Consider the following 56,737-nt stretch of genomic DNA (forward strand, 5'->3'; position numbering starts at 1 on the left):
TTTGACAAATTGGCCAGGAACTTCTTGAGTTTTCTCTATCTCGTCAGTGCTCTCTTTTGGCTCAAATGAAAGATCAACACAACCTAGTTTGAATCGAAATGACTACAACACCTACTAACAAGTAGACCTGAACAGAAATCCGGCACGGTTAGGAGCCAAACTGCAAACGGTAAACCTCCTCCTCTTGATCAGTTTCCACCTCCAAATCAGAGGTAGCATAGGCTACACACAGCAGCACAAAGCCCTGAGCCTGCAGTTCTGGGCCAATCCCCATTGCCTCTGTCTGAGTCACGGATCCCGACCTCAGCCGCCCCGCACAGGTAGTGCAAACCCCCGCCTGACAAGAGGAAGGTAGCTCTATCCCGTGTTCAAGAGCAGCTTGTAAAACCGTCTGATCCGCAGAGGCAGGGAAGCGGTAGGTTTGGCCGCGGTGATGAAGGGTTACTTGATAAGCCGTAGCAGACATCAGGAACGGGCTCCCGACGGAGTACGGGTCACCGTCAGAGACTGTGGCTGGCGCATTTTCTTCACCAGAGCCTGGATCTTTTTGGCTCCTTCCTTTTGCAGGTCGGCGATGTAGTGGCCTTTGAGCCGCTCCGCCTCAGCTTCATCGGAGAAGGGGCCGTAGTAGTAGGTACAGTCCTCGGTGGTGATCTCGATCCAGACCGATAGGCCGCGCAGCTTATCCAACAGATTGGCCAAAAGGTTGCTCACGGGATCCATCCCCCATTATCAAGTCTAGCAATCATTGGATGTCCTTTTGCAATCCCCTAGATTCTACTACTTTTATTGACGATTTGTTGAGGAATGTATCAACCTCAGGGCGTTTGAGGTGGTGGGGAGAGCGCTGCCGGTGGATTTCGTAGAGGGCAATGCCGGCGGCCACAGAAGCATTCAAGCTTTCAGTGCGGCCTGCCAAGGGAATGGACAGCAGTTGGTCACAATGGCGTTGTGTGAGCAGGCTAATCCCTTCCCCCTCGGATCCTACTACCAAAGCAATGGGCCGCTGAAAATCGGCGCTATAGATGGGGTCAGCCCCTCGGCTGGTGGTGCCATAGACCCAAAACCCCTGCTCTTTGAGGTATTCCAAAGCCCGATTCAAATTCACCACCCGCGCCACCGGCAAGGTGGAGAGGGCTCCCGCCGCTACCTTCATCACCGTCGAGGTTACCCCTGCTGCCCGCCGCTGGGGGATCACCATCCCCTGCATGCCAAAAGCTTCTACACTACGGGCAATAGCTCCCAAGTTATGGGGATCCTGGATCCCGTCTAGAACCACCAGCACCGGATTGGGGCCGGCCTGCCGGCTTCTTTCCACCAAATCCTCCAGGGCCACGTACTGATAAGGCGTGGCTTGGGCAGCGATACCCTGGTGGTTGGCGCCAGCCGTGAGGGCGTTCAGCCGCTTTGGAGACACTTCGTCGATAACGGTGCCCCGCGCTTTGGCTTCTTCCAACAGAGATAAAAATTGGGGGCTGTAGCGCAACTTCGGCAAGATCCAAACCCGATTGAGGGTGGCTTGACTTTTCAAAGCAGCCAGTACTGTCTGGCGACCGTAGATAATCTCTTGCTCCAGCTCGGTCTCCGGATTCCCGTCGGCCTGAGGCTGAACTTCCCCTGGCAAGATCCCTGTCTCGCCAGTGGAGAGGCCGGGATCCAGCTCGCCTACTGGTTGAGGAGCCATCTTGCCTTGGGGCCACTGCCGTTGCGCGTCGCGACGGATGGGCTTCACTGGAGCCTCTCGGAGGGCAAGCTTGGGATCCCCGTCTCGGCGTTTGGGCCGCTGTACCCGCTTGCTAACGGATTGCCCTGCCCTTCGCGGCTGCAGTTTGCCCGAGCGAGACAGCCGTGAAGCAGGTTTGCGCTGAGAAGTCTTGGGCATGGGCGTGGAAGATGGAAAGACGGAAAGACTATCCTAACCTTCCCACTCGCCTAGGGTCTCAGCCAAAACATCAGTGAGGGCGAGGATATGGCGCAGCCGTTCGGGATTGGCCAGGTAGAGATAGCCCAGAACTGTTTCCAGGCCGCTGGCGTTTTGGTAATCGGCCAGAGGCAGATGCCGGGGTGGGCGACCGCAGCCATTGCGACCCCAGCGGACAATTTCCTGCTCTTCGGGGTTGAGATGGGGCAACAGGGCCAACAGCAACTTGGCCTGAGCCGAGCCGCGCACCCGCCTCACCACCTGCTGATGATAGCGCTCCAGTCGATCCGGAGGAAATAGCCGTTGCCGCCGCACGTGCAGTTCGTAAATGGCGTCTCCCAGGTAGGCCAAGGCTGCGGGCGATAGGCGGCGAATCTCGGCCAAGGAGGGCCTTTCGGAAGTGGGTTCGGACAGCAGATCGTTCACAGCAGCTCACGAAAGATAGGCAGAAAAATCTCTAGAACCGCTGTCATCGGCTCATTGCAGGATTCAGTCCATGCTAAGACAAGCTTCCTCTGGTCTGCTAGCCTGACTCGCGCTCTTTCCCCCCTTGCAGGTGATTTGGATCACGAGGCCCAGAGAGAAAAGGTGCTATCGAGTAGACAGGGCAAAGCCGGTTAAGGGGCTGATGTTATGAGCCTTGAAAAGCCAGTTGGAGTTACTGCCAAGAATCTGGAGAGCAAAATCCAAGAAATTGTGGGTGAGCTGGCCAGCGATCAGCGTGAAAGGCTGGAAGGTAAGGCCGAGCAAACAAAGGCGGCCACCCACCCTGGAGTCGAGGATGCTCGAGAAGCGATTAAAGACGTTGTGGATGATCCAACGGATGGCCAATAGCTCCAGTTAAGATGCGGGGACAAGGAGATCTGCATTCAGCAAAAGCAGGTAGGCGACGACCGCCCCCCCCATACCCCCTACCAAAAAGCCAGCGGCCAATTCGCTCCAAGATTGGGATCCCCCTACCGGCCCTATGTTGCGCTGCGAGGTGACAGAGCCGTAGAGAGAAAGGGCCGCCGTCAGGATCAGGATCAGGCCACAGGCTCCCAAAAAGCCGCTCAGCAGACCGATGGGCTCGTTGCGCAGCGGCCCCAGCTTGGCAAAGGGGCCTACCAGCCAATAGCCGTGGGCCATACCGATTTCCAAGCCCCGCCAAATGGAACTCAATCCCGGTCGGTTGATGGGCAGCCAGTCGATCAACAGCCGGACAACAGGCGCGTGGTTGATCGGTGTCCAGAGATCCCCAATTTGCGGATCTCCCTCAGGGACGGTGACGTATCCCTTATTCATGTTCAACCTATTCAACGGAGCAGGATCGGCATTGGGTTCGACCATTTCAGCAACTCTGTGTCCAGTTCAAAGGAGGATGGAAAAAAGCCTAAAAAAGCAGGGATCCCACCGGGCGTAGGTTGCGCTGGGGATCCCTGGCCTACACTCAGAACGTCAAAATGTCGGGGAAGAAGCGATTGATCTCGATGAACAGGGCAAAAACAAAGCTGGAAAACAGGATAAATGCCACCGGAGCAGTGGTGAGAAACTTGGTGAAATCAGCCATAGATGCCTCTCAAAAGTTGAACAGATCGAGTTGGAAAGCCAGGCTCAGCGGGGCGAGATGGGCACAGCCGCTTCCGGCTCTTGAATTTCGCCGCTGGCAATCTCCTTGAAAGCAGCAGCAGGCCAAGCCAAAGCCGTGAGGAAACAGCGCAGCGCCAAGGGAACGTCGATGATGCTTTCTTTCATCTCCGGTTCGTCGCTATTCCGCACGGCAATCAGATAAGAGCGCCCTGCCCAGCCCAGCCAACCGGCGATGTAGAGAAAAAGCAAGCCGGGGATGAGAAACTCGCCCGCATGGTTCAACCGACCATCTGTAACCAGGTGGGGCAGGCCCTCTTCGCCGCAGAGCAGCTTGCTGTAGCGCTCAAAGCGCTTGCTGGTTTGGGCCAGCTTTTGCTGGTAGACGGGAGCCATAGCAGGGCTGGCGTTGAGGATCTTCTCCTCTAGGCTGCTCAGGCGTTCGTTCATCAGAGCCTGAAAGGCGGGAACTTCGCTGCAAGGTTTCAGACCAATCAAGGGCTCTGCCTGCACAGATTGGGCGAGGCCAAGCGCGATGCAAAGGGCCAAAAGAAGGCTTAAAAAGGTTCGCATAGCAGGATGTGTCCTTGAGGTAGGGGTCTAAGATCTGTCCAAATGCTAAGGGATGCTAAGTGCAGAAACAGGCACTAAACGGTTAGTATCATACTCCTGAGCGCCTCGCCCCGACGGATCCCGGGTTTTAGCTCACACAATTCTTAATTCAAGTATCTCAAGTATCCCAAAGCTCTCCTATCCCTTTTGCCCAGCTTGCTCTCCCATGCCCCGCGTCCTTGCCATCGAAACCAGTTGTGACGAAACGGCTGTGGCTGTGGTGGCGGCGGATGTGGCCTGGCCGGGATTTGCCCCACGGCAGCTCAGCTCCGTGGTGGCCAGCCAAATCGACCTTCATGCTGCTTACGGGGGGGTGGTGCCGGAGGTGGCCTCACGGCAGCATGTGGAAACTCTGCCCTTTGTGCTAGAGGCTGCTCTGCAGCAGGCCGGATTGGAGGTGGCCGAGGTAGATGCCATTGCCGTAACCTGTGCGCCGGGCCTGGTGGGATCCCTGCTGGTGGGGCTGATGGGGGCCAAGACCCTGGCTTTGCTTTACGACAAGCCCCTGATCGGGGTGCATCATCTGGAGGGCCATCTCTTCAGCGGCTTCTTGGCAGAGCCCGATTTGCGCCCCCCCTGCCTATGCCTTTTGGTATCGGGAGGCCATACCAGCCTGATTTGGATGAAGGACTACGGGGACTACCAGACGGTGGGCCGCACCCGCGACGATGCTGCCGGCGAGGCATTTGATAAGGTGGCGCGGCTGTTGGGGCTGGGCTACCCGGGGGGGCCGCAGATCGACCGTTGGGCCCAGCAGGGGGATCCAGAGCGGTTCCCGCTGCCAGAGGGCAAAGTGGATCATCCCTACGACAGCAGCTTCAGTGGCCTAAAAACGGCGGTGTTGCGCCTAGTACAGCAGTTGCGGCAAGAGGGCCAGGAGTTGCCCATTGCCGATATTGCCGCCAGCTTCCAGGCCTGTCTGACCCATGTGCTCACCGAAAAGGCAGTGGCCTGCGCCGAGGCGCTGGGCCTCTCGACGCTGCTGCTGACGGGAGGGGTAGCTGCCAATCGGGAGCTGAGGGCCCGCCTCACAGAAGCAGCCCGGCAAAAGGGGTTGCGGGTGGTGATCCCGCCTCTAGCCCTCTGCACCGACAATGCCGCCATGATTGGGGCAGCTGGGCTCTGCCACTGGCTGCGGGGGGAGGTCTCGCCGCTGGAGCTGGGGGTAGCCTCGCGCATGCCCCTAGAAGGGATCCCTTCCCTCTACCTGGGTGGGGGCGGAGCTCACAGAGAAGAACAGACGGGATCCGCCGCCCTCTGACGTTGCCTCACCTCAAGGTAGATGAGCAGCGCGTTGATGTCGGCGGGGTTGACACCGCCGATGCGGGCCGCCTGGCCCACGGTTAGCGGGCGCACCGCCGAGAGCTTATCCCGCGACTCTTTGGAGAGGGTGGGGATGGAGTGGTAGTCCAGATCGGGGGGCAGAGGGCGGTGGTACTGCTTGCTCACCTGCTCAATTTGGCTCTGCTGCCGCTGGATGTAGCCGCTGTATTTGACGGCAATCTCTGCCGCCTCCTGCTCAAAGGGATCCAGCTCCGCATCCCCCAGCCCCAGTTCCAGGAGATCGGAGTAGTGAATCTGGTTGCGGCGCAAGATCTCGGCCAGGGTGGCGGATCCCTTGATCCCCTGCCCCGTCAGTTGGCTTAGTTGGATGCCGGCCAGGTCGTGGGCCTTCACCCGCTGCGTTTCCAGGCGCTCGATTTCTGCGGCAATGCGCGCTTGCTTGGCTTGGAACAGGGCCCAGCGCCGGTCATCGATCAAGCCCCATTCTCGCCCCAGGGGGGTGAGCCGTTGGTCGGCATTGTCGGAGCGCAGGATGAGGCGGTATTCGGAGCGGCTGGTGAGCATGCGGTAGGGCTCCCGCAGTTCTTTGGTGCAGAGATCGTCGATGAGGGTGCCGATGTAGCTGGACTCCCGCGGCAGGGTGACCAGGGGCTTGCCTTGAACCAGGCGGGCAGCGTTGATCCCGGCTATGAGCCCCTGAGCTGCCGCCTCTTCGTAGCCGGTGGTGCCGTTGATCTGGCCGGCGCAAAACAACCCCTGCACCTTTTTGGTCATCAGAGTGGGGTAGAGCTGGGTGGCCGGCAGATAGTCGTATTCCACCGCATAGGCAGGCCGCAGCATGACGCACCGCTCCAGGCCAGGCAAGGAGCGCAACATCTGGATCTGGATTTTCTCAGGCATCCCCGTGGAGAACCCCTGGATGTAGAGCTCCGGCAGATCCCGCCCTTCCGGCTCAATAAAAATCTGATGGCTTTCCTTGTCGGCAAAGCGGACAATCTTGTCTTCGATGCTGGGGCAGTAGCGGGGCCCTTTGGCCTCCACCCAGCCGCCATAGACAGGGGTTTCGTGGAGATTTTCCCGGATGATGCGGTGGGTCTCTGGGGTGGTGCGGGTCAAGTAGCAATCCATCTGCTCCCTTGGCACCCACACCTCGGGGTCGAAGCTAAACCAGCGCACATCGGGATCCCCCGGTTGCCGCTCCATGACGGAAAAATCCACGCTGCGCCGATCCACGCGGGCAGGGGTGCCGGTTTTCAGCCGGCCCGTTTCAAAGCCCAGTTGGCGCAGGGTGTCGGTCAGCCCTTCCACGGCAAATTCCCCTGCCCGTCCGGCAGCTTGCCAGTGGCGACCAATCCAGATGCGCCCCCCCAAAAACGTACCGGTGGTCAGGATCACCGCCCGACAGCCGAAGATGGTGCCGAAATGGGTGACCACGCCCACCACCTCGTCGTTGCGCCCCAACACCAAATCGGTGACAGTGCCCTCGCGAATCGTCAGGTTAGGCTGGTTTTCCACCACCGAGCGCATCACCCGCGCATATTCCCTTTTGTCGGTTTGCGCCCGCAGCGCCCACACCGCCGGCCCCCGCGAACGGTTGAGCACCCGCTTTTGCAAATAGGTGCGGTCGGTAACTTTGCCCATCTCGCCGCCGAGGGCATCGATTTCGTGTACCAGTTGCGATTTGGCCGGGCCGCCGACGGCGGGGTTACAGGGTTGCCAGGCGATCTTGTCCAGATTCAATGTCAGCATGAGGGTGTTGCAGCCCAGCCGCGCTGCTGCCAACGCTGCCTCGCAGCCGGAGTGCCCCCCGCCGACCACCACCACATCGTAGTGATCGAGAAAATCAAGGCTATCCTGTCCAACTTTGAGCATAAGGTGGCAATTCCAAAATGAATAGCCGGGATCCCCGGTCTTTTAATTTTCAGGTTATTTCAGCTCGCTTATCCAGCTTAGCGATGGCGGCAACGGATAGGGTTATTTGCGACCGGCCTGAGGCAGGCAGAGCAGTAGGGAAAGTTTTCTGTTGCCCTGGGAAATAAAGTTGGGTAGAGGCTCAGTTCCCAGCCTAAGTCACCTGATTGAAGAGTTGAAGAGACCTCAGGGCGCTGGGATCAGCTCCCCCAAGGCTGCCGATAGCAGGGGATCCCAGAGGAAAGGGCAGAGTCGCCCAAGGGATGTTGCGGCTCATACAAACACCAGACAGCCCGCCTGAGAGAGCCAAGCACCGATTCCATTATCCTCAACCGGATCTAATCCAGACTATTTTAGTCGGGTTTAGTTGACGCGGCAGATTGCGGGTGATAAGATTCCCCCCAACGATAGGTAAGTTCAATCCAGCGCCCACCCTTTCCTTCACCTTGAGGCTGCCCATGTCCCAAACTCTTTCCGAACGCCCGCTCAGCCCTGCCGATTCCCCGTTGGCCTCTGCCTTGCACAGCTCCAAGGTGGGCTTCAGCCGTTTGCGCTGTCGGGAGTGTGGCGCCGAGTATGAGCCGGTCGCCAAGCATGTTTGTGAGCTGTGTTTCGGCCCCCTCGAAGTGGCTTATGACTACGACTGGCTGAAGCGCACGGTTAGCCGTCAGAGCATCCAGGCCGGGCCGCATTCCATCTGGCGCTATCGGCCTTTTCTGCCGGTGACTTCTGAGAAGCCCATTGATGTGGGCACCGGCATGACCCCTCTGATCAAAGCGGATCGGCTGGGTCGGCGGCTGGGGTTAAAAAATCTTTACATCAAGAACGATGCCGTCAACATGCCCACCCTTAGCTTCAAGGATCGGGTGGTGTCGGTGGCGCTGACCCGCGCCAAGGAGCTGGGTTTTACCACCGTTTCCTGCGCCAGCACGGGCAATCTGGCCAACTCCACCGCTGCTATTGCCGCCCACGCCGGCTTGGACTGCACCATCTTCATCCCGGCGGACTTAGAAGCGGGCAAAGTGCTGGGATCCCTGATTTACAACCCCACCGTCATGGCGGTGGAGGGCAACTACGACCAGGTGAACCGCCTCTGCGCCGAGGTGGCGGATCGCTACGGCTGGGGCTTCGTCAATATCAACCTGCGCCCCTACTACTCGGAAGGCTCCAAAACCCTGGCCTACGAGGTGGTGGAGCAACTGGGCTGGCAACTGCCGGATCAGGTAGTGATCCCGCTGGCCTCGGGATCCCTGTACACCAAGGTTTATAAAGGCTTCCAGGAGTTTGTGAAGGTGGGGCTGGTGGCGGATAAGCCGGTCGCCTTCCACGGCGCACAGGCGCAGGGCTGCGCGCCCATTGCCCAGGCGTTTCGCGAGGGGCGGGATTTTGTCAGCCCTGTTAAGCCCAATACCATCGCCAAATCCATCGCCATCGGCAACCCTGCCGACGGGATCTACGCCCTGGACATTGCCCGCAGAACCGGTGGGCAGATCGCAACGGCCACGGATCCCGAGATCATCGCCGGCATTAAGCTCCTGGCCGAGACCGAAGGCATCTTCACCGAGACTGCCGGCGGCACCACCATTGCCGTGCTCAAACGCCTAGCAGAGTCCGGCCAACTTGATCCCGAGGCGGTTACAGTAGCCTACATTACCGGCAACGGCCTGAAGACCCAGGAGGCGGTTCAACCCCACGTAGGCCATCCTCTGGTGATCTCGCCCAGGCTGGAGAGCTTTGAACAGGCTTTGGAGCGGGCCCGCACCCTGGAGCGGCTGGACTGGCAGGAGGCATCAGTATGAACTCGGTTTGCAGGGAAGACCCTCTCCATTGCCTCTTAACAGAATCTTAATGAAGAACTGTTAAGATCCCTGGCGTAGACCTATTGGCTCAGGAGCTTTGCACAATGCCTATCTTTCCTTCTGTTCAACGCCTTGTTCGCCGTTGGATCCCGTTGGCGGCTGTAGTGGCCCCGCTTGTCTTTGCTCCTGCGGCCCAGCCTCAAGGGCTAAACACCATTGCCGTTGAGCTGGAAACTTTGCCCAGCAGCTACTCGACGCTGGCGGCAGCTTTGCGGGCGACGGGCCTGAATACGGCGTTGGCAGGGCCGGGGCCGTTCACGGTCTTTGCCCCTTCCGATGTGGCCTTTGGGCAACTGCCGCCGGGTACGGTGGAGACGCTGTTGCAGCCGGCCAGACGGGCTCAGCTCACCCGCATTCTCACGTATCATGTGGTGCCGGGGCGGATTACCTCGTTTGACCTGCGGCCCGGCCAATCGACCACTCTGACCACCTTGGCAGGGCTGCCGCTGCAGGTGCAGGTGGGATCCGATGGCAGCATCCGGGTCAACGGGGCTAACGTGAACCTGGCGGATATTCCAGTTTCCAACGGCGTGATTCACGGCATCGATGGGGTGCTGCTACCCTAGTTTTTTGATGTTGGTTAATGGACGAGGCATTGGGCTATGGCAGTCAAGGTGCTGATTCCTAACACGCTGCGGGCGCTCACCCAGGATCAGGGGGTGGTGAATTGCGAGGGATCCACCATCCGCGAATTGTTGGATGCTTTGGAACAACGCTGTCCGGGGATTAAGGCGCGGCTGTGCGATGAGAAGGGGGAATTGCGCCGCTTCGTCAACTTTTATGTGAACAGCGAAGACATTCGCTTCCTCAAGGGATGTGACACCCCTCTGCAAGATGGGGATGAGGTGAGCATCGTCCCTGCCGTTGCTGGGGGCTGAGGGCTGCCAAGCCTGCCGTGGACGCTGTGGAGTGGTTGAGCCAGCCGGCCCCGCTGGTGGCACCTGCCTTGCTGGGCATGGTTCTGGTGCGGCAATTTGCCGATGGGCTGCAGGTGCGGGCCCAGATCGTAGAGACGGAGGCCTACACGGCTGGGGATCCGGCCTGCCATGCCTACCGCCGCAAGACCCAACGCAACCAGGTCATGTTTGGCCCGCCAGGGCATCTCTACATCTATCGCATCTACGGCCTCTACCACTGTCTAAATATCGTTACCGAGCCAGAAGGGATCCCGGCGGCGGTTCTGATCCGGGCAGCTCAGTTGGATCGCCTGCCAGACTGGATCCCGGCCAACAAACAGAATCAGCCAGCACGGGCGGCGGCGGGGCCGGGCCTGCTCTGTCAAGCACTGCGCATCGACGGATCCCACAACGGCTGGCGGCTAGAGCGGGCGGAAGCCGGCCAGGAAGGCATTTGGCTGGAGGGATCCCCCTCTTGGCAAACGCAGTTGTCCATCGTCCAAACCACCCGCATCGGCATCACCCAAGGAGCCGAGATCCCCTGGCGCTGGTACATTGGTGGACATCCGGCGGTGTCGCGCTATTAGTGGGGGCAGGCGGACAATGCTCGCAGAAGGCAGTGGCTAAAGGACTGATACATTTACGCTGAACACTGCTGAACATCACTGTTCAACTATGCAGCGATAGCATTCTGTTTGTTTCCAACCAGAATGGCGGTATCCCGCAAAGCTTTGAGTAGAATACCCAAAGCGCAGTTTCCGTGTCGTCTTACTACCAATTTTCTGCTTTGCTTTGGCTACCATGTTGGCAGACTCGAAAGTAAACAGAAAGATCAACTGGTAGTAATCCGTACTGAACATATTATACATTATTTTCAGTATAGTTGAGCTTATTATTGACTAGAGTCATGCTCCGTCCCGCTTACGCGAACGGCAGGGGCTGCCTGGGCTGGTCAGCGGGGTTGTGCTGCTCTTGCTGGGGTTGCCCACGTTGGCCCAGCCTGTTCCAACTTTTCCAGGACTGATACATTTACGCTGAACACTGCTGAACATCACTGTTCAACTATGCAGCGATAGCATTCTGTTTGTTTCCAACCAGAATGGCGGTATCCCGCAAAGCTTTGAGTAGAATACCCAAAGCGCAGTTTCCGTGTCGTCTTACTACCAATTTTCTGCTTTGCTTTGGCTACCATGTTGGCAGACTCGAAAGTAAACAGAAAGATCAACTGGTAGTAATCCGTACTGAACATATTATACATTATTTTCAGTATAGTTGAGCTTATTATTGACTAGAGTCATGCTCTTGACGATGCAATCCCAGACCCACTTCACCTATCGCACCGGGTTTCAGCGCTGGCGGGCGGGAGAAGCTCAGGGGTTTCAGGACTGGTCAACCCAAGGGATCTGCCTGAACGCCCGAGGGCAATTGGTCTTGGATCCAGAGGGTTTGCGGCAAGAAGTCAGCCTTGAAGAGCCTGAGGTGGCGCTAAGGACTCCGTCCCGCTTACGCGATAATGCTCCGCACCGCTTACGCGAACGGGGGCGCCCTTTCTATCCCCTTGGCCCCTACTGGGTGGGAGAAGCCACCAGCCCAGCAGTCCCCACCAGCTTCCCTATGGTCGGGGCAATCGCTTCCTGGAATGCCACCACGCCCCCCGGCACCTGGTTGGAACTGTGGATTCGGGCCAAGCTTTCAGACCGCTGGACAAAGTGGTATCACGGCGGGGTATGGGCTGCGGATCCCTTGACTCTGGCCAGCCACTCAGTGCAAGGACAAGGGGATGAGGATGGCAACCTGTACACGGACTTGCTGGTGCTCAAGGATACCCTCAACGGAGCAGAAGCCTTCCAGGTCAGGGTGCGCCTGTTCACGCAAGAGCCAGGCCGTTCTGCCGTTGTGGATCAGGTGGCAGTTGCCATTTCCAACGAGCCGGTCAGGCCCAGCCGCCTATCCCCTGGGGATCCCAGCCGCTGGGGCAAAATCTTGGATCTGCCTTGGTGCTCCCAGATGGTGTACCCCGATGGGGGAGAGGTCTGGTGTAGCCCCACCTCTTTGGCGATGGTGATGGCCTACTGGAAGCGGGATCCCCGCCCCTGTGAGGTGTTGGTGCGCGCAGCAGTGGCCGGTGTGTATGACCGGGTTTACCAGGGCCATGGCAACTGGGCTTTCAACGTCGCCCATGCTGCCGAGCAGGGTTTGTCCGGCGTGGTGGCGCGGCTGGAGAGCTTGGCTCAAGCAGAAGCCTGGATCGCGGCAGGGGTTCCGGTGATCCTCAGCTATGCTTGGGGTGAGGGAGAACTGGAAGGGGCGCCAATTCCCAGAAGCAACGGCCATCTGGCGGTGCTGGTGGGGTTTGCTCGCGGCAGCGGTGCGGAGCAGTTTAGCCACGGGGATCCCATCCTCCACGATCCGGCAGCCAAAACCAACGAAGAGGTTCGCCGTACTTACCGCCGCGAACAGCTAGAGTCGTTGTGGCTGGAGCACTCCGGGGGTACCGTCTACTTGATTCATCCGCGAGAGTGGCCTGTCCCCACTCTATAGCCGAACCGGGCGAACGCGGGCAGCATCGACTTACAGCGCTACCGCTATGGCCTGGATGATTTCCTGGCCGCTGAAACTGCTATCTGGTCTTTCGGTGGGGATTTGAGTAAGGATAGATGGAGTGAGGAGTGCGACTCACCTGCGGGTGAGGATGGTTGGTCATGAATAGGAATGCGGTTCAGGGGCCAAGGCATTGGTCGAGGTGGCTCCTGCGGCAGAGAGGGTGCTGGGCAATTCTCGCCGGTTTGTACGCTGATGAAGGTAAGCGTGGGGGTTTGGGTTTCCGCCATTTCCCAGTTTGTGGGAGGGGATGAGCTGCATCATGCCACGACGGGCTTCCCTGACACCGCTACCTTGGCCTGCGCTGAGTGCCTTGGTGCTGGCTCTCTCGGGCTGTGGCGAGCTTTCTTCTTCTAGTCTGTCTCCCAGCGTTGTTCCCCCTGCGGCCCTACAGCCGGTTTTAACTCCAACTCCTCTCCCTCCCTCCCCGCTTTCTCTGACTTTCGAGCAAGCCCGCCAGTCCGGCTTGTCGGTGCCCAGCAACCGCATTGTTCTGCTGCTTCAGGAACAGGGATCCGATCTGGTGGCCCAGCTACCGGCCTCAGAGGTGGATCGCTGGCTGGCTCGCACTCCCACCTGGCCGGGGGTGGAAGGCATCGACCTGAGCATTACCCTGGGCACTTATCGCCAAACCGCCACTGCCCCTCTGCGCCCAGGGCAACCGGCCACTTTCACCTTCACCAATCCTCCCGCCGGAGAAGCGGAGCTCAGCGCCATTGCCTATCGGGGATCCACCACTCTGGCGCAGGGGAAGGGATCCCTGACCCTTTCTGCCCGCTCTGGGAGTTCTGGCAGTGTCAATCGTCCTCCCCAAGACACAGAGCGCCAGCGCCGCCTTTCTATGTTGGTGCTCTCTGAGGTGGGGGTACCGCTGCTGCACACCAGCTCGGCAGCGCCCACCCTTGGCCAGCCGTTGCTGCTCTCAGGGGAAAATTTGGAGCGGGTGGAAACAGTTCTCTTTGCTGCAGCAGCCAATCCCGAGCGCATCCTGAGGGGGGAAATTCGCTCCCGCAGCGGTGACCGTTTGGTGGTGATGCCGCCTTCTTCTCTTTCCGGCTCAGTTTGGGTTGCTGTTGCGGATGCTTCCGGGCAAGGGTTGGGCACTCTGGTCTACGATTGGCCTGCCGCTACTCCTTCCCCCAGCCCCTCTCCCACCCCCACTGCTCCGGCAGCATCGGCCTGGGTGGTGGAAACTTTGCTGGATGGCCGCACCTCGCCCGCGGCAGATCCTGTCGGCAACGCCCCTGATAACACCGGCACCGAGTCCAGGATCTACCTGCAGCAAATCAGCGGCATTGCTGTGGATCCTGAAGGAGCCTTCTATTTAGCCGATAGAGCCCAGCACCGCATCTTCCGGCTGTCTCCAGAGGGGGAATTGGAAGTTTGGGCCGGCACAGGCCAAGCAGGCCGCCGCGACGGAGCAGCCAATCAAGCTCAGTTTGACTCCCCACAGGGGCTGCTCTGGGATCCCAAGGGGGGATTGTGGGTAGCCGACAGCGGCAACCATTGCCTGCGCTATATCAACCTGCAACGACAGGTGAGCACCTTTGCCGGCACTTGTATAGCCGGATACCGAGATGGGGGGCTTGACCGAGCTCAGTTCCGGGAGCCATCTGGGCTGGCTTTGGGTTCAGATGGCAGCCTCTACGTTGCCGACCGCGCCAATCGCCGCATCCGCCGCATCACCCCTGCCGGTGAGGTGACCACCGTTGCCGGCACGGGCCAGCCGGGATCCGTCGATGGCCCAGCAGAACAGGCCCAGCTCCTGCAGCCCACGGCTCTGGCGGTGGATAAGGAGGGGAACCTCTGGATTGCCGATGGACATCGCCTGCGCCGGCTCTCTGCTGGCGGACGAGTGACCACCCTCTCCGGGGCAGAGCCAGGCTATCGGGATGGCCCCCTGGCAGAGGCCCGTTTTCAAACCCTGGGGGGGCTGGCCTTCGATGCGGCAGGCAACCTCTGGGTGGCCGACCGAGATAACCATCGCATTCGTCGTCTTCAGCCTGGGGGACAAGTTTCCACCTTGGCCGGACAGAATCAGCCCGGCTGGCAGGATGGCCCCACCTCGGTGGCCCGGTTCGATCAACCTGCCGGCTTGGTAGTCTTAGCGGATGGCAGTGTGGTGGTGGTGGATGCCGGCTTGCCGGGCTTGCGTCGCATAAGCCGCGTTGCTTCTGGGCCTGTCACCCCAACCCCTGGGGGATCTCTGTAGGCTCTTGACAGGCCGCCGTCTCTCAGGTTTCACAGGGATCCCCATCTACTCAATCACCACACTCTTCGGGCCGGCGTTCACCTCTGGGCGACCCTGATTGAAGTTGGCCAGGAAGGTGTCTGGATCTTTGAGGCTGAAGACCAGCTTTTTGCAGGGCACTTGCAGCCCCACCGGCCCCAGCAACGGAATAAAAAGAGGCTTTTCCTGCACCAGTGGAATGGCGATCACCCCTTGGGTGCTGGTGACCGGGCCAACGATCCCCTGAAAATCGGTGCGCACGCCCAGTCCGTAGTACCAAGGCCAGGGGAAGCGCTCCCCTTGTCCCAACTCGCTCAGGGAGAACGTCTCGTTGAACAGGCTGCCCGCCCGCACAATGAGCTTGTCTTGCAGCAGATCGACATAGGCCGCCTCGCTGCTCACCCCAAACAGAGCCAGCGGCAAACTGGCTAGGGGATTGGAGTCGATGGCCATGTAATAACGCATGAGAAGTCTCCGAGTTCACAGATGGGTGACCAGGTGAGCCGCGGCCCCTAGCCTTGCCAATTATAGAAAATCTTCCCCGTTGCTCGACTGACCAAAAGGGATCCCATCTGCCCACAAGCTAACCGAGTATGATGGGTTGCTTGGAGCGTCCTTTGAGGACTCCGTCCGAATAGCGCGAACAGCAAGCCACTGGCCAGCGAGGAAAACAGGATGGATCTGCGAGCCCTCATTCGCTTGGTGCCCGATTTTCCCAGACCCGGCATCCTCTTTCGGGATATGACCCCCCTGCTGCAGGATCCGGCAGGCTTCCGGGCGGCTATTGAACAGTTGGCCGCCGGCACCACCGGCATGGGATCCCTAGATTATGTGGTCGGCATCGAGTCGCGGGGGTTCATTTTAGGGGCTGCTTTGGCACAACACCTGGGCTTGGGCTTTGTCCCGGTTCGCAAGCCAGGCAAACTGCCGCCGCCGGTGCTCAGCCAGACTTACAGCCTGGAATACGGCCAAGACCAGCTCCAACTGCACGCCCACGCCCTGCGGCCTGGAGAGCGGGTGTTGATCGTGGATGATGTCATTGCCACCGGGGGTACAGCCGCTGCCACCGCCCAATTGGTGGCCCAGAGCGGCGCTGAGGTGGGGGGATTTGCCTTCTTAATCGAGCTGGCCTTTTTGTCCGGCTGCAAGGCTCTTCCCCCTGGGATCCCTGCCCATGTGGTGATGGTAGAGGAAGGCAACTGAGTTCCTCAAGTAAGGTGCACCGACTGTTGGACGAGGATCCCTGGTGTTTTGGGCAAAGGTTGGCTCAAGCGGCTGATCTGAGCCTGCGCCTGCAGTTGTTCGTCAATCCAGTCCGCCAGTTCCCGCATGTAAAGCGCCACATGGATCGCCTGGTCGCGCTGTGCTGGCTCCACACCTTTTTCCGCCAGGCGGGCCAGAATTACGGGATCGCTCAGCTCCTCCAGGGCGGCAAAGTCTTCCGGTTGGTCGAACCCCAGCTCTGCCATTTTCTCGAACACATACCCCAGCCGCAGGCCGGTGGACTCGCAGCGCCCTTCCGGTTGCCAGGGATCCCTCAAGGCCAGGGCAACAGTTCGGTAGGCGGTTTGGGCGATGGAGCGCCAGGTGCCGCGGTGGATGCGCAGGCTGAGTTGCTGCCGATCCCAGCCCAGGGCTTCTCGCACCAACAGGCCGCAATTGCAGCGGGTGCTGTCCCGCCAGCAGTACTCCCAGTCCCAGAAGCCCCAGTGTTGGGATTGGATACGATCCGCGGTGCGGCGCAGGAGAGCTGCCAACTCAGGTGTGGGGCGCATGAGGCAACACAGAGCTAAACAAAAAACAACAAAACAAAAAACAACAAATATAGAGCGCCTCCAGTCTAGGCAGGCGAGCGATGGAGAACAAGCCCAGCTCAATCTTCTTTACATTCCTGGTCGCAACAGCATTGCGGAGCAACATATTCCTGTTCGGGCCTGTCCTCCGAGGGCAAAGCTCGTCGCCGTTGGCGATGCCGTTGCCAAGCCCCCCAGGCCACCCCCCCCAGCACCAGCGAGGCCCCGCCCAGGTAGGTGCCTCCTGCCGGCAAGCCCGCCAAGGCCAAGGCCAGGGATCCCCCCCAGAGGGTCATGGCGTAGATGAGCAGCACTGAATGCCGATGGGATAGGCCAGCTTTGAGCAGACGGTGGTGCAGGTGGCCTTTGTCGGGATGGAAAGGCGACTTCCCCCTGGCCAGCCGTTTGAGGATCACGGTGGACATATCCAGGATCGGCACCGCCAGGATAAAGAAAGGCAGGGCTACTGCCAGCGTGGTCACCCCCTTGGCCACCCCGATCACCCCAATCCCAGCCAGGGTAAAGCCCAAAAAATAGGCCCCTCCATCCCCCATGAAGATCTGCGCTGGGTTGAAGTTGTAGCGCAAAAAGCCTAGGCAAGCTCCCGCCAAAGCCGCCGCCAGCATGGCCGCCGCCGGTCGATCCAGCAGCAGGGTTACGATCAGCATCACCACTGCCGCAATTCCCGACACCCCTGCCGCCAGCCCATCCAGCCCGTCCATGAAGTTGATGGCGTTGGCCATCCCCACCAGCCAGAGCAAGGTAATCAGCAGGCTCAACCACACCGGAAAGGGCCAGATCCCTCTCCCGGGCAGGTTGACGAACTCAATGCGCACCCCTACTCCCCAAGCGGCAGCAGCCACGCCGAATTGCATCAACAAGCGGGAAAAAGGCGACAGGTGAAACAGGTCGTCCGCCAGGCCAATCAAAAAAAACAAAACCCCACCGATCGTCACCCCCCAAATCTCGTACTCCTGCTCGGTGCGCAAGCCCCCAAAAGCTCCGGCTCCCCAGAGCAACAGCAGGGCCACCAAGTTCCCAAAAAAGATGGAAACCCCCCCCAGGCGTACCATCGGCTGCCGGTGGATCTTGCGCTCGTCGGGAAAGTCCAACTGGCCACTGCGGATCCCGACCGCCTTCACCACCGGGGTTGCCCACAGAACCACACAGGCAGCAGCCAGAAAGGCAACCAAGTAGGGCATAGCAAGCCGTGGCGAGGATTGCGGTTATCCCAAGTGGGGGTAGAGGGGGAAACGGCGACAGAGCTGAGCCACCCGCTGGCGACACTCTTCCAATACAGCAGGCTCCTCAGGCTGAAACAGACAATCGGCGATGATCTCCCCAATTTCCTCAAATTCTACTGGCCCCAAGCCGCGGGTGGTCAAGGCTGGGGATCCCAGACGCAGGCCGCTAGCTACAAAGGGCGGCTGTGGGTCGAAGGGAATGGTGTTCTTATTGGCGGTGATGTGGATCTCCCCCATCAGCCGATCCGCCCGTTTGCCCGTCATTACCGGATCCGCCGCCCCAGTTTTTTCCAGCACCGCCGAAACCGAGCGCAGATCCAGCAACATCAGGTGATTGTCGGTGCCCCCGGAAACCAGCCGAATGCCCCGCCGTTGCAGGGATCCCGCCAGGGCTTGGGCATTGGCGATAACTTGGGCCGAGTACTGGGCAAAGCTGGGCTGCAGGGCTTCTCCAAAGGCCACCGCCTTGCCAGCAATAACATGCTCCAGCGGCCCCCCCTGGCTGCCGGGGAACACTGCCTTATCCAGCTTTTTGCCCAATTCTGGGTCGCGGGTGAGAATGAGTCCCCCGCGCGGCCCTCGCAGCGTCTTGTGGGTAGTGGTGGTCACCACATCGCAGAGGGGCACGGGGTTGGGGTGATGTCCAGTGGCCACCAAGCCGGCAATGTGGGCAATGTCGGCCAGAAGATAGGCCCCCACCTCGTCGGCAATGGCGCGGAAAGCGGCAAAGTCAATTGTCCGCGGATAGGCAGAGTAGCCGCAGATGATCAGCTTGGGCCGGTGCTGCAGGGCCAGATCCCGCACTTGGTCAAAATCAATCCGCTCCGTCTGCGGATGCACCCCGTAGTGCACCACGCGGAACCACTTGCCGGAGACGTTTACCGGGGAGCCGTGGGTAAGGTGGCCGCCGTGGGCCAGATCCATGCCCATAATTGTGTCTCCTGGCTGCAGCAGGGCCAGGAAAACAGCGAAATTGGCCTGCGCCCCCGAGTGGGGCTGCACATTGGCGTGGGCTGCCCCGAACAATTGCTTAGCCCGGTCAATGGCCAGCTGTTCAATCTCGTCAATAAACTCACAGCCGCCGTAGTAGCGTTTGCCCGGCAGCCCTTCTGCATACTTGTTGGTGAGCACCGAGCCCTGGGCGGCCAAGACAGCAGGAGAAGTGAAGTTCTCGCTGGCGATCATCTCCAGGTGATCCCGCTGCCGGTTGAGCTCTTGCTGGATCAGGCGGTAAACAACGGGATCCGTTTCCGCCAGGATGGCCAGGTTATCCCGTAGGGTGGTCAGACTTTGTGGAGCAGCTACCATGATGACGCCAAGACCGAACTTCGCAGGAGGAATGGGCAAGAACTGCTTCGCCGTCGCGACGGCGTTGCGGAGCAACATCGTAGCATGACCCGCAAACCAGCAGCGCAGGCCCCGGCCTTTCTGCCTGGGGTAAAGCCCCAAAACTGAGAAAGAATCCCTTGCTTTAGGGGTGGGGAGAATGTCAGTCGCGACAGCGTTGCGGAGCAACATCGATCCAAGCAGAGGATCTGGGAGCCACGGTCAAGCGGGATGGGCAAGGGCTGCTTTGTAAAGAATGTTGAGCTTTTCTTCTCGGTGTCAAGGCTACCCCTCAAGCTACGGTAGAGTGAGGGGGCTGACTTTTGTGCAATTCCACTGTTAGGGAGTTGGTTATGACGGACGCACAAGTTTTCACCATCCTGGCGATTGCCTTGGTGCCGGCAGTGATGGCTCTGCTTTTGGGATCCGCCCTGGCCCGCAGCTAAAGCTCCTGCATCTCCCAAAAAGTGCCTCTGGATCCCTTCGGCCTGCCCCGTCACGACAGTGTTGCGGAGTAATAAGGCAGGCTTTTTTCTTTATCAAGGAATGGAAAGTGTGGCTTGCGCTGCTGCACTCCTTCGGTTGTCCTGCCGTTGTTGGCTAAAGTTGGATTGATAAGGAGCACTCCCGGCAGCCAAGCAACTTGAGCCAGGTGGATCTACAGCGGCTTCAGCGCGCCCTTTCCCTAGAAGCAGAGGTGGGGTTTACCGACCTGCGGGGGCGAGAGCAGACCTTCTCCCAATTTTTGGGGAGCGTGTTCGGACAGGATCCCCCCTCCGACTGGGTGCTGAATGGAGATGACCGGCGGCGGTGGCGAGAACTGGGATCCCGCTATACCCTGTATTCCGAGCTGGAGCTGCCCGAACGCCAGCACCTGGTGGCCGAAACTCGCCGCTGGCTGGAGCGAGTCCGACGTCAGCAAGAGCAGCCCCAACCGTTCGCACCAACGGGGCGGAGCCCTCGTTCCCACCCACCTAGCCCGCTGGCGGCCTCGTCGCAACAGCGGTGGGGTTCCCAGAGCCCCATTTCCCCGCCTCTCCCCGCCAGCCTTAGCCTGGAGCAGCCGCTGCAATTTCTCAAAGGCATTGGCCCCAAGTCGGCGGAAAAGCTGGCACAACTGGGCCTGCACACCGTGCGGGATGCCCTGTACTACTTTCCCCGGGATCACCTGGACTACTCCCAGCAGGTGCTCATCCGCCAGGCCAAGGTGGGAGAAACCGTGACTCTGGTGGGGACGGTTAAAAGCTGCACCTGCTTCACCAGCCCCAAAAACCCCACCCTGACCATCTTTAACTTGAAAATCGCCGACAAGAGCGGCACCCTCACCCTCAGCCGCTTCTACAGCGGGCGGCAGTTTGCCCAGCGCAGTTGGCAAGCTTCTCTGGAGCGGCAATACCCCAAGGGAGCGGTGGTGGCTGCCAGTGGCTTGGTGAAAAAGGGTAGGCTGGGCCTGACGTTGGACAACCCCCAAATTGAAGTACTGGCCAGCGAGGGCAGCCTGCAGGACAGTTCTGGGGTTGGCAAGATCCTGCCCGTCTACCCTCTCTCAGAAGGGATCCCCGCCGATCTGGTGCGCAAGGCGGTGCAACTGGCCCTGCCGGCGGCGGCGTTGGTGGAGGATCCCTTGCCCCCCGACTTAAAACAGCAGTTTCACCTGTTGGATCTGCCCACGGCGCTGCAGCAGATTCATTTTCCCGAGACGGCAGAATGTCTGGCCCAAGCGCGGCGAAGGTTGGTGTTTGACGAGTTCTTCTACCTGCAATTGGGCCTCTTGCAGCGGCGGCAGCGCTACCGCACCCAAGCCCAGGCCGTGCCCCGTTACCAGCCGGCTAGAGGGGAGCTATTGGATCGCTTCTATCAAATCCTGCCCTTTCAGCTCACGGCTGCCCAGCAGCGGGCCATCGACGAGATCCTAGCGGATCTGCGGGATCCCTTGCCCATGAACCGCCTCTTGCAGGGAGATGTGGGATCCGGCAAAACCGTGGTGGCGGTGGCGGCTTTGCTGGCAGCCATTCAATCCGGCTGGCAAACGGCCCTCATGGCTCCCACCGAGGTCTTGGCCGAGCAACACTACCGCAAGTTGGTGGAATGGCTCAGCCAGCTACAGGTGCCCGTCGAACTGTTGACCGGCTCCACCCCTCCCGCCAAACGCCGGGAGATCCTGCGGCAGTTGCAGACTGGGGAATTGCCCTTGGTGGTGGGCACCCATGCTCTCATCCAGCCGGCAGTGCAGTTTCGCAACCTGGGCTTGGTGGTCATCGACGAGCAGCACCGCTTTGGCGTGGAGCAGCGGGCCGCCCTGCAACAGAAAGGGGATCACCCCGATGTGCTCACCATGACCGCCACCCCCATCCCCCGCACCCTCACCCTGGCCCTGCATGGGGATCTGGATGTTACCCAAATTGACGAGCTGCCGCCGGGGCGCAAGCCCGTGCACACCCTGGTAGCCCGGCCAGGGGATCGCCTGCAGGTGATGCGGCTTATCGAGCGGGAAATTGCCCAAGGGCGGCAGGCTTACGTGGTGCTGCCTCTCATTGAGGAGTCGGAGAAGCTGGATCTCAAATCCGCCATCGAGGAACACCAGCGTCTGCAGGAAAAGGTCTTCCCCCAATTTCGGGTGGGCCTGCTGCACGGGCGCTTGACCAGTAGCGAGAAGGAAGCTGTCATTGCGGCCTTTCGCCGGCGGGAGCTGGATATTCTGGTCTCTACCACGGTGGTGGAGGTGGGGGTAGATGTGCCCAATGCCTCGGTGATGCTGGTGGAGCATGCGGAGCGCTTTGGGCTCTCCCAACTGCACCAACTGCGGGGGCGGGTAGGACGGGGATCTGACCAAGCCTACTGCATCCTGATGACAGGATCCAAAAGCGAGGAGGCCCTGCGGCGGCTGAAGGTGCTGGAGCAGTCCCACGACGGGTTTTTCATTGCCGAGATGGATCTGCGCTTCCGCGGCCCAGGGGAGGTGATGGGCACCCGCCAGTCGGGGCTGCCGGATTTTGCCCTGGCCAGTCTCATGGAGGATCAAGAGGTGCTGCAGCTGGCCCGCCAGGCGGCAGAGCAGCTTATTGTCCAAGACCCCGACCTGAAGCGCTGGCCCCCCTTAAGCCGCATACTGGAAGAGCGTCAGGCCCGTCTCTTGGGCCCTGGGTTGTTGACCTAAGCTAGGGGCAATTGGAGCATGACTCTAGTCAATAATAAGCTCAACTATACTGAAAATAATGTATAATATGTTCAGTACGGATTACTACCAGTTGATCTTTCTGTTTACTTTCGAGTCTGCCAACATGGTAGCCAAAGCAAAGCAGAAAATTGGTAGTAAGACGACACGGAAACTGCGCTTTGGGTATTCTACTCAAAGCTTTGCGGGGTACCGCCATTCTGTTTGGAAACAAACAGAATGCTATCGCTGCATAGTTGAACAGTGATGTTCAGCAGTGTTCAGCGTAAATGTATCAGCACTATGCCCTATACTCTCGAAGACTTAAAAGCCCACGGCCTTTCCCCGGCGGAATATCAACAGATCCAGCAGCAGCTGGGCCGGGATCCCAACCCCAACGAGCTGGCCATGTTTGGGGTGATGTGGTCAGAGCACTGCTGCTACAAAAACTCCCGCCCTCTGCTGAAAAACTTTCCCACCACCGGAGAGCGGGTAGTGGTGGGGCCGGGGGAAAATGCCGGCGTAGTGGATCTGGGGGAGGGGGATTGGCTGGCGTTTAAGATCGAGTCCCACAACCATCCTTCGGCAGTGGAGCCCTTCCAGGGGGCAGCTACCGGCGTGGGAGGGATCCTGCGGGATATCTTTACCCTGGGCGCCCGTCCCATTGCCCTGCTTAACTCGCTGCGCTTTGGGCCGCTGACCGATCCCCGCAACCGCCGCCTCATGGCCAGGGTGGTGGAAGGGATCGCCCACTACGGCAACTGTGTCGGGGTACCCACAGTGGGGGGAGAAGTGGCGGTGGATCCCTGCTACAGCGGCAATCCCTTGGTCAACGTCATGGCTCTGGGGCTGCTGGAGACGCCGGCAGTGGTGAAATCGGCAGCGCGGGGGGTGGGGAACCCGGTCTTGTACGTGGGCGCCACCACCGGGCGGGATGGCATCCGCGGCGCCAGCTTTGCCAGCGCCGAGCTCAAGGAGGATGCGCAGCAGGATCGGCCGGCAGTGCAGGTGGGGGATCCCTTCCTGGGCAAGTGCCTCATCGAGGCCTGTCTGGAGGCCTTTGCCACAGGAGCTGTGGTGGCTGCCCAGGATATGGGGGCAGCCGGGATCACCTGCTCCACCGCGGAGATGGCCGCCAAGGGAGGGGTGGGGATCCGCTTTGACCTCGACCGAGTGCCGGCGCGGGAAAGCGGCATGGCTGCCTGGGAATACCTGCTCTCGGAATCCCAGGAGCGGATGCTGCTGGTGGTGCAAAAAGGCCGCGAGGCGGAGGTGATGGAGATCTTCCACCGCTGGGGTTTGCAAGCTAGTGTGGCCGGGGAAGTCATTGCCGAGCCGCTGGTGGAGATCTGGCACCAGGGATCCTGCGTGGTGCAGGTGCCGGCGCGGGCTTTGGCCGAAGACACCCCCGTCTATGTCCGTCCGGTGTTGCCAGAGCCGCCAGCCTACGTGCAGGCAGCGTGGCAATGGGATCCCGCCACTCTACCCCCTTGTGATTGCCAGGGGATCCACCTCACTCAGGCAACGCTGGCATGGAAAGAGGTGCTGCTGCAGCTTTTGGCCAGCCCCACCCTGGCCAGCAAAGCCTGGATCTATCGCCAATACGACCACCAGGTGCAAAACAACACCGTCCTTTGGCCGGGCCAGGGAGATGCGGCGGTTATCCGCATCCGTTCCCAAAAGTTTGGCGTGGGCGAGGTGCCGCCCCTGCGAGCTTCCCGCAAGGCCATCGCTGCCACCCTGGATGGCAATGGCCGCTGGGTGTATTTGGATCCCTACGAGGGGGCCAAGGCAGCCGTGGCGGAAGCTGCCCGCAACCTCACCTGTGTGGGGGCCGATCCCCTAGCTGTTACCGATAACCTTAACTTTGGCAATCCCGAAAACCCGGTGGTGTACTGGCAGCTGGCCCTGGCCTGTCGGGGGATTGGAGATGCCTGCCGTGCCCTCGGTACGCCGGTAACGGGGGGAAACGTTTCTCTCTACAACGAGACCCTCACCCCCCAGGGATCGCAGGCTATCTACCCTACCCCTGTCATTGGCATGGTGGGTCTCATTCCCGACTTGAAATGCATCTGTGGCCAGGGGTGGCAGCAAGCAGGGGATCTCATTTACCTCCTGGGATCCCAGGCCCTCACCAGCTTGGGGGGCAGCGAGTATTTGGCGGTCATCCACCAGCAAGTTACGGGCCGGCCCGCGCCAGTGGATCTGGAATTGGAAAAGCGGGTGCAAGCTGCCTGTCGCCATGGAATCCGCCAGGGCTGGGTGCGCTCTGCCCACGACTGCAGCGAGGGGGGATTGGCTGTGGCTTTGGCAGAAGCCTGCTTGAGCGGAGGCCGCGGCGCAACCCTCTCCCTGGCTCCTGGATCCTTGCGCTGGGATCAGGCCCTGTTTGGCGAGGGATCCAGCCGCATCCTGGTTTCTGTGGATCCGGCCCAGCGCTTTGCTTGGGAAGCCTACTTAGAAGCGCAGCTTGCCGGCCAGTGGCAGCTTTTGGGAGAGGTGGGATCCCCTGCGGATCCCCTGCTCTTAAGGACGGCAGAAGAGGATCCCTTACTGGTGGTGTCTTTGGCGGCAATGCAGGCCGCCTATCACGGCGCCTTTGCAGACCATCCAGACCCCAGTTATTTCCAATCCAAATGAAACTGCTTCGTTGGATTATCCCTAGCCCTCCTCTCGTTCTGGGAAAGGGATCGGCGGCGAGGGAATAGCTCAAACCAAGGCATAACCCACGACCACCCCTTAAAGCCAGGGGTTGAAGAGGACGGGGAAAATGTCCTAACACAAATTTGCCTGGATCACCTCTCGATATTGGGATTTGGGCTTAACGCCGACCAACTGGGCCACCAGGGCCTTGTCTTTGAAAAACTGCACCGTTGGGGTGCCCGTCACCCCCCCTGCTTCTGCAATCTCCGGATCTTTCTCGATGTCGATCTCCACCACGTGCAGCTTGTCCGAGAACTCATCGATGATCTTGTTCAAGATCGGCTTGAGGGCATGACAAGGGGCACAGGTGGGGGCGGTGTACTTGACCATGAGCAGGCGATCGCTTTCGTGGTAGAGTCGCCGCAGGGCATAGCTCCCCTCATGGCAAGTCTTGCTGAAGTCTAAGTCATCCTGTCCATTCTCCTCAAAGCTGGCCTCCTCAACAGCAGGATCCCCAGCAGACTCTGCCGCAGAAGTCGCAGCAGGGCTGGGTTCAGGATGGCTTTGGGGAAGGACGTGATACTCCTGGGCCAAGCCGTGTTCCGAGAGCCAGCGCTCTGCCAACATGGCCGCCATACAGCCAGTGCCGGCAGCGGTAATCGCCTGACGAAACTCGTGATCCTGCACGTCGCCGGCGGCAAACACCCCCTCCACACTGGTGGCCACGGATCCCGGGCGGGTGACGATGTAGCCGACTTCATCCAGTTCCAGTTGTCCTTTGAACAAGTCGGTGTTGGGCTTGTGGCCAATGGCATAAAATAGGCCACCCACTGACATCTCGCGTATTTCGCCGGTTTGGTTGTTCCGCACTTTCACCCCGGTCAGGCGCAGGCCGTCGCCCATCACTTCCACCGCCTCGGTGTTCCAGTGCACAGTGATCTTGGGGTTGTTGAGAACACGATCCTGCATGGCCTTGCTGGCCCGCATTTTGTCGCTGCGCACCAGCATGTGCACGTGGGATCCAAACTTGGTCAGGTAGGTGGCCTCCTCACAGGCAGTATCGCCGCCGCCGATCACCACCAATTCCACCCCTCTGAACATGGGCATAGCCCCATCGCAGACAGCACAAGCTGACATGCCCCGGTTCCAGTAGGTCTCCTCCCCCGGCAGGTGTAGGCGCTTGGCTGTGGCCCCGGTGGCGATGATCAGGCTGTGGGTGCGCAATTCCCGCTCGTCAGAACGGACGACAAAGGGCCGCTGGCTTAAATCCACAAAGGTGACATCTTCGGTGTAAAGTTCTGCCCCCCACCGCTGCGCTTGAGCCCGCATGTTCTTCATCAGTTGGGGGCCGGTGATGCCCTCGGGAAAGCCCGGAAAGTTTTCCACCTCGGTGGTGGTCATCAGTTGCCCGCCCGGGATCCCGCCCGCCTGGAACCCCTCAAACACAACCGGCTTCAGGTTGGCACGCCCAGCGTAAATGGCTGCTGTAAACCCAGCAGGGCCGGAGCCGATAATCACCACATTCTCAACCCGACTTTGCTCTGTCATCCGATGTCTCTCCTTCTGCAACAGGACTAAAAGTCAAACTCATAACGACTACGCTTTAGCTTAACACCCTTTGGCAAACCGGGCGAGCTGGGGGCCTGCTGATCCTAATTTTCGCTCGCCTCAGGCAACCGGGGCAGGGTTTTGCCCGCCCCATCCGGTTATTTCTGCCCAGAGGTTGGCAGGGTGGCGGCCATTGCTCAAGTTCTGGATCCCCAACACCCCATCTGGATTGACCAAAACCAACAGGGAAAGGGGAGCGACTCCGATGAGCGAAAAAGCGGTGTCCGAGATAGCCAGCAAGTGGGTCAGAAGGCCAGGCTCAAAGCAATTTTGTATCAGAAACTACAAAATGCCCGTGTTGGCCTTTCTAGGATGAGTGAGCGTTTTTGGCCTGTCTGGGTCGAAGCGTGGGGATCACCTGCTGGGATCCCATTTGTTTCAGCCACAGTTCCCCCAGTCTTAACCGCAACCCAATCAGGAGAGAGTAATGGCATCCACGCCCCAAGAAGTGCTTCAGATGATCCAGGACAACAACGTCCAGATAGTGGATCTCAAGTTTGTGGATATCTTTGGCACCTGGCAGCATGTTTCCTTCCACACCTCGATGATCAAGGAAGAAACCTTCACCGAGGGGCTTCCCTTTGACGGATCCAGTATCCGGGGCTGGAAAGCGATCAACGAGTCGGACATGTACATGGTGCCGGATCCCAAGACGGCTTGGATCGATCCCTTTCTGGAGGTGCCCACCCTCAGCATAACTTGCAGCATTGTTGAGCCGCGCACCGGCCAGCCTTATAGCCGTTGTCCCCGCAGCCTTGCCGCCCGTGCCGTTGCCTATCTGCAATCGACGGGCATTGCCGATACTGCCTACTTCGGGCCGGAGGCAGAGTTTTTCATCTTTGAGGATGTTCGTTTCGACCAAACCCAAAACTCGGCCTACTACTTCGTGGATTCCATCGAAGGTCGCTGGAACTCGGGCCGCGAGGAGAAAGGTGGCAACCTGGGCTACAAGCCTCGCTACAAAGAGGGCTATTTCCCGGCCCCGCCCACCGATGCCCATCAAAACATCCGCACCGAGATGCTGCTGACCATGGGCAAGTTGGGGGTGCCCATCGAGAAGCATCACCACGAGGTGGCTACCGGCGGGCAAGGGGAGTTGGGCTATCGCTTTGCCGATCTGATCACGGCTGCCGACTACATGATGGTTTACAAATACGTGCTCCGGAACGTGGCCCGCAAGCACGGCAAAACCGTCACCTTCATGCCCAAGCCCCTATTTAACGACAACGGCACTGGCATGCACACCCACCAGTCCCTCTGGAAGGATGGCCAGCCCCTGTTCTACAGCGAAGGCACCTATGCCAACCTGAGCGAGACAGCTCTCTACTACATCGGTGGCCTGCTCAAGCATGCCCCGGCAATCCTGGCCTTCACCAACCCCACCACCAACTCCTACAAGCGCTTGGTGCCCGGCTTCGAGGCGCCGGTGAACCTGGCTTACTCCCAGGGCAACCGTTCCGCTGCCATTCGCATTCCGGTGACCGGCAACAATCCCAAAGCCAAGCGTCTGGAGTTCCGCTGCCCGGATGCCACCTGCAATCCCTACATCGCCTTCTCGGCCATGTTGATGGCAGGTCTGGACGGGATCAAGAATAAGATCCATCCCGGCGAGCCCTTGGACAAAGATATCTACGATCTGGAGCCGGAAGAGCTGGCCAAGATCCCTTCCACGCCTGGATCCCTGCTGGATGCCCTGGAAAGCTTGCAGAAGGATCATGCCTTCTTGCTGGAGGGAGGCGTCTTCACCGAAGATCTGATCCAGACCTATATCGAGTACAAGATCGACAACGAGATCAACCCCATCAATCTGCGGCCTCACCCCTACGAGTTCGCCCTTTACTTCGACGCCTAAGCGGTGTGGCCGATTCTGCAGCGGGATCCCTGATGGGATCCCGTTTTTTTCCGAGGAAATAGCACCCCTCAATTGTGGATCCCTTGGGCAACTTAGCTACTTTTGGTCAACAGCACCTCGTGCCAGCGTTGAAGCGTCCTGTGCCGTCCATCGACCTGAGGAAGCTCAACCCAGAAACCAAAAGGGGATCCCCAGCCGGGATCCCTTCTCGCTGAGCTCATGCCAGAGCATCAACAGTTACGGGCAGATCAGCTCATGCTGACACGGCTACGGTCGTAGTTGAGCCGAAAGGTGGGATGCACTTTTCCTTGGATGCGGTTCCAGAAGTTGCGCACGTTGACATGCAGGCCAATCTGCTCTGTACCGCGGAGCAGCATGGATTGCTGGCGAATCCGAATCAAGCGTTGATGGCTCATCATCAAGCGGCGAGACAGCTCATCCAAGACATGAGAACGGCCATTGGCAGCCACCGGGGCAGATGCCTCTGCCGTCTGAACGGGTTGAGCCGGCCCTTCGGCCGCCTTGAGATGATGAGCAACACCTCGATAGAGCAGGTCAAGGTTGGTGGGCAAAACCACCGGCTTGCTCAGGTGGCGGAACCGCCAGTCCAGCCCCCGGTAACGACCCCCCACTTTGCCGGGAGAAACCGCTGCAGTTGCAGAAGAGGGGGTGTAATCGACGCCACGGTAAAAGAGTGCCATGATCTTCGCCTCCAATGAGTTGAGTTTTCATCCGTTCGCCTTCTCCTGAGAGACAAGAGAAGCCACACGGTTACCAGAAGAGTTGAGGCGCGTTCCTTCGGGATATCTCCCTACTTCCGTCCTCTGGCCGTGATGTCGCTCTACCTACATTAACGAGCCGCCCAGCACGCGAGAGGATGAACGATTTCTATCTACATTCTGTATTATAAGCTACGGTTTTGAGGTATTGCCAGCAAGTTTTAACAAAAATTTCCACTGAGTTTCCGTCCAGCTTCCTCTGAATCCAGGCTGGATCTGAATCCGGGCTGGGCCAGCCGGGATCCCTGGGGGAAGTAAGGTGCAGGGCTTGGGGCCAGGTTCTCCACTCTGTCCGAGATGCCAGAGGAAGCATTATCGTGGAAGAATCCTCAGGATTGGCTACAAAAGTTCACATTCCTTGGTGGGTGCCCTGTGCAGGAAGACTTTCGTCTGATTTTGGACATTGTGACGGTATTGGCGGCAGCGGCAGCAGGTGGATTCTTGGCTTCGCTGCTGAGGCAGCCGGTGTTGCTCGGCTACTTACTGGCCGGGATCTTGGTGGGGCCAACCGGGTTGGGGTGGATCAAAGAGTTGGTTCAGGTGGAAACCTTGGCCCAGTTTGGGGTGACCTTTTTGCTGTTCACCTTGGGGGTGGAGTTTTCCCTGAAAGAATTGCGCAAAGTGCGGGGGATCGCCGTTGGCGGAGGCATTTTGCAAATTGGCCTGACGATTTTCATCACGGCGGTGCTGGCAGTGGTCAGCGGCTGGTTGACGCCGGTGCAAGGGATCTTTTTAGGGGCCGTACTCTCCTTGTCTTCCACGGCGGTGGTGCTCAAAAGCCTCACCGAGACCAACCAGATGGACACTCCCCAAGCCCAAGCCATGTTGGGGATCCTGATTGTGCAAGATTTGGCGGTGGGGCTGATGTTGGCGGTGTTGCCGGCTTTGGATTGTCCCTTGCCGGAGCTGGCGGGATCCCTGGCCAGGGCCTTGGCAGAAATCGGCTTGGTGGGGCTGGGGGCGGTGGTAGGCGGGATTTGGCTGGTTCCCGGTTTCCTGCGTCTGCTGGCTCAGCAGGAGAGCAAAGAGGTGTTTCTGCTGGGGGTGATCAGCCTCTGCGTGGGGATTGCCCTGTTGACGGAGCGGCTGGGCATTTCCAGCGAGATTGGGGCCTTCATTGCCGGGCTGATGATCTCGGAGGTGGAGTACGCCGACCAAACCCTGGACTATGTAGAGCCTTTGCGAGATGTGTTTGCTGCTCTCTTTTTTGCGGCCATCGGCATGCTCATCGATCCCAGCTTTATCCTCGGCCATCTGTTGCTGATCCTGGGGCTGGTGGGTCTGGTGATGGTGGGCAAGTTTTGCATCGTGGCTCCCTTGGCGCGGCTGTTTGGTTACACTCTGCCGGCAGCGGTGGTGGTGGGGCTGGGCTTATCGCAAATCGGCGAATTTTCCTTTGTGCTGGCCAGCGAGGGGCAGGCGTTGGGGTTGGTGTCGCGACAGATCTATTTGTTGATTGTCAGCACCACAGCCGTTACCCTTCTGCTCACTCCCTTTCTGCTGAGGGGCGCTCCTCGACTGTTTTCCGGGCTACACGGGATCCCCTTCTTGGCCCGCTGGTTGGAATCGGGCGAGCGGCCCCGCGCTTTGGCCCCCGATGCTCCTCAACAGGGGCACGTGGTGGTGTGCGGCTATGGGCAGGTGGGGCAAGACATTGTGCGCATTCTCGAAGCCCGTCGTCACCCCCTCTTGGTCATTGATCAATCAGAACGGGTGATCCAACACCTGCGTTCCCGTGGGATCCCTTACTTGTATGGGAATGCCGCCAGCCCGTTGGTGCTGGAGAAAGCTTGCCTGCCCCAGGCCCGCGCCCTGGTTATTGCTCTGCCGGATCGCATGAGCATCCGCCTCTGCCTGAAACGAGCTCTGGAGTTGGCGCCGCAATTGGATGTGGTGGTGCGAGCTACCGACAAGGAAGACATCGAACAGCTCTATCAGTTGGGGGCCAGAGAAGTCGTCCACCCCGAATTTGAGGCCAGCCTGGGGCTGTGCAGCCATGTGTTGCTGGAGTTGGGAGAACCCCCAGACATCATTCAGCAGGAGATCCTGGCCATTCGCAGCAGCCACTACCGCGATCTGCGCCCTCTCCACCCCAGTTGTCTGATCCCCGCGCCTGTCAGTTGGCTGACACCGCCGGCCCCACCTCCCTCTCCCCCCCTCCCCGCCAATGCCAACGGCAGCCACGACAGCCACCCACCTGAGTCTGTGCTGGCCTGGTGGGAACGCTGGCAGCGGCCTGTTCAACCCGAATGGGCAGGGATCCCTGGCTCTGCCGAGTAGAGATTTGCACCTCAATCTTCGTAGTATCCTGCAAACTGGAGGTGTGGCCACTGCAAGTTGCAAGCCTCGGGACAGTTCCCCCGCTGCCTTTGCGGATGGAGACGCTGGGAGGTTTTCCAGAGGCAACGGAAAGGGTCCTCGGCGTTGCTCGGCACTCTGGGGGGAGGGGTGCCCCATCTGTTTCTGGCCTAGGTTGCCATGCCGACCGTTAACTATCTGCGCATCAGCTTGATCGATCGCTGCAATTTCCGCTGCCAGTACTGCATGCCTGACGAGGCGGAGTTGACGTGGCTGCAAGCCCCAGAGCGTTTAACGGATGAGGAAATCCTCACGTTGGTTCGAGAGGTGTTTTTGCCGTTGGGGATCGATTGCTTTCGCCTCACCGGCGGCGAACCCCTGCTCAGGCCGGGGCTGGAGCACCTCATCCGGGCTCTATGCAGCCTGCCTGGGGTGAGAGATGTGGCCCTTACCACCAACGGCTTCAACCTCAGCCAAAAAGCTCAACTCCTCTATGAAGCGGGGTTGCGCCGCATCAACATCAGCTTTGATTCCCTCAACCCCGAGACCTTTCGACTGATCACGGGGCGGGATCGCTGGCGGCAGGTCTGGGCCGGGATCCAAGTTGCCCACCAAGTGGGGTTTGATCCCCTCAAGTTGAATGTGGTGGTGATCCCTGGGCTCAACGAATCGGAAGTGGAAGATCTGGCTGCCCTTACCCTGGAGCGGCAATGGCATGTGCGCTTCATCGAGTTTATGCCCATCGGCAATGCTGCCCTCTTCCAGCAGGCCGGCTGGGTGGAGTCTGAGGTGCTGCGACAGCGAATTCGCGCTCGCTTTGGCCTGGAACCTGGGTTTGTGGCCGGCAATGGGCCGGCGGATGTGTTTCGAATCCCGGGGGCAAAAGGCACCTTGGGCTTTATCAGCCAGATGTCGGAGTGCTTTTGTGATCGATGCAACCGCATGCGGCTATCCAGCGACGGTTGGCTGCGCCCTTGCCTGCTCAACGAATCCGGCCAAATCAACCTGCGGGATCCGCTGCGAGCTGGGATCCCTGCCGAAAGGCTAAGACAGCAGGTGCGAGAACTGCTGGACATCAAGCCGGACATCAACTTCAAAGGACGGGATACCGGCAGCCAGGGATCCTACCGGCGCACCATGTCTCAGATTGGCGGCTAGCGGGGATAAGGGATCCGCAAAAGCTGGTTGACCGGTGGGTGGGCCACCTGCAACTGTTTCCCATCCGGCCACTGGATCTGGATTTCCTTGACCCCTGTTTCGGATCCCAGGCCAAAGTGGGCCACCGGCTCCATCTGACAGAGGTAGCCGCTGCCGGCGTCGATGGCCTGGATCTGGGTACGGGTGGAGGTGAGCAGCCTTACCAACGCGCCGCGGGCCGGGGCTCCCTGGCGGGTGAGGGGCAGAACTCTCAGCCAGTTGTTGGCATTGGCCTGAGGGCGATAGAAGCTGAGAGGCTGGGCGCCAGACTCCCCATGGGCAATCAACAATTCCAGACGACCATCCCCATCCACATCGGCCACTGCTGCTCCTGTCCCCAATCCCTGCGGCTCGGCAGCATCTCCAATGTCAATGGCTTGCCAACGGCCTGAGCGCCATGCAAACAGACGGTTGGGCTCGCCGATGTTGTTGAAAAACAGCTCTGGGTAGCCGTCGTTGTCGAAGTCGGCAGCAATGACCGTGCGAATGCGAGAGGGCCTGGCCAGCTCAGGGGGGGCTACATCCTTAAAAAAACCGCTGGGGGTCTGGATCCAGAGGCGATGGGGGCCTTCCCAGTTGCCATAGAGCAAATCCAGCCGTCCATCCCCATCCAGATCCACCGCTGCCACGCCGCGCCCATGCTCGTCGGGATCTGCTAGGCCCACCTCAGCGGCAATCTCTTCAAAGGTGCCATCTCCCCGGTTGCGAAACAGAAAGTTAGGTCCCTGCTCATTGACGGCAAAAATGTCCATCCGCTGCGAGACCAAGGGCACGGCCACCAACCCCCGCCCGCCCGTCACCCGATTGAGTCTCGCTTCTGGCGCCACATCGGCGATCATTTGGTTAGGGCCCAACTCGTAGAGGCGCATAGGGCCGCCGTAGTTGGCTACGAAAAATCCATAGCTCCCCTGGCCAAGACGATCCACACAAGCTACAGAGCGACCTGCCGTCAAGTTGAGGGCATCTTGGTTTTGCGGCAGGGAGAACAGGTCCACCCAGCGAGATCCCTGCCAGTCGAAGAGGCGATCCCCAAAGCGCTTGCGCCCGCCGAAGGTATCGGTGTTCAAGACATAAAGTTCTTCCTGCCCGTCCCCGTCAAAGTCGGCGGCAGCCACCCCAATTGCCATGCGCCCTGCATCGGCCAGGGTGTCGTCTGCTTGATCCACCAGGGTTTGCCCATCCCACTTCAAGACTCGATTGGAGCCGCGGAACCCGCACACAAACAGCTCAAAGGCCCCATCCCGATCCAAATCGCAAGCGGCAACCCCGTAGAAAAGGGCAGGTGGGTTAAAGCGGATCTGCGAGCTGCAATCTTGGAACATGGGGATCCCATCGGAGAACAATAGGAACTGGTGGAGCTTCCAGCTCTGATGGTATGCTGGATCTTCGCTGGAACTTCCCTTTCAACCATGCCACGCATCAAATCTGCCATCAAGCGCGTTCAGATCGCAGAGCGGAATCGGCTGCGCAATAAAGCCACCAAAGCCATGGTGCGCGCTCTGATGAAGAAAGTGATCTCCCTCTCGGCTGCCTACGCTGCCAACCCACAGCAAGAAACTCTGCAGGAAATCCAGGCGGCTATGAGTGCTGCTTTCAGCCGCATTGATAAAGCTGCCAAAACCGGCGTTCTGCACAAAAACACAGCCGCTCGTCGTAAGGCTCGGCTGGCCCGGATTGTGAAGCTGTCTGTGGCTTCCTCGGAAAAATCCCAGGCTGAGGCTTTGGTTGAGCATGGTTGAATTCTCCTGCTGCTTTGGAAGTGGTGCTTGTGCGGGATTTCAGCCGCACGCAAACGAGATTTTGCCTCGGTGCCGGCAGGGATCCCAAGTAGCAGCCAAAACCTAATCTTGAGTATCCAACCTGCGCACCAACCAGCGCCGCAGCGGATGCCACACCGGCAAGGACAGGATCCAGCGGGATTGCTGCTCCAGCATGAGACGCTCCACCGGATACAGGCCGAACAGCTCATAGCGGCTTTGGGCAATCAGGATCCCCATCGTGAAGCTGACACAGAGCAATAACCCCAAGGTGGGCCATCCTGGGCGGTGAAACAGGGCATATCGCAGGCCTGCCCAGGTGAAGTAATCCCACAAGCGGGCTATATCCGCTCGCAAAGCCCAGAGACTGGGGATCCCGACCACCAGCCACAACAGGCCCAGAAAGATGAAGCTACCGCCGTGGTAGAGGCGCAACAGGCGCTTGGCTGCCGGAGACAGGGATTGAGTGCCAGAGGCAGCTTTCTTTTCCGCAGCTGAGCCAGGATCAGGGAGCAAGGGCATGGGGATCCCAATTTTCGACACCTCAACACCCATTTTGGACTTATCTCCGACGCAATAGCTCGGTTGCATGGGATCCTCGAACTCAAACGAGTACTTTTCTGCTTTCGGCTCGCCCATTTTAAGGGATCGATGCACAGGGAGCCCAGTTGTGGCTCTCCCGCTGCACAGCGCCATCCAAAAAGGCACTGATCAAAGCATCTGCTCAAAGCATCTGCCGTCTGCAAGTCTTCCTTATCCGTACAGTCAAGTTTCCTGAGAGACGCCCAGACGTCCCGTTCCAAGAGCTTGGCAGACGATCTCTTTGACGTTCATATCCTGAGCGAAAACCAACATTCCCACGGTGAAGGGATCCCGCCCTGGCTCCCTAAGGCAAACCGCGCAATTTGCCCAAGCAACAATGCAGAACTCAAGGTCAGAGGCAGGTTGGTCGGGGTCAGAGAATGGGAACTGGGTCGGGGATATAATGGCTCTGCACCCTTTTCTTCGGCCTTGCTAGCTCAAAGGATAGAGCACCGACCTTCTAAGTCGATGGTTGCAGGTTCGAGTCCTGCGCAAGGCGCTGGCCTTGCCCTCTAAGCCTTGCTTGGGGTTTCCGACAAGCTGCCCTGATGGGGGCACCACATCTGAACCATCACCTGCCGAGAGTGGCTTTCCACCCGCAGGGATCCGCCCATCAGCTCCACTGCCTTTTGAACCAGCGATAGACCCAAGCCCGTTCCCCCGGCGTTGCGGCAATCCAACTGGGGGAGGCGATAGAACTTTTCAAAAAGGCGGGGCAACGCTTCTGCAGGAATTTCCGCCCCTGTATTGCGCACCGTGATCAGCCAGCCGGGACGGCCATTGGAGTTAGCCTGGCTCACACTCAAATAGATGCTTTCCCCAGTGGGGGTGTACTTACACGCATTGTTTAAAAGCTCGCTGACCACCCGCGACAAGAGGCTCTCATCCGTGCAGAGGAGCCAAAGGTCGGGATCCCATTCCACCTGGAACTGTTGGCCTTGCTGCGCAGCCCGCAGCCGGAAGGGCTCGGCAAGATTGGGGATCCATTCCTGGGGAGATAAACAGGTAAGTCTGAGGACTTTGTTTCCGGATTCGAGGGCTTGCAATTCCAACAGGTCGTTGATTAACTCCAGCTCGCGGTTGGTCTCCATCTCCAAAATCTGCAAGTAGCGCCTTTCCCGCTCAGTTAGGTTGGCTTTAGATAGAAACCCAATAGCCAGCTTCATGTTGGTGAGAGGTGTGCGCATTTCGTGGGAGACCATGTGCAGAAACTCATCTTTGAGTTGGTTGAGCTCCTGCAACTGTTGCACCTGACGCTGGATCGTTTGATAAAGACGTGCTTGGCGAATGGCGATGGCACATTGGCCGGCTACCCGTTGGATGAGCTGTTGTTCCCGCTCGGTAAATATCTGCCCCGGTGGACGGGATCCACAAATATTCCCCAAAACAAGCAGTTCCTCGTCTTGCCCTGCCAGATCCCTTTTTTCACAGATGGGGGAGACGATCAGGGTACAGCGGTCATGGTTAGGCCAGCAGGGGTGATGGAGATTGCTGAAGTGGCAAAGCTGTCCGCGCTGGAGCTGACGAAGCACATGGGTGAAATCCGCAAACGAAACCTCCAGGGGAAAGCGCCGGATCCCTTCTCCGGCCAAATAGTCCACCGCCAAAACGCTGACCTGCCGCTCTGGGTCATGAAGGGCAATGGTGCAATTGGATAGGTTCAAGCTCAGGGCCAGTTCTCGGGCTACCGTTTCCAAGATTTTTTGTTCATCCAAAGTGGAGCGAATTTCTTCGGTGATGAGCTGGAGTAGCGCTTCGTCGTTGTAAGCTTGTTCGAGCTCTGCATTGCGCACCCGCACTTGGTAATCCAATTCGGCATTGGTCTGCTGCAGCTTTTGATAAAGCTCTGCCTGCTGAATGGCCACTGCCAGGTGCTCCCCGATAGCCTTGGCCAACTCGATCTCATCGGTTTGCCAATCCGGATCTGAAGTCAGGCGCCGCAGCGATAGCCCGCCCCACATTTGTTCCTGACAAGCCACCGGGATCACCAGCCAAGGGCCCAGTTGGTATTCTCGCTTCTCATAAATGGCAAAGGGATCGGCAATCTGCTCCGGATCCTGGACATGAAAAATTTGCAGCCGTTTCAAATGATCGAAAACCATAAAATCCCTGCTATCCGGCAGTCCCAGGTTCAGATTGTTGGGCAAATTAGGAAATCGGCTATGGCTGGCAATGCCCAACCACACGGCCTCAGCGGGCAGGTACTGATAAAGGGTAACTCGTGCTGCCTGCAACACTGCCCCCACTTCCCGCACCGCCACATCAAATAGGGTGGGTAAGTCCAGAGAGGTGTTGATGGCCTGAATGAGCTGATTAAACAGTCTTTCTCGCTGCAATTGCCGCTGCAGTTTCAGCTCAGCTTGCTTGCGAGGGGTGATGTTTCTGATGATCACCAGCACTTGATCTTCCCCAAAAGGAACGATGCGAGCCTGCCGATATTGGGGCTGAGGGGATCCCTCTGGGCAGGGGTACTCGATCTCTTGAGCTTGCCGGGTTGCTAGGGCCAGCTCCAGATGCTCGCGAATGGCTTGGGCTATGGGTTCCGCCCCACCGGTGCAACCGGTATCAGGAAACAGCTCTTCAAGGGTTTTGCCCAGGTAGTAGGCAGGGGGATGGGGGACAGAAAAATGGCTGGGCGGCTTGAACTCCAGACAGCGGCCCTGGCGATCCAGACAAAGCAGCATGTCGGGCAGAGCTTCCAGGATCTGGCGATGGCGACGCTCCCGCTCAGCCAAGGTGGCCTCTAGTTGCTTGCGCTCGCTGATGTCCAGGGTCACGCCGACAATCTCGCCGGGATCCCCTTTTGGCCCCAAGAGCACAATCCCCTGGGAAAGCTGCCAGCGCATCTGGCCGTCGGCCTGGTAAACCCGATATTCCACCGAAAAGTTGGGATCCCCCTCTACTGCCTTGGGCCCAAGCGTCTGAAAAGCTTCTCTCACCCTTTGGCGATCTTCCGGGTGAACGTGCTGCAAAAACACTTCCAGGGTGAAATCTTGGTTTGGATCCAGCCCGTATTTGGCCTTGCATTGGGGAGAGGCACTCAACTTCCAGGTGCGCAAATCCAGTTGCCAATAGCCCAGTTGGGTGGCTTCTAGGGCCAAATAGAGATGCTCCGGATAAAAGCTGCCGTCTCCTGGCCGCACCGGCACCAGGCGGTATCGAGTTGAAGCCATCTCCCTCACCAGACGGTTAATTTGCCGCAAGCCCTGCCTCATTGTGGACGATTTTCAGGAGACGTGAGGGATCCTACTATTCGAATTGTCAGAAATTTCTAACCTTAAGCATGGCTCCAGGGTAACTCTTAGATATGTGTTCTCCGACACCAAACCTTCAACTTGAGCTGGACTTCAACTTCACGGGGAGAAGGCCTAGGGTCACACCCTGCTGATGCGACCGGGAGGCTTTGGGCCGGGCTTGTGGGAAAGGGGGGTGCCTCTGCTATAGTATCGTCAGTTGCATTTCGGATCCCAAGTGGTGGGATCCCCCTGGCAGGTAGGGTCAGGGCAGGCTTCGAGATGTCTTTGCGCTCTTGCGAGAGTTGACGTTGCGTTGAGCTTTCTCGGTGTGATCCTGCCCTTAGCCTGCGTGAAGCGTTTTCTCTTTTTTATGCTTTCCTGTGCAACGTTAAGCCTGACGTTTAATCACAGAAAACTTCTCCTGCTCTCGAGTTTGGGTTTATCTGTAGTAAGACCTGTATTCAGATTTTCCCGATGGGTTGACGGTTTCCTGTTCGCCCTGGCGCGGCTTCTCAAGGTGCCGTTGCCCTCTTCATTTGGTTAGCGGACGGGGAAACAGAAGATTGCTAGATCTGGACAATTAGCAGGGCCGAGGTTGTCTTCACTTCCTTGGGCTTTGGCTTAAGTTTTCCTTTCCCCGGGTATCTCTTGCAAAGTTGCCCGATGTTGGCGATGGCAACAGGATAGTCTGTTTAGCCTGCTGTTAGGTTTTCTGGATTCTCTGAGTTGGGTTGATGGGCTGGCCCGCGGCATGGCGAGCGAAGGGATCCCTTTGACCTTTCTCAGCAGACTTCTCCCTATTTTTTCCTAGCTCAACTCAATCATTTTCCAACCGAAGAATTCAAGGTTATTGCTGTGGTTTGTAAAGTTTCTCCCAGTTTGGATCGACATAGCCAGTCGAGTGAATCTGCTTTGCTTGGCCAGGCTTCATTGCCCCAAGGCCACCCCTTGGATCCCCTCAGTGCTGAGGAGATGCGGCAAGTGGTGCAGATCCTGCGCCGGCAACGGCCCCTCAGTTCTCAGTGGCGCTTTGTAACCATCCAGCTACACGAGCCGGATCGGCCTTGGATGGAAACTTGGCAGCCGGGGCAGCCGTGGGATCGGCAGGCTTTTGTGGTGCTGTTGGATCCGGCCAGTGGCAACACCTACGAAGCCGTGGTCTCTCTGTCAACACAGCAGGTGCGCTCTTGGCAGCTCATTGCGGGCGTGCAGCCCCCTCTGCTCGACGATGAGGTGTACGCCTGCGACCGCCTGCTCAAGGAGGATCCCCAATTTTTGGCGGCTCTGCAGCGGCGGGGGATTGCCGATGTGGATTTGGTGATGGTGGACTACTGGACGGTGGGCTACTTTGGGATCCCGGAAGAAGAAGGGCGGCGGCTGGTGCGAGGCTTTTGTTTCCTACGTACTTCCCCTTGCGACAACGGCTATGCCCGCCCCATCGAGGGGCTCTACCCCTGGATTGACCTCAACCGCATGCAAGTTGTCAAGGTGGAGGATCGGGGTCTGTGGCCCTTGCCGCCGGAGTCCGGTAACTTCGACGAGCTGTTTTTCAAAGATTTTCGCCAAGACTTGAAGCCGCTAGAAATCACTCAGCCCCAAGGGGTGAGCTTCCAGGTGGACGGCCACCACATCCGCTGGCAGAAGTGGGATCTGCGCATCAGCTTTAACCCGCGAGAGGGGCTCGTCCTCCACCAGGTGAGCTACGAGGATCAAGGCCGCCTTCGCCCCATTCTCTACCGCGCCTCGGTAGCCGAGATGGTGGTGCCCTACGGGGATCCGCGGGATCCCCACTGTCGCAAAAATGCCTTCGATGTGGGGGAATACGGCATTGGCATGCAGGCCAATTCCCTGCAGCTGGGCTGCGACTGCTTGGGAGAGATCTACTACTTCGATGCCTGGTTGCCCACCAACAGCGGCGAGCCCATGCTTTTGAAAAATGCCGTCTGTATGCACGAGGAGGACTTTGGGGTGCTCTGGAAGCACACCGACTGGCGCACGGAACGGGCGCAGGTGCGGCGCTCGCGGCGGCTGGTGCTTTCCTTTTTCACCACCATTGGCAACTACGACTACGGCTTTTTCTGGTATTTCTACCAAGACGGCACGCTGGAGTTTGAAGCCAAGCTCACCGGCATTATCAACACTTGCGCTACGTTGCCGGGGGAAGAGCCGGAGTTCGGCGTCTTGGTGGCACCCCAATTGTCCGGCCTCAACCACCAGCACTTTTTCACCGTTCGCCTGGATATGGCGGTGGATGGGCCGTGCAACTCCCTCTATGAAGTGCATGCAGAACCTCTGCCTCTGGGGCCGGATAACCCTCACGGCAACGCCTTTCGCGCCCGCTCCACCCTGCTCAAAACCGAGCAGGAGGCTAAGCAAACGGTGGATCCCTTGCGGGGCCGCTATTGGAAGATTGTCAACCCCAATCGCCACAACCGCCTGGGACAGCCGGTGGCCTACAAACTGATGCCGGGGGAAAACGTCCAGCTTTTGGCCCACCCCAACTCTTGGCTGCACCGACGGGCGGGCTATCTGGCCCACCACCTCTGGGCCACGCCCTACCATCCCGGCGAGAAGTTCCCAGCAGGGGACTACCCCAACCAACACCCCGGTGGCGAAGGGCTGGTGAAATGGACGCAAGCGAACCGATCCCTGGAAAACACCCGTCTGGTGCTCTGGTATAGCTTTGGCTGCAATCACTTCCCCCGCACCGAAGACTGGCCGGTGATGCCGGTTAGCTACATCGGCTTTATGCTCAAGCCCCTGGGCTTCTTTGAGTGCAACCCAGCTCTGGATGTGCCTCCTCCCCCGCCGAAGACCAAAGGCTGCTGCAGCTTTATTGACTACCCCCCTGCCTAGAGGGCGAGGATTCTTTCAAGTGCGAACAGCTTGGGCGCGACAGGAGTGAGAGGGGAGGCACTCTTCGCCCACGGGGCTTGAGACCTGGTTTCTGGGTCACCGTAGCAGGTGCCTTCCATTGCTCAGCCCCGGTCTTTGGTGCTGGGCAAAAGCTCTGCTCAGATCTGCTCAGATTGAGAGTTCACAAGCTGCTGCGAATCACAAACGAGTAGTTGCTGCCCGGTTCCAGCAGATAGTCGGATTTTTCCAGAAAGCGGCTCAAGGGCTCGCAAATCAAAGCTCGCCCCACAGAAGGCTCCACTCTGAGTTCCCCGGCCCGAAAGCGCCAGCAAAAGCGCCAAACCCAACCATTGGCATTGACTTCCCCCTCAATGGCACCCTCTTGCCAAGAGCGGCGGGTAATTTGGATGTGGGCAGTGGTCTGAGGCAGTCGGCTCATCCGGCATCTCCCGACGGGATCCCTTGTAGGGTAGCGCGTGGCTCCCTCGCTGCCGCCAGCAGATCCAGCATGGGGAGTGAGGTATCAGAAGCTCAACCCATTGAGTGAAAGGGATCCCCTAAATAGGGTCAGTTCTTTTGATTTTCTTGATTTTCTGAGAGCGGCTGCAACAAACCCCCCAGGGTAGGGGGGCTGTTTCCTGGGCTCCTGCTGTAGGAAAAGCTGGCCAGAAGCTAGCGAGCGGCAGTTGCAAGGGTCTTCGAGGATTTTTTCTCTGGCTTTTCAGCCGCAACCTCTGCTAACAAAGCTCGCAGGCTGGGAAAAAGGAAGTGGTTCTCCTCGACATATTGCGCGCCGAACAACCCCTTCTCCGCCCAGAAAAACCGATCAACTGTATGTTCATTTCGTCGCACCAAAATAAGTGCGGGGGGCTGAATAGACTTTTCCTGAATATATTTTCGAGCAGCGGTTACAGACTTCTCTTCACCACTGTCCAAATTAAATTGAGGAATGTGATCTAAAATTTTGCGCCCTTCCAGACGACGGCGACTCTTACGCTTTCTTCTCCTAACCAATGTAAGCCTCCCGTAGAAGGATGACCGAACAACCGCAACCGCAAAGAATATATCAGCGCTGCTTAAGAAAAGCAATAACTTTTACCCATTTTTGTTATCATCTTTTACAAAGGCAATAAAGACAGCAGTCGCCCTCAAAGCCCTTGAAGGGTTACTTATGGACGCGCCCAAAAAAATCTAATCGGGAACCTTTCTCCGAACAAAAAATCCTCCAACAATCGCCTGCAAAGAGAGCTGGCGATTGGGCGTTTGCTAGGTTGACTGCTGATATTGATAGGGGATCCACGGGCTCTGACACCTGCGAAGAAAGTCAGATGCCGATGTGGGAGATCCGCATCAAATCTGGCCCCTAGCCTAACATTAACAAAAACGATACTCAACAGAACATATACCTAAGCTCAGCTTCAAGACAACCCCCTTTGGGCTGAAGTGCTAAGTCAATTGCCAATGCTGCAAGTCTGGAGCTGCTCAACCGAGGAGAGAAAGGGGCACTCCGGTGCCGGGCTACCGTTGAACAGCGCATGTAAGACTGTACAACCAACTTCTTGTTTCTACAAGAGATCCACTGCAGATCCCCAGCATGTCCACACAGCCCTTTCGCGAGTTCATCCTGGGAGCCCTGGAGTGAGGAGTTCTGGTACCGTAGGGATTGGATGGATCCCGCCTCAGGTGCTGGCAAGCTGGAATGAGCTTGATGGGCTGCCAGGACTGCGTTGAACCGATTAGACGGAATTCAGGCATCTTGCTAGTCTGGCTTCAGGTTTGGCTGCACCTCAAGGGCTTAGGTCTATCTTGTCTGGGTTTGGGGAGTTTTGGGCATGATGAAATTCGCGTTGCTGATGGGTCTGGGACTCAGCTTGGGATCCCTGCCGGCTTGGGCACAGGGAGCAACCCCGTCGCCCGGCCCTGCTGCAACTGCTTCTCCGACTTCGGGGGGGGCTCCGGCCACAGCAACTCCCAGCCCTGTGGCATCTCCAACTCTGACCCCAGAGCAAGTCACCGATGCCCAGGTGGAACAGTTGGTGCGGATTCTGTTGGAGTTGGATCCCCTGATTCGGGAAGCGAGCGCCCAACTGCGGGAAACCCAGAACGAGGAGGAGTACGAGCAAATTATGCAGCGCACAGAAACCCAAGCCAGCCGCATTGTCGAGGAGCAAGGGCTGACAGTGCTTCAATACCGCGAATTGATGACCTTGGCGAACGAAAATCCTGTTCTCAACCAGCGGGTTCGGGCCCGCTTGCAAGAAGTTTTGCAGGAAGGGGAAGCTTCCAACTCTCCAAAGCCGGCCACCCCGACGCCTACACCCTAGGCTGAGCTGGCTTGCCTTGGCCAAAGACAGGGAGAACCCGAGGCAGCCGCAAGGTAAAGCAGGTGTGGTTGGCCTCGCTGTTGAGGTGAATGCTTCCTTGCAACAGGCTTACCCCCTGCCGCACAAGGGCCAACCCCAACCCTGTCCCCCCTTGCCGCCAGGGATCCGCGCTGGGCACCCGATAGAACTTCTCAAATACCCGCTTTTGCTCTTCCAGGGGAATGGTTACGCCGGTGTTGAGGACTTGGATGTCCAGGTGGTCGGAATGGCAGGTGGCCTGAAGGCTGATCAGGTGCCCAGCAGGGGTGAATTTACATGCATTTTTCAGCAATTCCGCCAGCACCGACTTTAGCACTCCCGGCAGGGTAAAAATGGCAGGCAGTCCTGAAGGGATCCCAAGGCTGAAGCGCTGATGGCGGCTATGGGCCTCCTGAGCAAAGGGCTCCGCGATCTGGGGCAACCACTCTTGCAGCTCCAACCAGCAGGGCCGCTGTGAACCGTTCGCGTTAGCGGGACGGAGTCCCTTGAGCACCTCTAACTGCTGCAGTTCCAGCAGATCCTCGACCAGTCTGATCTCCCGCTCACATTCGTTGTCCAACACCTTCAAGTACTGAGAGATTTTGGCCAGATCCGGGGATCTGGGAGCGCCCTGGGCAGGCAGCAGGACGGAGCTGAGCAGGTGGATGGCCATTTTCATGTTGGAAAGAAGGGTGCGCAGCTCGTGGGACACCGTGCTAAGGAAGTCATTTTTCAGGCGATCCAGCCGCTGCAATTCCTGTATCTGGCGATCCAGTTGGGCGGTGCGGGCCTGTACCTTTTCTTCCAGGGTGCGGTTCAGCTCCTGAACCTGTTGGAGCAATTCCGCCTGCCGAATGGCGATGGAGAGGTGATCGGCCAGGGCCAAGATCAGATCCTGATTGGTGGCCAGCCAACCGGGACGTGCCGTTTTCAGTTGCAGGCACAGGCTGCCCCAAAGGGTGGGGTGGGCCGAGTCAGATTCGGGGCTTTCGCCGCCGTAGAGCGGTACCAGCAGCCAACTGCCAGGATAGGCTTTGGCCATGGCGGAGATGTAGACCCAGCCTTTGGCTTGGTCGGCTGCCTCCAGCAACATCACTTTCCCCTGCTTCAGTTGCTGGGCAATGGGGCTTTCGGAATCGGGAATGAGACAGCCCAGGTAGCCATCCTGTTGAGTGCTGTACTCGGAGACAATACGCCAATGCTGTTGCTGAGGCTGATAGATGCTGATGCTTACCCGATCCGCCTCTAGCAGATGGCCTATCTCGCGGGTGACGGCAGCAAGGATTTGATCCAACTGCAAAGAAGTGGGAATGGCTCGGACGATGCGGTTCAGGGCTTGCTCGCGGGCCGCCTGTTGGCGTAGGTTCAACAAGTTCTGGCGGGCCTTGATCAGGTGTTGGATGCGCTGACGCATTATCGGCCAGTGAATGGGCTTGGTCATGTAGTCGCTGGCTCCGGCAGCAAAGGCTTTGTCTACGGAAGCTTGATCCTCGAGCGAGGTAATCATCAAGCAGGGCAGATTCGCATCCAAAGCCCGCAGGCGGCGGCAACACTCGAACCCATCCGTGCCGGGCATGAGGGCGTCCAGCAGGGCAATTTGAGGCTGAGTTTGACCGAAGAGCAGCAAGGCTTGGTCGCCGTCTTCAGCCTCTGCCACTTGATAGCCTTCATGAACCAACAGGTGGGTCAAGTACCCGCGTATGCATGGGTCGTCATCGGCCAACAGTACTGTCGGCGAAGCATTTGTCAGCAGATGTCCAGGATTGGGGATGGGGGGAGATTGCACAAAATTCACTCCACAGAGTCGGCCATTCGCGACGGCGGTGCGAAGCACCAAGGCTTTCTTTGCACACAAAAGGGATCTCTAATCTGTCTCCAGCTTAATCTTTCGCGTTAGCGGTGCGGTTCCCGACGGGGTGCCGTAGGCATAGCACTTTCGCGCCCAGGCCGGGGATCCCTTGAACAGACCTATTTCCGTTAGGATTGACGAGGTGGTGTGAGAAGTTGCCATGACTGTTTCTGAGAACATTTCTGAGGAAATGACCCCACTACCAGATGGTACCTCAAGGCAGCTATCCAGAGTGCAGTCCACAGTGGTGATCGGGGCGGGGCCAGCTGGATTGAGTGCCGCCTACGAGCTGAACAAGCAGGGCTACCCGGTAACGGTTTTGGAAGCGGATCCGGTGCAGGTAGGGGGGCTATCCCGCACTGTAACCTACCAAGGCTATCGCTTTGATATCGGTGGACACCGCTTTTTCTCCAAGTCGGCGGAAATTGAGGCTCTGTGGACGGAGATTTTGGGCTCGGAAATGCAGGTTTGCCGTCGGCTTTCCCACATTTTTTACCGAGGTGTTTTCTTTGATTATCCAATTCGACCTACGGATGTTTTTGCCAAACTGGGGCCAGGGTTTACCACCCTCTGTCTGCTCAGTTACCTAAAGGCGCGCCTCTTTCCCAGGCCCAATCCTGTATCTTTTGAAGATTGGGTCATTAACCAATTTGGGGAACGGCTGTATCGCACTTTTTTTAAGACCTACACCGAGAAAGTGTGGGGGATCCCTTGTCACGAGATCAGCGCCGACTGGGCAGCCCAGCGGATCAAGGGTCTGTCGATGGCTTCTTTGATCCGTAAAACCTTTTTCCCCAACCGAGAGGGGGTGATCAAAACCCTGATCGATCGCTTTCGCTATCCTCGCCTAGGGCCAGGCCAGATGTGGGAGCGCGTTCAAACCTTGCTGGCAGAAGCCGGGCAGCCGGTACAACTGGATCGCAAGGTTACGGCAATCCACTGGAACCGGGCCGGAGTTCAAGCTGTACAAGCCTGTTCTCAAGGGGGAGAGACCTTTTGGGTGACCGGCGAGCAGTTCATTTCCACCATGCCGCTGCGCTCTCTGGTGCGGGCTTTGGTACCTGCAGCACCGGAGCCGGTGCGAGAGGCTGCCGAACAACTGCGGTATCGGGATTTTTTGACGGTGGCTTTGCTGGTGGATGAGCCCAACTTATTTCCAGATCACTGGATCTATATTCACGATCCCTCGGTGCGGGTGGGGCGTATCCAAAACTTCAAGAATTGGAGCGCGGACATGGTTCCGGATCCCTCGGTCACCTGCTTGGGTTTGGAGTATTTTTGCTCAGCGACGGATCCCTTTTGGGGACAAACCGATGAGGATTTGATGGCCTTGGCAACGCTGGAATTGCAGCGGTTGGGCCTGCTGGGGAAGGCAAAGGTTTTGGGCGGCACAGTCATTCGCGCCCCGAAAGCCTACCCGGTTTACAATCACGGCTATCAAGCTCACATCCAGACCATTCGAACCTTTTTGGAAGAAGCACTGCCCAATTTGCAGGTGGCAGGCCGCAACGGCATGCACCGCTACAATAACCAGGATCACGCCATGATGACGGGCCTTTTGGCCGCTCGCAACATTGTGGCGGGGGAACGGCGCTACGATGGGTGGCGGGTCAACCAAGATGCTGAGTATCTGGAAGAGGCGGATTCAACAGCAGCCTTGGCGGGAGGACGGGCGGTGCCTCAGGTGCTGGGTCACCGGAGTTAGCGGCAAAAGGGATGCCGCTGGGGGCCGGCTGCGCCATCCAACACCTCTAGGATGGCCTTGGCAGCGCGAGCCAGAACGCCGGGTTCTCCTAGGGCTGCCCGCATCGCGGCGTAGTCGGCTTGCAGTTGGGCTTTGCGTTCGGGCCGAGTTAGCAACTCCAGCGCCAGTTGGGCGATCTTCTCCGGCTGGGCCTGCTCCTGCAGCAACTCCGGGACAATGGGGCGCATCTGCACCAGGTTGGGCGGAGACATGAAGGGCACCGACACCCTCAGCCAATGGCGGGCGATCCAGAAGGTGAGGGGGTTAAGGCGATAGATCACCACCTGGGGGATCCCCAAGATAGCCGTCTCCAAGTTCACCGTGCCGGACTTGGCCAACACCAAATCAGCCGCTGCCAAGGCGAGGTGATGGGCTTTGTGGGGGGAGAAGAAGGGCAGAGCTTGGGGATCCAAAAGGGTGAGGTTGAGCCCAAGGCGGCGGGCAGCCCGCGCAATCGGGGCAGCAAAACGGGGCGAGGCCAGGGGCACCCAAAACTGTGCCTGAGGCAGGTGAGCTTGCAACAACTGAGCCGCCTTGAGCAAGACAGGCAGAACCGAGCGCAGCTCTTGCCGACGCGAAGCCGGCACCACCACCACCACCGTGGCTTCGGCAGGGATCCCCAACTGGGCTCTGGCGGCAGCACGGCTGGGCACAGCGGCCAAAATATCCAACAGGGGATGGCCCACATACTGGACATGGGCTCCTGCCGCCGCGTAGTAGCGGGCTTCCTCAGGGAAAATCGCCAACATCAGCCGCATCTGCTGGGCTAGTTGGTAGGTGAGGCGGGCATCCTGCGACCACACCCACTCTTGGGGGGCAATGTAATAGACGGCAGGGATCTGCCGCCGTTGCAGCAGACGGGCAATGCGGCTGTTGACGCCGATGTAGTCCACCAGCACGGCCACATCTGGGGGGTCTTGGGCTAAAAAGCGGCGAATCTTCCACTCCGTCCAGAGGGCGGGGCCGATAAAGGGAAGAGCCTCTAAAATGCCAACGGAGCTGATCTCGGTGGTGCGGTGCAACAGACGGGCCCCCGCAGCAGCCATGCGCTCTCCCCCGACCGCTGTGATGCGCAGTTGAGGGCGCTGGCGCAGCAATTCTTCAATCAGATGGCCGGCCTGCAGATCCCCTGAGACCTCGCCCGTGCAGATGAACAGGTGGCTCACTAGAGCTACGCTCCCGACCCCAATCTTTAGTCATCCAGCTCTGAAGTGCTCTGCACCGGCGGATCTTCCCCCCTCCCGCGCAGGGCCGGCAGAGGGCCTCGTCGTTGCGGCTGCGAGAGGGAGTCTTCCAAAAATTGCAGCAGATGTTGCAGGGATCCCGTCTCGTCCACCCACTCTTTCCCCTGTAGGGAAAGGACATGGCGCTCTCCCTCCGCACCGCTGTTACAAACGACACACAGGCTGCTGCGCAGCGTTTGCAGCGCTTTTTCCAAAGGCAACCCTGAGCGGTACAAAAATCGGTAGACCTGCCGCAGCAAGGGCAGGGATCCCTCCATCCCTTGGGCTCGCCGCAGCCCCACCAAGTTCAGACCGCGGATGCGGGCTGGATGTCCTTCCACCAACATGTAGGGGGGAACGTCGCGGTCAACCCGGCTCATCGCCCCCACCATGGCCAAGCGCCCGATGCGGGTGAACTGGTGGATCCCGACCATGCCGCCGATGCGGGCTTGAGACTCGATGTGGATGTGGCCGGCCAAAGAGACAGCATTGGTAATCACCACCTGATTTTCGATGACACAGTTGTGGGCGACATGGGTGTAGGCCATCAGCAGGTTGTGATCTCCGATCAGGGTGGCTTCCCCTTCATTGGTGGCCCGGTTGATGGTGACAAACTCGCGGATGCGATTGCCTCTGCCGATCACCACTTGAGAGGGGGCGCCGCTGTACTTCAGATCCTGAGGCTCGGTGCCCACAACTGCTCCCGGAAAAATGTGGTTGTCCTCGCCGATTTCCGTCCAGCCATCGATCACCACATGGGCTCCCACCACCGTATGGGCAGCGATACGAACATGCTCGCCGATCACCGCATACGGGCCAACCTGCACCGTCTCGTGTAGCTCAGCTTTCGGATGGATCACCGCGGTGGGATGAATCCGCTCGCGTGAGCGGTGCGGCGCACTTGCAGAGGCGTTGGGAGTGGATCCCGCTGAAGCGAACGAACTCATTTCCAACCTAGCCAGCAACTGTGGTTACGCTCCCAACCCTGCGAAGGATCACCAAGACTCGACTCCAGGGGAGATGAGCCTTAGAGCTACGCCCCACTGTCGCGACAACATGTCTACCGTATCCCGACAGAAAGGCGCAAGCAGCCCCCGAGCCATCTTTCTATCCCAACACTTTATCTCAATTGCGAGAACACCCACACCGGAGCGCCTCCTGGATGGCCGCTGTTGGCCCATCAATCCACCAGGGAGAACATCAGCTCCCCCTCGGTTACCAGTTGCCCTCCCACCTGAGCGCGGCAGAACATCTTGCCAATGCGCCTCTGGCGAATGGTGAGCAAGTCGGCAGAGAGCAGCAGCTGATCCCCCGGCAGCACCGGGCGGCGAAAGCGAACACCATCGATCCCGGCAAACAGGGCCAAACGCCCGGCCACGTCCGGCAACTTGGTCAACACGATCCCCCCTATCTGGGCCATGGCCTCGACGATTAGGACGCCGGGCATGATGGGTCGGTTGGGGAAATGCCCTTGAAAAAAGGGCTCGTTGAAGGTGACGTTTTTCAGGCCCACCGCCCGTTGCCCTGGTTGATACTCCACAACCCGATCCACCAGCAAGAAAGGATAGCGATGGGGCAAGATCTCCAAAATCTGCTCCGTTGTGAAGACAGGGGGAGCAGTTGCCAATTGAGCGGCTGCCTCAGCCGAGAGGAGGGGAGGAGGGGAGACATCAGAGGACATGGTGAACCCACAGAGGCAGAGGACAAAACCAAATCCCGGACGGGGAGCATGACTCTAGTCAATAATAAGCTCAACTATACTGAAAATAATGTATAATATGTTCAGTACGGATTACTACCAGTTGATCTTTCTGTTTACTTTCGAGTCTGCCAACATGGTAGCCAAAGCAAAGCAGAAAATTGGTAGTAAGACGACACGGAAACTGCGCTTTGGGTATTCTACTCAAAGCTTTGCGGGATACCGCCATTCTGTTTGGAAACAAACAGAATGCTATCGCTGCATAGTTGAACAGTGATGTTCAGCAGTGTTCAGCGTAAATGTATCAGGACGGCAGGCCAGAACTCAGCCAAAAGAGCACCCAGGGAGCTGCGGAAAGGAGGGGAATGAAGCGGATCCCACCCTGGGGATCCCCTTGAAGACAAGTGCTCCGCACCGCTGTCGCAACTGAGGATGGCAGGGTTGTGGCTACGCAACCGGATCTCTTTCTCCCCCTTGCTCTTCATGGATCAGCAGGGATCCACTCTTGAGCAACTGCTCGGCCAAACGGTGGTGCAGGGCATGGCCCGCCTTGTAGGCCACAATGTGCCCCTGCAGTCGGCAGCCCAGGAGGCTGAGATCTCCTAGTAAATCTATCAGCTTATGGCGCACCGGCTCATCTGGGTAGCGCAATGGCCCCAACCACTCGGTTTGGCTACAGACAATGGCATTTTCCAGGCTGCCCCCCTGGATTAGCCCCCGTTCCCGGGCCAGCTCCACATCCTGCTGGCGGGCGAAGGTGCGGGCCGGCGCAATGGACTGGACAAAATCCGGCCTGTTCTCCCTCCAGCTCAGCCACTGTTCTCCAATCGGGCAATCGGCAAAATCGATGCCATAGGTAAAGCGGGCTGTAGGATGGGGGAGGGCGCTGACAAAGGCTTCCCCCGCCCAGACAGTGACCGGTTCTTGGATCACCCCCAGCAGGGCTGGCTGATCTTGGGCCTGGATCCCGGCCTGGGCAATGGCCTCTACAAAGGGCAGGGCAGAGCCATCCAGAATCGGCAGCTCCGGCCCCTCCACCTCGATGCGGCAGTTGTCAATGCCCAGGATGTAAAGGGCGGCCAGCAGGTGTTCCACCGTCTGCACTTGAACAGAGGGGGATCCCTGCTGCAACAGGGTGCAGAGATGGGCAGGGGCCAGGGATCCCAACCGAGCCGGGATCTCAGGGGATCCCGGTTGATCCACCCGCACAAAAACCCGACCGCTGCCGGCAGGAGCTGGATGCAGACTGCAGCCAATTGGCAGGCCGGTGTGCAGGCCAACGCCTTCTAGGGCAATAGAGCTGGCTAAGGTGTGTTGCCGGCCTCTCATCGTGCTCCGCAGCGCTAGTGCAAACGCTCTTGGCCCTGGTCGAAAACGCGGTAATACAGCTCCCGATAGCCCACGCGCAGGTTGCTGCTGGCATCTGCCAACTTGGCTTTGTGGCTGCGGGTGCCGTAGGCGCTGAACACCTCGTAGGTATCTCCCTCAAAGAAAAAGGAAGAGACATCGGACACCTCTTCGCCCCCCAGCAACTGCCAGCGCCCCTGGCGAAACTGCAGCCGGTAGTGGGCTTTATCCAAGCTGCCGGAAGGACGGTCGATAATGGCGTCGATGCTGCCCTCGTAGAACGGCTCGGCACCACCATTGGGGATGGATATGTCCACAGGCCACACGTCCACAGCGATATCTCGGTAGCGGCAGTTGGGCCGGTTGCACAGGCGAATTGAGCGCATGGCCTCGGCAATGGCTTCCAGCCGCTGCCGCGCTACGGTCAGGGAAAGGTGCTCTATACCCCCATCGCGAGCGAGCTGGGGCGACACCTGAGCCGCCTCTGCCACTGTGGAGGGCAACGAATGGTCAGCCAACGCCGGGGATCCCCAGCAGCATCCCACCAACACCAGACAAATCAAGCTCAGCCAACAACGGTATGCGGATCCCATGGATGCAATCTATGACAAAATCAAGCTCCTCTTCTCTACTCTAGGCACTCTGGGGGATCCCAACCTGATGCCGATATTACCCCACTCTGGCCCTGAACAACTGGCGCAGGTACGGCTTGTATTGGTGCAGCCGGCTGGGCCGCGCAACCTCGGCGCCATTGCCCGCGTGATGAAAAACATGGGCTTCAGGCAGTGGGTGCTGGTGGATCCCCAATGCGATCCCCTCGATATGGAAGCGATCACCACAGCCGTGCATGGGGCAGACCTGCTCCATCAAGCCCAGAAGGTGCAAACTTTGCCCGAAGCCCTGCAAGGGTGTGTGCAGGTTTTCGGGACAACGGGGCGCAGCCAAACCTACCCACCCGAATGGCAAATTCAGTCCCCCCGCCAAGCCTTTCCCGCTCTGCTGGCCGCCGGCCCTGCCGCCCTCGTGTTTGGCCCCGAAGATCGCGGCTTGAGCAACGAGGAGCTGGCCCTTTGCCATCGCCAGATCCAGATCCCCACCGATGCGACCTATCCCTCTTTAAACTTGGCCCAAGCCGTGGCCATTTGTTGCTATGAGCTGTACACCCTCGTCTGCCAGAGCCCTTCCCCTGCTCCTCCTATGCCCTCGCCTCAAAGGCTTGCCCCCTTCGAGCTGCTGGAGGGATTTTTCGACCACTTAGAAGCGCTGTTGCTGCAAATTGGCTACCTGCACCCCCACACAGCCCGCCGCAAAATGCTCAAGTTTCGCGCCCTGTTCCAGCGAGCCGGCCTGACCGTAGCCGAGGTGGCCTTGTTGCGCGGGATCCTGCGGCAACTGCAATGGAGCCAGGGATGCTCTCGTCAGGAACCTCTGGAAGCAAATGCAGCTCCCGTCCCGCCGACGCAACCAGATTCCAGCAGGACCCCATCTTGACCCCAAGGCTGGGCCTCCAGCCCCGCCCTACCGCTACCGGAAGCAAGCTAGAAGGGCGGCTTCCTGCTTTCAGGCGGCGCGGAGCGCTTGTCAAGAATCTTGAGGCTTTGGCCGTGGGAGAATATCGGAGAATATCAATGCTAGAGCTTAAGGGTGGCGCGGGGATCGTAGGATTGAACCCGCTGCAGCCTTTCGTAAAGTTCTCGCTCTTCTTCGGAGATCTGGGTGGGCAAATGGATCTGCACCACCACGTAAAAATCCCCCCGTTCTCCGTTGCCTTTGGGAAATCCCCTTTCCGCCAGCCGCAACTTTCGCCCCGGCTGCATGCCAGGTGGGATCCGCAGCTTCACCACCCCATCCAAGGTGGGCACCTCCACCTGGGCGCCCAAAACCGCTTCGCTGGGGCTGATGGGCAGATCGCAGTAAACGTCGAATCCCTCTAGGCGATAGAAGGGGTGGTCTTTCAGCTCAATTTTAAGGTACAGATCACCGGCACCGCCGTTGGGGTTGGGGTGGCCTTGGCCGCGCAGGCGAATCCGCTTCCCTGGCGTAATTCCCGGCGGGATGTTTACCTCGAGCACGCGATCCCCGCCCACCCGCAGACGGCGCTTGCCCCCCTCAAAAGCTTCTGGAATGCTGATCTGGATGGTGGCCTCAGCATCGTAACTGGTGTTGCCAGTGGATCCCGAAAATCCGCTGCTGCGGTCTGTGGTTTGGCTGCGCACCCGGCCCAGCAGTTGATCGATGAAGTCTTGAAAATCATCAAATTGGCTGAAATCGACGCCACTCCCCCCAAATCCGCTCCCCCCAAAGTCTTGGCTGAAGGGGCTGCTGCTGTAGGTGTAGGCATCGCGGCTGGAGCGAAACCCGCCCTGCTGATAGTATTGGCCAAATTGGTCGTATTGCCTGCGCTTGCTGGGATCCGAGAGAACTTCGTAGGCTTCGTTAATGTCTTTGAATTTCTCTTCAGCCGCTTTGTCGTTGGGGTTGACATCTGGGTGATACTTGCGGGCTAGGCGCCGATAGGCTTGTTTCACCTCATCGGCAGTGGCCGTTTTGCTGACCCCCAAAATCTTGTAGTAGTCCTTAAAGTTTTGCATGGAGGCGTCCGCAGGCAAATCGCTGAGAGTGGGCAGAAAACCACGAGGCTAGGCGTCCCCGGCAAGGGCTCCTTCCCTCCGACCTACTGAAGAAAATGAGGAGGCGGGCTAGACGCCATCGCCCATCCCGTCCCTCCTCATTATCGGCGCTACAAGTAAGGGCGGGATCCGCCCTGGGCCCGCGGCCCACGGAGGGATCCCTGAGCAGTCACTTGCTCTCGGTGAAGTCGGCATCGATCACATCATCGCTGCCGCCGGAGGTTTTCCCTGAGCCGGGAGTGGAGCCAGAGGAGGCCCCCGGCTGTTGATACAGCTCGCTGCTCATGGCGTAGAGAGCCTCTTGCAGCTCCCGCTCTTTGCTCTGGATGGCGCTGTCGTCCTCCCGCTGGATGGCCTCCCGCAGTTCTCGCACCAGAGTCTCGATTTGGCTGCGTTTGCTGGAGGAGATCTTGTCGCCCAACTCCTTCAACTGCCGCTCGGCTTGGTAGGCCAGCGAGTCGGCCTTGTTGCGGCGCTCAATTTTCTCCCGGCGGGCCCGGTCTTCGGCAGCGTATTTTTCTGCCTCAGCAATCATGCGCTCCACCTCTTTGCTATCCAAAGTAGAGGCGCCGGTGATGGAGATGCTCTGCTCTTTGCCGCTGCCTTTGTCTTTGGCCGTCACCTTGAGGATGCCGTTGGCGTCGATGTCGAAGGTGACCTCGATCTGCGGCACACCGCGGGGGGCCGGCGGGATCCCGTCCAGCTTGAAGCGGCCCAGAGATTTGTTGTCGCGGGCCAGCTCCCGCTCCCCTTGCACCACGTGGATTTCCACAGAGGTCTGCCCATCTTCGGCAGTGGAGAAGATCTCCGACTTGCGGGTGGGGATGGTGGTGTTGCGCGGGATGAGCTTGGTGGCCACGCCGCCCAGGGTTTCCACCCCCAAGGACAAGGGGGTGACATCCAGCAGCAGCACGTCTTTGACTTCGCCCGCCAGCACACCCGCTTGGATGGCCGCCCCAACCGCCACCACCTCATCGGGGTTGACACTTTGGTTGGGTTCTTTGCCCAGCAGCTCCCTCACCAGCCGCTGCACTGCCGGAATGCGGGTGGATCCCCCCACCAGCACCACTTCGTTGATGTCGGCCTTGGTGAGCTTGGCATCCCGCAGGGCTTGTTCCACCGGCCCCTTGCAGCGCTCCAGCAGGTCGGCACAGAGGTGTTCAAATTGAGCGCGGGAGAGCTTCAGCTCCAGGTGTTTGGGCCCATCGGCAGTGGCAGTGATGAAGGGCAGGTTGATGGTGGTTTCGGAAACGCTGGACAGCTCGATCTTGGCTTTTTCCGCAGCTTCCGTTAGCCGTTGCAGCGCCTGCCGGTCTTGCCGCAGGTCGATCCCTTCCATTTGCTTAAACTGCTCGGCCATCCAATCGACGATCTTCTTGTCGAAGTCATCGCCGCCCAACTGCGTATCGCCGCTGGTGGATTTCACCTCGAAAACGCCATCCCCCACTTCCAGGATGGACACGTCGAAGGTGCCGCCGCCCAGGTCGAAGACGAGGATGGTCTCGTTGTTGCGCTTGTCCAAGCCGTAGGCCAAAGAGGCTGCTGTCGGCTCGTTGATGATGCGCAGCACTTCCAAACCGGCAATGCGGCCCGCATCTTTGGTGGCCTGCCGCTGCGAGTCATTAAAGTAAGCAGGAACCGTGATCACCGCTTGGGTGACCGGTTGGCCCAGGTAGCGGCTGGCATCATCCGCTAGCTTGCGCAGCACCATGGCCGAGATCTCTTCGGGCGCAAATTCCTTGTTCAGGCGGGGGGCGTACAGTTTGACATTGCCCCGCTCATCCCGCCGTACCTGGTAGGAGACCCGCTTGGAGTCGGCATTCAGCTCATCGTACCTACGACCGATGAACCGCTTAACGGAGTAGAACGTGTTTTCCGGGTTGAGCACCGCTTGGCGGCGGGCCATTTGGCCCACCAGGCGCTCTCCATCTTTGGTGAAGGCGACCACCGAGGGTGTGGTGCGAGTACCCTCAGCATTGGCGATGACGGTGGGGACACCCCCCTCCATTACGGCGACAACCGAGTTGGTTGTGCCCAGGTCAATTCCTACAACTTTTCCCATCGGCTCCTTATTCTCCTCTTCTTGAGTACATTGCTTCGGTTACCGCCGCCAGCCTGTGTGAAGTAGCTTGGGCAGCCAATCTGTGAAAATCCGGCAGATGCTTGGTCACTTCCTGGGTCGATCCTAACCAGCTGGTTGGCGAGGCCAGGGCGAGAATGCCGCCCATTTCTCGGGGCTGAAGGGCAAACCGGTTACGGATCTCCGTACCTGCAGCAGCCTTGCTTTCGGTGCCGCTTGGGGTATGGCCTGGGTTGGCAGCTATTGGCAACTCTTGGGGGACTGCTGCCAGGCTAGCTCTGGATAAGCTGCAGCGCCTCCAGGCCGCGGTTCACAACGGTTGCGGCCAGGGGCAGGTAGCCCATCTCCTCGGCCAGGGCTTGTCCTTCGGTAAGGGCCCAGCCGAGCACAGCTTGCAGGGCGGCGGCCATGGCGGGATCCGAGTACCGGCGGTAGGTCAGGATCCAGGTGTAGGTGACGATGGGATACGCTCCAGGGCCAGCGGGATCCGGCACAAAAGCCCGCAGGTTTTCCGGCAGCTCAATTTCGCTCAAGGCCAGGGCCGAGGCTTCCGGGGAGGGGAGAATGAACTCGCCGCGGCGGTTCTCCAGAGCTGCCACCGACAGATCCAGCTCGCGG

At 59.0% G+C, this 56,737-nt stretch carries 49 protein-coding genes, 1 tRNA gene, 2 pseudogenes and 1 riboswitch (1 of these 53 cut by a window edge); of the genes and pseudogenes, 21 read left to right on the forward strand and 31 right to left on the reverse strand.

The window, feature by feature from the left end; genetic code table 11:
* Positions 1-148 precede the first annotated feature (148 nt).
* From ACVWXW_RS09520 to ACVWXW_RS09535, 4 genes are read right to left on the reverse strand one after another with little or no spacing between them, the layout of a single operon-like run.
* On the reverse strand, positions 149-466 hold the full coding sequence (locus ACVWXW_RS09520; protein ID WP_414342213.1) for a 2Fe-2S iron-sulfur cluster-binding protein: 318 nt from the start codon (positions 464-466) through the stop codon (positions 149-151).
* Positions 466-723, reverse strand: a complete 258-nt coding sequence (locus ACVWXW_RS09525; RefSeq protein ID WP_414384163.1) for a DUF1816 domain-containing protein — start codon at positions 721-723, stop codon at positions 466-468. Before ACVWXW_RS09525 ends, ACVWXW_RS09520 begins: the two co-directional genes overlap by 1 nt.
* Before the next feature lie 22 nt (positions 724-745).
* A complete protein-coding gene (rlmB, locus tag ACVWXW_RS09530) occupies positions 746-1,882 on the reverse strand; it encodes a 23S rRNA (guanosine(2251)-2'-O)-methyltransferase RlmB (protein WP_011434369.1) in 1,137 nt (378 codons plus the stop codon).
* A gap of 33 nt (positions 1,883-1,915) precedes the next feature.
* A complete protein-coding gene (locus tag ACVWXW_RS09535; RefSeq protein WP_457393906.1) occupies positions 1,916-2,347 on the reverse strand; it encodes a ribonuclease III domain-containing protein in 432 nt (143 codons plus the stop codon).
* 207 nt (positions 2,348-2,554) lie between these two features.
* Here ACVWXW_RS09535 and ACVWXW_RS09540 point away from each other — a divergent pair, with 207 nt between their 5' ends.
* Complete coding sequence (locus ACVWXW_RS09540; RefSeq protein WP_041436874.1) at positions 2,555-2,755, forward strand: CsbD family protein; 201 nt, start codon at positions 2,555-2,557, stop codon at positions 2,753-2,755.
* Between the two features lie 6 nt (positions 2,756-2,761).
* On the opposite strand, the gene ACVWXW_RS09545 is transcribed toward ACVWXW_RS09540, so the two are convergent.
* The 3 genes from ACVWXW_RS09545 to ACVWXW_RS09555 all read right to left on the reverse strand — a co-directional run bounded on the left by ACVWXW_RS09545 (position 2,762) and on the right by ACVWXW_RS09555 (position 4,060).
* Complete coding sequence (locus ACVWXW_RS09545; RefSeq protein ID WP_457403668.1) at positions 2,762-3,250, reverse strand: photosystem I reaction center protein subunit XI; 489 nt, start codon at positions 3,248-3,250, stop codon at positions 2,762-2,764.
* A gap of 100 nt (positions 3,251-3,350) precedes the next feature.
* Positions 3,351-3,470 (reverse strand): photosystem I reaction center subunit IX, encoded by a 120-nt coding sequence (locus ACVWXW_RS09550; protein ID WP_011434365.1) that lies wholly within the window; start codon positions 3,468-3,470, stop codon positions 3,351-3,353.
* A gap of 44 nt (positions 3,471-3,514) precedes the next feature.
* Positions 3,515-4,060 (reverse strand): photosystem I reaction center subunit III, encoded by a 546-nt coding sequence (locus ACVWXW_RS09555; RefSeq protein WP_011434364.1) that lies wholly within the window; start codon positions 4,058-4,060, stop codon positions 3,515-3,517.
* A gap of 205 nt (positions 4,061-4,265) precedes the next feature.
* Between ACVWXW_RS09555 and tsaD the strand changes: the two genes are divergently transcribed.
* Positions 4,266-5,360: a tRNA (adenosine(37)-N6)-threonylcarbamoyltransferase complex transferase subunit TsaD gene (gene tsaD / locus ACVWXW_RS09560; protein WP_457403669.1), complete on the forward strand. Its 1,095-nt coding sequence runs from the start codon at positions 4,266-4,268 to the stop codon at positions 5,358-5,360.
* Here tsaD and mnmG read toward each other — a convergent pair.
* Complete coding sequence (gene mnmG, locus ACVWXW_RS09565) at positions 5,324-7,255, reverse strand: tRNA uridine-5-carboxymethylaminomethyl(34) synthesis enzyme MnmG (RefSeq protein WP_457403671.1); 1,932 nt, start codon at positions 7,253-7,255, stop codon at positions 5,324-5,326. The two genes, tsaD and mnmG, sit on opposite strands and share 37 nt — an antisense overlap.
* Positions 7,256-7,752: 497 nt before the next feature.
* On the opposite strand from mnmG, the gene thrC reads away from it, so the two are divergent.
* From thrC to ACVWXW_RS09585, 4 genes are all read left to right on the forward strand, one after another.
* Complete coding sequence (thrC, locus tag ACVWXW_RS09570; RefSeq protein WP_457403672.1) at positions 7,753-9,093, forward strand: threonine synthase; 1,341 nt, start codon at positions 7,753-7,755, stop codon at positions 9,091-9,093.
* Between the two features lie 104 nt (positions 9,094-9,197).
* On the forward strand, positions 9,198-9,719 hold the full coding sequence (locus ACVWXW_RS09575) for a fasciclin domain-containing protein (protein WP_457403673.1): 522 nt from the start codon (positions 9,198-9,200) through the stop codon (positions 9,717-9,719).
* A gap of 36 nt (positions 9,720-9,755) precedes the next feature.
* On the forward strand, positions 9,756-10,031 hold the full coding sequence (locus tag ACVWXW_RS09580; protein ID WP_011434358.1) for a ubiquitin-like small modifier protein 1: 276 nt from the start codon (positions 9,756-9,758) through the stop codon (positions 10,029-10,031).
* A 26-nt stretch (positions 10,032-10,057) separates the two neighbouring features.
* The gene (locus ACVWXW_RS09585) at positions 10,058-10,636 is read left to right on the forward strand and encodes a DNA-3-methyladenine glycosylase (RefSeq protein WP_011434357.1); all 579 of its coding nucleotides are present in this window, start codon (positions 10,058-10,060) and stop codon (positions 10,634-10,636) included.
* 86 nt (positions 10,637-10,722) lie between these two features.
* Here ACVWXW_RS09585 and ACVWXW_RS09590 read toward each other — a convergent pair.
* Both ACVWXW_RS09590 and ACVWXW_RS09595 read right to left on the reverse strand, forming a co-directional pair.
* Positions 10,723-10,906 (reverse strand): annotated as a pseudogene (locus ACVWXW_RS09590) (hypothetical protein); the annotation flags it as partial.
* Between the two features lie 205 nt (positions 10,907-11,111).
* A pseudogene (locus ACVWXW_RS09595) lies at positions 11,112-11,295 on the reverse strand (hypothetical protein); the annotation flags it as partial.
* Between the two features lie 62 nt (positions 11,296-11,357).
* Here ACVWXW_RS09595 and ACVWXW_RS09600 point away from each other — a divergent pair.
* Both ACVWXW_RS09600 and ACVWXW_RS09605 read left to right on the forward strand, forming a co-directional pair.
* The gene (locus ACVWXW_RS09600; RefSeq protein ID WP_457403674.1) at positions 11,358-12,590 is read left to right on the forward strand and encodes a peptidase C39 family protein; all 1,233 of its coding nucleotides are present in this window, start codon (positions 11,358-11,360) and stop codon (positions 12,588-12,590) included.
* A gap of 322 nt (positions 12,591-12,912) precedes the next feature.
* Entirely contained in the window at positions 12,913-14,862 is a 1,950-nt protein-coding gene (locus ACVWXW_RS09605) for an NHL repeat-containing protein (RefSeq protein WP_457403675.1), read from the forward strand.
* A 45-nt stretch (positions 14,863-14,907) separates the two neighbouring features.
* Here the strand turns inward: ACVWXW_RS09605 and ACVWXW_RS09610 are convergent, their stop codons facing one another.
* A complete protein-coding gene (locus ACVWXW_RS09610; RefSeq protein ID WP_457403676.1) occupies positions 14,908-15,345 on the reverse strand; it encodes a hypothetical protein in 438 nt (145 codons plus the stop codon).
* A gap of 210 nt (positions 15,346-15,555) precedes the next feature.
* On the opposite strand from ACVWXW_RS09610, the gene ACVWXW_RS09615 reads away from it, so the two are divergent.
* The gene (locus tag ACVWXW_RS09615; RefSeq protein WP_011434353.1) at positions 15,556-16,083 is read left to right on the forward strand and encodes an adenine phosphoribosyltransferase; all 528 of its coding nucleotides are present in this window, start codon (positions 15,556-15,558) and stop codon (positions 16,081-16,083) included.
* A 5-nt stretch (positions 16,084-16,088) separates the two neighbouring features.
* Here the strand turns inward: ACVWXW_RS09615 and ACVWXW_RS09620 are convergent, their stop codons facing one another.
* From ACVWXW_RS09620 to glyA, 3 genes are all read right to left on the reverse strand, one after another.
* Complete coding sequence (locus ACVWXW_RS09620) at positions 16,089-16,655, reverse strand: hypothetical protein (protein WP_457403678.1); 567 nt, start codon at positions 16,653-16,655, stop codon at positions 16,089-16,091.
* A 98-nt stretch (positions 16,656-16,753) separates the two neighbouring features.
* On the reverse strand, positions 16,754-17,875 hold the full coding sequence (locus tag ACVWXW_RS09625; RefSeq protein ID WP_457403679.1) for a glycosyltransferase family 4 protein: 1,122 nt from the start codon (positions 17,873-17,875) through the stop codon (positions 16,754-16,756).
* 24 nt (positions 17,876-17,899) lie between these two features.
* A complete protein-coding gene (glyA, locus tag ACVWXW_RS09630; RefSeq protein ID WP_457403700.1) occupies positions 17,900-19,225 on the reverse strand; it encodes a serine hydroxymethyltransferase in 1,326 nt (441 codons plus the stop codon).
* A gap of 371 nt (positions 19,226-19,596) precedes the next feature.
* Between glyA and psaM the strand changes: the two genes are divergently transcribed.
* The 3 genes from psaM to purL all read left to right on the forward strand — a co-directional run bounded on the left by psaM (position 19,597) and on the right by purL (position 25,037).
* Positions 19,597-19,689 (forward strand): photosystem I reaction center subunit XII, encoded by a 93-nt coding sequence (gene psaM / locus ACVWXW_RS09635; protein ID WP_011434349.1) that lies wholly within the window; start codon positions 19,597-19,599, stop codon positions 19,687-19,689.
* 206 nt (positions 19,690-19,895) lie between these two features.
* Positions 19,896-22,400, forward strand: coding sequence for an ATP-dependent DNA helicase RecG (gene recG, locus ACVWXW_RS09640; RefSeq protein ID WP_457403702.1), 2,505 nt, complete (start codon positions 19,896-19,898; stop codon positions 22,398-22,400).
* A gap of 300 nt (positions 22,401-22,700) precedes the next feature.
* Positions 22,701-25,037, forward strand: coding sequence for a phosphoribosylformylglycinamidine synthase subunit PurL (gene purL / locus ACVWXW_RS09645; RefSeq protein WP_457403680.1), 2,337 nt, complete (start codon positions 22,701-22,703; stop codon positions 25,035-25,037).
* A 135-nt stretch (positions 25,038-25,172) separates the two neighbouring features.
* On the opposite strand, the gene trxB is transcribed toward purL, so the two are convergent.
* Together trxB and ACVWXW_RS09655 are read right to left on the reverse strand one after the other, a co-directional pair.
* Entirely contained in the window at positions 25,173-26,588 is a 1,416-nt protein-coding gene (gene trxB / locus ACVWXW_RS09650; protein WP_457403681.1) for a thioredoxin-disulfide reductase, read from the reverse strand.
* Between the two features lie 120 nt (positions 26,589-26,708).
* Entirely contained in the window at positions 26,709-26,888 is a 180-nt protein-coding gene (locus ACVWXW_RS09655; RefSeq protein ID WP_414356529.1) for a hypothetical protein, read from the reverse strand.
* A 187-nt stretch (positions 26,889-27,075) separates the two neighbouring features.
* On the opposite strand from ACVWXW_RS09655, the gene glnA reads away from it, so the two are divergent.
* Positions 27,076-28,500 (forward strand): type I glutamate--ammonia ligase, encoded by a 1,425-nt coding sequence (gene glnA, locus ACVWXW_RS09660; RefSeq protein ID WP_457403682.1) that lies wholly within the window; start codon positions 27,076-27,078, stop codon positions 28,498-28,500.
* Positions 28,501-28,748: 248 nt separating this feature from the next.
* On the opposite strand, the gene ACVWXW_RS09665 is transcribed toward glnA, so the two are convergent.
* The gene (locus tag ACVWXW_RS09665) at positions 28,749-29,201 is read right to left on the reverse strand and encodes a DUF4278 domain-containing protein (RefSeq protein ID WP_011434342.1); all 453 of its coding nucleotides are present in this window, start codon (positions 29,199-29,201) and stop codon (positions 28,749-28,751) included.
* A gap of 86 nt (positions 29,202-29,287) precedes the next feature.
* A riboswitch (Glutamine riboswitch) is annotated at positions 29,288-29,386 on the reverse strand.
* 265 nt (positions 29,387-29,651) lie between these two features.
* Here ACVWXW_RS09665 and ACVWXW_RS09670 point away from each other — a divergent pair.
* Entirely contained in the window at positions 29,652-31,559 is a 1,908-nt protein-coding gene (locus tag ACVWXW_RS09670; RefSeq protein ID WP_457403684.1) for a cation:proton antiporter, read from the forward strand.
* A 198-nt stretch (positions 31,560-31,757) separates the two neighbouring features.
* Entirely contained in the window at positions 31,758-32,735 is a 978-nt protein-coding gene (gene moaA / locus ACVWXW_RS09675; RefSeq protein ID WP_011434340.1) for a GTP 3',8-cyclase MoaA, read from the forward strand.
* On the opposite strand, the gene ACVWXW_RS09680 is transcribed toward moaA, so the two are convergent.
* Positions 32,732-34,096: a CRTAC1 family protein gene (locus tag ACVWXW_RS09680; RefSeq protein WP_457403685.1), complete on the reverse strand. Its 1,365-nt coding sequence runs from the start codon at positions 34,094-34,096 to the stop codon at positions 32,732-32,734. The genes moaA and ACVWXW_RS09680 overlap by 4 nt on opposite strands.
* A gap of 87 nt (positions 34,097-34,183) precedes the next feature.
* On the opposite strand from ACVWXW_RS09680, the gene rpsT reads away from it, so the two are divergent.
* Positions 34,184-34,513 (forward strand): 30S ribosomal protein S20, encoded by a 330-nt coding sequence (rpsT, locus tag ACVWXW_RS09685; protein WP_414400762.1) that lies wholly within the window; start codon positions 34,184-34,186, stop codon positions 34,511-34,513.
* A 102-nt stretch (positions 34,514-34,615) separates the two neighbouring features.
* Here the strand turns inward: rpsT and ACVWXW_RS09690 are convergent, their stop codons facing one another.
* Positions 34,616-35,053 (reverse strand): hypothetical protein, encoded by a 438-nt coding sequence (locus tag ACVWXW_RS09690; protein ID WP_457403687.1) that lies wholly within the window; start codon positions 35,051-35,053, stop codon positions 34,616-34,618.
* 486 nt (positions 35,054-35,539) lie between these two features.
* Here ACVWXW_RS09690 and ACVWXW_RS09695 point away from each other — a divergent pair.
* A tRNA-Arg gene (locus ACVWXW_RS09695) sits at positions 35,540-35,612 on the forward strand.
* Positions 35,613-35,625: 13 nt separating this feature from the next.
* Here the strand turns inward: ACVWXW_RS09695 and ACVWXW_RS09700 are convergent.
* Entirely contained in the window at positions 35,626-38,286 is a 2,661-nt protein-coding gene (locus tag ACVWXW_RS09700; RefSeq protein ID WP_457403688.1) for a sensor histidine kinase, read from the reverse strand.
* Between the two features lie 993 nt (positions 38,287-39,279).
* Here ACVWXW_RS09700 and ACVWXW_RS09705 point away from each other — a divergent pair.
* Positions 39,280-41,205: a primary-amine oxidase gene (locus ACVWXW_RS09705; RefSeq protein WP_457403689.1), complete on the forward strand. Its 1,926-nt coding sequence runs from the start codon at positions 39,280-39,282 to the stop codon at positions 41,203-41,205.
* Between the two features lie 181 nt (positions 41,206-41,386).
* Here the strand turns inward: ACVWXW_RS09705 and ACVWXW_RS09710 are convergent, their stop codons facing one another.
* Together ACVWXW_RS09710 and ACVWXW_RS09715 are read right to left on the reverse strand one after the other, a co-directional pair.
* Positions 41,387-41,644 carry a DUF3146 family protein gene (locus tag ACVWXW_RS09710; protein WP_414329773.1) on the reverse strand — a complete coding sequence of 86 codons (258 nt, stop codon included), beginning with the start codon at positions 41,642-41,644 and terminating at the stop codon, positions 41,387-41,389.
* 233 nt (positions 41,645-41,877) lie between these two features.
* The gene (locus ACVWXW_RS09715) at positions 41,878-42,219 is read right to left on the reverse strand and encodes a DUF3155 domain-containing protein (RefSeq protein WP_049749658.1); all 342 of its coding nucleotides are present in this window, start codon (positions 42,217-42,219) and stop codon (positions 41,878-41,880) included.
* A gap of 818 nt (positions 42,220-43,037) precedes the next feature.
* Between ACVWXW_RS09715 and ACVWXW_RS09720 the strand changes: the two genes are divergently transcribed.
* Positions 43,038-43,529, forward strand: coding sequence for a DUF4168 domain-containing protein (locus ACVWXW_RS09720; protein WP_414522018.1), 492 nt, complete (start codon positions 43,038-43,040; stop codon positions 43,527-43,529).
* Here ACVWXW_RS09720 and ACVWXW_RS09725 read toward each other — a convergent pair.
* Entirely contained in the window at positions 43,519-45,402 is a 1,884-nt protein-coding gene (locus tag ACVWXW_RS09725; RefSeq protein ID WP_457403691.1) for a response regulator, read from the reverse strand. The two genes, ACVWXW_RS09720 and ACVWXW_RS09725, sit on opposite strands and share 11 nt — an antisense overlap.
* Before the next feature lie 184 nt (positions 45,403-45,586).
* On the opposite strand from ACVWXW_RS09725, the gene ACVWXW_RS09730 reads away from it, so the two are divergent.
* Complete coding sequence (locus tag ACVWXW_RS09730; protein ID WP_457403704.1) at positions 45,587-47,101, forward strand: NAD(P)/FAD-dependent oxidoreductase; 1,515 nt, start codon at positions 45,587-45,589, stop codon at positions 47,099-47,101.
* On the opposite strand, the gene lpxB is transcribed toward ACVWXW_RS09730, so the two are convergent.
* The 5 genes from lpxB to ACVWXW_RS09755 all read right to left on the reverse strand — a co-directional run bounded on the left by lpxB (position 47,098) and on the right by ACVWXW_RS09755 (position 52,002).
* Complete coding sequence (gene lpxB / locus ACVWXW_RS09735; RefSeq protein ID WP_011434329.1) at positions 47,098-48,306, reverse strand: lipid-A-disaccharide synthase; 1,209 nt, start codon at positions 48,304-48,306, stop codon at positions 47,098-47,100. The genes ACVWXW_RS09730 and lpxB overlap by 4 nt on opposite strands.
* Positions 48,307-48,332: 26 nt before the next feature.
* The gene (gene lpxA, locus ACVWXW_RS09740) at positions 48,333-49,310 is read right to left on the reverse strand and encodes an acyl-ACP--UDP-N-acetylglucosamine O-acyltransferase (RefSeq protein WP_457403692.1); all 978 of its coding nucleotides are present in this window, start codon (positions 49,308-49,310) and stop codon (positions 48,333-48,335) included.
* Positions 49,311-49,543: 233 nt separating this feature from the next.
* Entirely contained in the window at positions 49,544-50,044 is a 501-nt protein-coding gene (gene fabZ / locus ACVWXW_RS09745) for a 3-hydroxyacyl-ACP dehydratase FabZ (RefSeq protein ID WP_011434327.1), read from the reverse strand.
* Positions 50,045-50,509: 465 nt separating this feature from the next.
* A complete protein-coding gene (gene lpxC, locus ACVWXW_RS09750; RefSeq protein WP_457403693.1) occupies positions 50,510-51,391 on the reverse strand; it encodes a UDP-3-O-acyl-N-acetylglucosamine deacetylase in 882 nt (293 codons plus the stop codon).
* Positions 51,392-51,405: 14 nt separating this feature from the next.
* Positions 51,406-52,002, reverse strand: a complete 597-nt coding sequence (locus ACVWXW_RS09755; RefSeq protein WP_457403694.1) for a hypothetical protein — start codon at positions 52,000-52,002, stop codon at positions 51,406-51,408.
* A 67-nt stretch (positions 52,003-52,069) separates the two neighbouring features.
* On the opposite strand from ACVWXW_RS09755, the gene ACVWXW_RS09760 reads away from it, so the two are divergent.
* Positions 52,070-52,900 (forward strand): RNA methyltransferase, encoded by an 831-nt coding sequence (locus ACVWXW_RS09760; protein WP_457403705.1) that lies wholly within the window; start codon positions 52,070-52,072, stop codon positions 52,898-52,900.
* A gap of 140 nt (positions 52,901-53,040) precedes the next feature.
* On the opposite strand, the gene ACVWXW_RS09765 is transcribed toward ACVWXW_RS09760, so the two are convergent.
* From ACVWXW_RS09765 to pstS, 3 genes are all read right to left on the reverse strand, one after another.
* Entirely contained in the window at positions 53,041-54,000 is a 960-nt protein-coding gene (locus tag ACVWXW_RS09765) for a DnaJ C-terminal domain-containing protein (RefSeq protein ID WP_414382310.1), read from the reverse strand.
* Between the two features lie 208 nt (positions 54,001-54,208).
* Positions 54,209-56,101 (reverse strand): molecular chaperone DnaK, encoded by a 1,893-nt coding sequence (gene dnaK / locus ACVWXW_RS09770; protein WP_457403695.1) that lies wholly within the window; start codon positions 56,099-56,101, stop codon positions 54,209-54,211.
* 290 nt (positions 56,102-56,391) lie between these two features.
* Positions 56,392-56,737 carry the end of a phosphate ABC transporter substrate-binding protein PstS gene (gene pstS, locus ACVWXW_RS09775; RefSeq protein WP_457403697.1) on the reverse strand. 755 nt of this gene lie beyond the right edge of the window, so the window shows 346 of its 1,101 coding nt (coding positions 756-1,101); the start codon falls outside the window, past its right edge; its stop codon occupies positions 56,392-56,394.

Source organism: Thermostichus sp. MS-CIW-30 (assembly GCF_054058015.1).

Bases quoted from the DNA above. Each gene is read 5' to 3' on its own strand.
- lpxA (WP_457403692.1), bottom strand. From the start codon at position 49,310: ATGAGTTCGTTCGCTTCAGCGGGATCCACTCCCAACGCCTCTGCAAGT.
- fabZ (WP_011434327.1), bottom strand. From the start codon at position 50,044: ATGTCCTCTGATGTCTCCCCTCCTCCCCTCCTCTCGGCTGAGGCAGCC.
- ACVWXW_RS09610 (WP_457403676.1), bottom strand. From the start codon at position 15,345: ATGCGTTATTACATGGCCATCGACTCCAATCCCCTAGCCAGTTTGCCG.
- ACVWXW_RS09575 (WP_457403673.1), top strand. From the start codon at position 9,198: ATGCCTATCTTTCCTTCTGTTCAACGCCTTGTTCGCCGTTGGATCCCG.
- glyA (WP_457403700.1), bottom strand. From the start codon at position 19,225: ATGGTAGCTGCTCCACAAAGTCTGACCACCCTACGGGATAACCTGGCC.
- rlmB (WP_011434369.1), bottom strand. From the start codon at position 1,882: ATGCCCAAGACTTCTCAGCGCAAACCTGCTTCACGGCTGTCTCGCTCG.
- ACVWXW_RS09760 (WP_457403705.1), top strand. From the start codon at position 52,070: ATGCCGATATTACCCCACTCTGGCCCTGAACAACTGGCGCAGGTACGG.
- ACVWXW_RS09605 (WP_457403675.1), top strand. From the start codon at position 12,913: ATGCCACGACGGGCTTCCCTGACACCGCTACCTTGGCCTGCGCTGAGT.
- purL (WP_457403680.1), top strand. From the start codon at position 22,701: ATGCCCTATACTCTCGAAGACTTAAAAGCCCACGGCCTTTCCCCGGCG.
- ACVWXW_RS09625 (WP_457403679.1), bottom strand. From the start codon at position 17,875: ATGCCCTACTTGGTTGCCTTTCTGGCTGCTGCCTGTGTGGTTCTGTGG.
- ACVWXW_RS09615 (WP_011434353.1), top strand. From the start codon at position 15,556: ATGGATCTGCGAGCCCTCATTCGCTTGGTGCCCGATTTTCCCAGACCC.
- ACVWXW_RS09680 (WP_457403685.1), bottom strand. From the start codon at position 34,096: ATGTTCCAAGATTGCAGCTCGCAGATCCGCTTTAACCCACCTGCCCTT.
- mnmG (WP_457403671.1), bottom strand. From the start codon at position 7,255: ATGCTCAAAGTTGGACAGGATAGCCTTGATTTTCTCGATCACTACGAT.
- thrC (WP_457403672.1), top strand. From the start codon at position 7,753: ATGTCCCAAACTCTTTCCGAACGCCCGCTCAGCCCTGCCGATTCCCCG.
- ACVWXW_RS09550 (WP_011434365.1), bottom strand. From the start codon at position 3,470: ATGGCTGATTTCACCAAGTTTCTCACCACTGCTCCGGTGGCATTTATC.
- moaA (WP_011434340.1), top strand. From the start codon at position 31,758: ATGCCGACCGTTAACTATCTGCGCATCAGCTTGATCGATCGCTGCAAT.
- ACVWXW_RS09555 (WP_011434364.1), bottom strand. From the start codon at position 4,060: ATGCGAACCTTTTTAAGCCTTCTTTTGGCCCTTTGCATCGCGCTTGGC.
- ACVWXW_RS09765 (WP_414382310.1), bottom strand. From the start codon at position 54,000: ATGCAAAACTTTAAGGACTACTACAAGATTTTGGGGGTCAGCAAAACG.
- ACVWXW_RS09690 (WP_457403687.1), bottom strand. From the start codon at position 35,053: ATGCCCTTGCTCCCTGATCCTGGCTCAGCTGCGGAAAAGAAAGCTGCC.
- tsaD (WP_457403669.1), top strand. From the start codon at position 4,266: ATGCCCCGCGTCCTTGCCATCGAAACCAGTTGTGACGAAACGGCTGTG.
- ACVWXW_RS09665 (WP_011434342.1), bottom strand. From the start codon at position 29,201: ATGGCACTCTTTTACCGTGGCGTCGATTACACCCCCTCTTCTGCAACT.
- ACVWXW_RS09720 (WP_414522018.1), top strand. From the start codon at position 43,038: ATGATGAAATTCGCGTTGCTGATGGGTCTGGGACTCAGCTTGGGATCC.
- ACVWXW_RS09540 (WP_041436874.1), top strand. From the start codon at position 2,555: ATGAGCCTTGAAAAGCCAGTTGGAGTTACTGCCAAGAATCTGGAGAGC.
- glnA (WP_457403682.1), top strand. From the start codon at position 27,076: ATGGCATCCACGCCCCAAGAAGTGCTTCAGATGATCCAGGACAACAAC.
- rpsT (WP_414400762.1), top strand. From the start codon at position 34,184: ATGCCACGCATCAAATCTGCCATCAAGCGCGTTCAGATCGCAGAGCGG.
- ACVWXW_RS09545 (WP_457403668.1), bottom strand. From the start codon at position 3,250: ATGGTCGAACCCAATGCCGATCCTGCTCCGTTGAATAGGTTGAACATG.
- ACVWXW_RS09580 (WP_011434358.1), top strand. From the start codon at position 9,756: ATGGCAGTCAAGGTGCTGATTCCTAACACGCTGCGGGCGCTCACCCAG.
- psaM (WP_011434349.1), top strand. From the start codon at position 19,597: ATGACGGACGCACAAGTTTTCACCATCCTGGCGATTGCCTTGGTGCCG.
- ACVWXW_RS09730 (WP_457403704.1), top strand. From the start codon at position 45,587: ATGACCCCACTACCAGATGGTACCTCAAGGCAGCTATCCAGAGTGCAG.
- trxB (WP_457403681.1), bottom strand. From the start codon at position 26,588: ATGACAGAGCAAAGTCGGGTTGAGAATGTGGTGATTATCGGCTCCGGC.
- lpxC (WP_457403693.1), bottom strand. From the start codon at position 51,391: ATGAGAGGCCGGCAACACACCTTAGCCAGCTCTATTGCCCTAGAAGGC.
- ACVWXW_RS09525 (WP_414384163.1), bottom strand. From the start codon at position 723: ATGGATCCCGTGAGCAACCTTTTGGCCAATCTGTTGGATAAGCTGCGC.
- ACVWXW_RS09520 (WP_414342213.1), bottom strand. From the start codon at position 466: ATGTCTGCTACGGCTTATCAAGTAACCCTTCATCACCGCGGCCAAACC.
- ACVWXW_RS09700 (WP_457403688.1), bottom strand. From the start codon at position 38,286: ATGGCTTCAACTCGATACCGCCTGGTGCCGGTGCGGCCAGGAGACGGC.
- ACVWXW_RS09620 (WP_457403678.1), bottom strand. From the start codon at position 16,655: ATGCGCCCCACACCTGAGTTGGCAGCTCTCCTGCGCCGCACCGCGGAT.
- dnaK (WP_457403695.1), bottom strand. From the start codon at position 56,101: ATGGGAAAAGTTGTAGGAATTGACCTGGGCACAACCAACTCGGTTGTC.
- ACVWXW_RS09755 (WP_457403694.1), bottom strand. From the start codon at position 52,002: ATGGGATCCGCATACCGTTGTTGGCTGAGCTTGATTTGTCTGGTGTTG.
- ACVWXW_RS09710 (WP_414329773.1), bottom strand. From the start codon at position 41,644: ATGAGCCGACTGCCTCAGACCACTGCCCACATCCAAATTACCCGCCGC.
- ACVWXW_RS09600 (WP_457403674.1), top strand. From the start codon at position 11,358: ATGCAATCCCAGACCCACTTCACCTATCGCACCGGGTTTCAGCGCTGG.